33 protein-coding genes and 4 pseudogenes are annotated in these 40757 nt (G+C 41.3%); 10 read left to right on the forward strand and 27 right to left on the reverse strand.

Annotated elements, in window-relative coordinates; all coding sequences use genetic code 11:
• The first annotated feature begins 420 nt into the window (after nt 1-420).
• From PVV69_RS06050 to PVV69_RS06060, 3 genes are all read left to right on the forward strand, one after another.
• Nucleotides 421-600, forward strand: coding sequence for a DUF4102 domain-containing protein (locus tag PVV69_RS06050; RefSeq protein ID WP_273756835.1), 180 nt, complete (start codon nt 421-423; stop codon nt 598-600).
• A gap of 132 nt (nt 601-732) precedes the next feature.
• Entirely contained in the window at nt 733-2727 is a 1995-nt protein-coding gene (locus tag PVV69_RS06055) for a M23 family metallopeptidase (RefSeq protein ID WP_273756836.1), read from the forward strand.
• A gap of 943 nt (nt 2728-3670) precedes the next feature.
• Nucleotides 3671-5200 (forward strand): metallophosphoesterase, encoded by a 1530-nt coding sequence (locus tag PVV69_RS06060; protein ID WP_404978374.1) that lies wholly within the window; start codon nt 3671-3673, stop codon nt 5198-5200.
• A 51-nt stretch (nt 5201-5251) separates the two neighbouring features.
• Here the strand turns inward: PVV69_RS06060 and PVV69_RS06065 are convergent, their stop codons facing one another.
• The 3 genes from PVV69_RS06065 to PVV69_RS06075 all read right to left on the reverse strand — a co-directional run bounded on the left by PVV69_RS06065 (nt 5252) and on the right by PVV69_RS06075 (nt 7673).
• A complete protein-coding gene (locus PVV69_RS06065) occupies nt 5252-6682 on the reverse strand; it encodes a sensor histidine kinase (protein ID WP_273756837.1) in 1431 nt (476 codons plus the stop codon).
• A gap of 225 nt (nt 6683-6907) precedes the next feature.
• The gene (locus PVV69_RS06070) at nt 6908-7462 is read right to left on the reverse strand and encodes an RNA polymerase sigma factor (RefSeq protein ID WP_273756838.1); all 555 of its coding nucleotides are present in this window, start codon (nt 7460-7462) and stop codon (nt 6908-6910) included.
• Between the two features lie 7 nt (nt 7463-7469).
• Nucleotides 7470-7673: a NepR family anti-sigma factor gene (locus PVV69_RS06075; RefSeq protein ID WP_273756839.1), complete on the reverse strand. Its 204-nt coding sequence runs from the start codon at nt 7671-7673 to the stop codon at nt 7470-7472.
• A 168-nt stretch (nt 7674-7841) separates the two neighbouring features.
• On the opposite strand from PVV69_RS06075, the gene PVV69_RS06080 reads away from it, so the two are divergent.
• From PVV69_RS06080 to PVV69_RS06100, 5 genes and pseudogenes are all read left to right on the forward strand, one after another.
• Nucleotides 7842-8636, forward strand: a complete 795-nt coding sequence (locus tag PVV69_RS06080) for a response regulator (RefSeq protein WP_273721050.1) — start codon at nt 7842-7844, stop codon at nt 8634-8636.
• A 20-nt stretch (nt 8637-8656) separates the two neighbouring features.
• A complete protein-coding gene (locus PVV69_RS06085) occupies nt 8657-9670 on the forward strand; it encodes a PAS domain-containing sensor histidine kinase (RefSeq protein WP_273756840.1) in 1014 nt (337 codons plus the stop codon).
• A gap of 129 nt (nt 9671-9799) precedes the next feature.
• The gene (locus PVV69_RS06090) at nt 9800-9988 is read left to right on the forward strand and encodes a hypothetical protein (RefSeq protein WP_273756841.1); all 189 of its coding nucleotides are present in this window, start codon (nt 9800-9802) and stop codon (nt 9986-9988) included.
• Nucleotides 9989-10066: 78 nt separating this feature from the next.
• A pseudogene (locus PVV69_RS06095) lies at nt 10067-10431 on the forward strand (hypothetical protein).
• A 50-nt stretch (nt 10432-10481) separates the two neighbouring features.
• Complete coding sequence (locus tag PVV69_RS06100; protein ID WP_273721053.1) at nt 10482-10931, forward strand: hypothetical protein; 450 nt, start codon at nt 10482-10484, stop codon at nt 10929-10931.
• Nucleotides 10932-11180: 249 nt separating this feature from the next.
• Here PVV69_RS06100 and PVV69_RS06105 read toward each other — a convergent pair whose 3' ends face one another.
• Entirely contained in the window at nt 11181-11354 is a 174-nt protein-coding gene (locus tag PVV69_RS06105; protein ID WP_273756843.1) for a hypothetical protein, read from the reverse strand.
• Between the two features lie 792 nt (nt 11355-12146).
• Nucleotides 12147-12893, reverse strand: a complete 747-nt coding sequence (locus tag PVV69_RS06110) for a DUF4167 domain-containing protein (RefSeq protein WP_273721054.1) — start codon at nt 12891-12893, stop codon at nt 12147-12149.
• Between the two features lie 790 nt (nt 12894-13683).
• Here PVV69_RS06110 and PVV69_RS06115 point away from each other — a divergent pair.
• Nucleotides 13684-14646, forward strand: coding sequence for a formate dehydrogenase accessory protein FdhE (locus PVV69_RS06115; RefSeq protein WP_273756844.1), 963 nt, complete (start codon nt 13684-13686; stop codon nt 14644-14646).
• Nucleotides 14647-14782: 136 nt separating this feature from the next.
• Here PVV69_RS06115 and PVV69_RS06120 read toward each other — a convergent pair whose 3' ends face one another.
• From PVV69_RS06120 to PVV69_RS06130, 3 genes and pseudogenes are all read right to left on the reverse strand, one after another.
• The gene (locus PVV69_RS06120) at nt 14783-15277 is read right to left on the reverse strand and encodes an RNA-guided endonuclease TnpB family protein (protein ID WP_273756845.1); all 495 of its coding nucleotides are present in this window, start codon (nt 15275-15277) and stop codon (nt 14783-14785) included.
• Between the two features lie 562 nt (nt 15278-15839).
• Nucleotides 15840-16462: pseudogene (locus tag PVV69_RS06125) on the reverse strand (IS607 family transposase).
• Between the two features lie 1078 nt (nt 16463-17540).
• Entirely contained in the window at nt 17541-17984 is a 444-nt protein-coding gene (locus PVV69_RS06130; protein ID WP_273756846.1) for a hypothetical protein, read from the reverse strand.
• Between the two features lie 761 nt (nt 17985-18745).
• Here PVV69_RS06130 and PVV69_RS06135 point away from each other — a divergent pair.
• Nucleotides 18746-19717, forward strand: a pseudogene (locus PVV69_RS06135) (DUF4043 family protein).
• An 834-nt stretch (nt 19718-20551) separates the two neighbouring features.
• Here PVV69_RS06135 and PVV69_RS06140 read toward each other — a convergent pair.
• The 19 genes and pseudogenes from PVV69_RS06140 to PVV69_RS06230 all read right to left on the reverse strand — a co-directional run bounded on the left by PVV69_RS06140 (nt 20552) and on the right by PVV69_RS06230 (nt 40544).
• Nucleotides 20552-21280 (reverse strand): hypothetical protein, encoded by a 729-nt coding sequence (locus PVV69_RS06140; RefSeq protein ID WP_273756847.1) that lies wholly within the window; start codon nt 21278-21280, stop codon nt 20552-20554.
• Between the two features lie 350 nt (nt 21281-21630).
• Nucleotides 21631-21774 carry a hypothetical protein gene (locus PVV69_RS06145; protein WP_273756848.1) on the reverse strand — a complete coding sequence of 48 codons (144 nt, stop codon included), beginning with the start codon at nt 21772-21774 and terminating at the stop codon, nt 21631-21633.
• Nucleotides 21775-22342: 568 nt separating this feature from the next.
• Nucleotides 22343-22483, reverse strand: a complete 141-nt coding sequence (locus tag PVV69_RS06150) for a hypothetical protein (protein ID WP_273756850.1) — start codon at nt 22481-22483, stop codon at nt 22343-22345.
• A gap of 226 nt (nt 22484-22709) precedes the next feature.
• On the reverse strand, nt 22710-23672 hold the full coding sequence (locus tag PVV69_RS06155; RefSeq protein ID WP_273756851.1) for a phage tail protein: 963 nt from the start codon (nt 23670-23672) through the stop codon (nt 22710-22712).
• The gene (locus PVV69_RS06160) at nt 23669-24808 is read right to left on the reverse strand and encodes a tail fiber domain-containing protein (protein ID WP_273756852.1); all 1140 of its coding nucleotides are present in this window, start codon (nt 24806-24808) and stop codon (nt 23669-23671) included. The genes PVV69_RS06155 and PVV69_RS06160 overlap by 4 nt, the downstream gene beginning before the upstream one ends.
• Complete coding sequence (locus tag PVV69_RS06165; protein ID WP_275064625.1) at nt 24805-25341, reverse strand: hypothetical protein; 537 nt, start codon at nt 25339-25341, stop codon at nt 24805-24807. The genes PVV69_RS06160 and PVV69_RS06165 overlap by 4 nt, the downstream gene beginning before the upstream one ends.
• A gap of 316 nt (nt 25342-25657) precedes the next feature.
• Nucleotides 25658-27121, reverse strand: coding sequence for a hypothetical protein (locus PVV69_RS06170; protein WP_273756854.1), 1464 nt, complete (start codon nt 27119-27121; stop codon nt 25658-25660).
• Nucleotides 27122-27323: 202 nt separating this feature from the next.
• Nucleotides 27324-28019: a hypothetical protein gene (locus PVV69_RS06175; RefSeq protein ID WP_273756855.1), complete on the reverse strand. Its 696-nt coding sequence runs from the start codon at nt 28017-28019 to the stop codon at nt 27324-27326.
• Between the two features lie 330 nt (nt 28020-28349).
• On the reverse strand, nt 28350-29468 hold the full coding sequence (locus tag PVV69_RS06180) for a N4-gp56 family major capsid protein (RefSeq protein ID WP_273756856.1): 1119 nt from the start codon (nt 29466-29468) through the stop codon (nt 28350-28352).
• A 288-nt stretch (nt 29469-29756) separates the two neighbouring features.
• Complete coding sequence (locus PVV69_RS06185; protein WP_273756857.1) at nt 29757-30554, reverse strand: hypothetical protein; 798 nt, start codon at nt 30552-30554, stop codon at nt 29757-29759.
• A gap of 54 nt (nt 30555-30608) precedes the next feature.
• Entirely contained in the window at nt 30609-30755 is a 147-nt protein-coding gene (locus PVV69_RS06190; RefSeq protein ID WP_273756858.1) for a hypothetical protein, read from the reverse strand.
• A 256-nt stretch (nt 30756-31011) separates the two neighbouring features.
• Nucleotides 31012-31176 (reverse strand): hypothetical protein, encoded by a 165-nt coding sequence (locus PVV69_RS06195; RefSeq protein WP_273756859.1) that lies wholly within the window; start codon nt 31174-31176, stop codon nt 31012-31014.
• A gap of 110 nt (nt 31177-31286) precedes the next feature.
• Nucleotides 31287-33179 carry a portal protein gene (locus PVV69_RS06200; RefSeq protein ID WP_273756860.1) on the reverse strand — a complete coding sequence of 631 codons (1893 nt, stop codon included), beginning with the start codon at nt 33177-33179 and terminating at the stop codon, nt 31287-31289.
• A complete protein-coding gene (locus PVV69_RS06205; protein ID WP_273721068.1) occupies nt 33179-34504 on the reverse strand; it encodes a PBSX family phage terminase large subunit in 1326 nt (441 codons plus the stop codon). The genes PVV69_RS06200 and PVV69_RS06205 overlap by 1 nt, the downstream gene beginning before the upstream one ends.
• Before the next feature lie 6 nt (nt 34505-34510).
• Entirely contained in the window at nt 34511-34645 is a 135-nt protein-coding gene (locus tag PVV69_RS06210) for a hypothetical protein (protein ID WP_273756861.1), read from the reverse strand.
• A 703-nt stretch (nt 34646-35348) separates the two neighbouring features.
• Nucleotides 35349-35531, reverse strand: a pseudogene (locus PVV69_RS06215) (hypothetical protein); the annotation flags it as partial.
• Nucleotides 35532-35767: 236 nt separating this feature from the next.
• Nucleotides 35768-36097 carry a hypothetical protein gene (locus tag PVV69_RS06220; protein WP_273756866.1) on the reverse strand — a complete coding sequence of 110 codons (330 nt, stop codon included), beginning with the start codon at nt 36095-36097 and terminating at the stop codon, nt 35768-35770.
• A 1305-nt stretch (nt 36098-37402) separates the two neighbouring features.
• Nucleotides 37403-39982, reverse strand: coding sequence for an ATP-dependent chaperone ClpB (gene clpB / locus PVV69_RS06225; protein WP_273756862.1), 2580 nt, complete (start codon nt 39980-39982; stop codon nt 37403-37405).
• A 430-nt stretch (nt 39983-40412) separates the two neighbouring features.
• Nucleotides 40413-40544 (reverse strand): hypothetical protein, encoded by a 132-nt coding sequence (locus PVV69_RS06230; protein ID WP_273756863.1) that lies wholly within the window; start codon nt 40542-40544, stop codon nt 40413-40415.
• Between the last annotated feature and the right edge of the window lie 213 nt (nt 40545-40757).

The raw sequence follows: 40757 nt of genomic DNA on the forward strand, positions 1-40757 counted from the left end.
CCTTTCAACTAAAGAGTCAATATCATTTTTAAAAAAAATACCAAAATAATGATTTTTATAATACTAATTACAATACTAACATAAAATGACAACACACTCAAAACTACCTACAAAAAACAAACTCAAACAGAGCTACTAACCGTTGAGACAGATACTTCAAAAAAACTCAACTGGGGCAAAGCATGCCTGCACATTTGTTTTATAGTCTTGATATTCACTGCAACAACATATTGATTTATAATGATATTTTACTGTTTTGCATGTTGAATGAGAACCCCAAATATCGTTAAGATTCTCTCATCTTAAATCTCTCTATCTTGAATCAATCAAAATCATTCTCTTGCAGGTCAAAAGCGGGGCTGGCGTGTGGGTAAAACTATAGAAGACAAGGACTAAAATGGCTCTTATAAACCGTCTTAGGTGCCAAGGGCTGTCGCAACATTGGGAGTTGGCAAAGTGAATGATGGTGCTGGCTTGCTCCTTCATAAGCGTAAAGATGGTGGTGCTCAATGGCAACGTTATACCATTCATGAGCGCTGTCGCGAAATGAGCTTGGGTGCAACACTGTTGTTGCTCTTCTCACTTTCTTCACTATTATGATAAAGAAGAATATTATATAAGCTGTATAAAAAGAATTAGCTTTATCTGGAAAAAGAATCAAATTCTTGTCGAAATACACAAAGCTATGCTAGCCTTTTATTATTTAAGATTTGAAAAGTATTCTAAAAATTCATGTGGGATAATGAACAACAGAAAAACGATCCGGGGCAAGACCCCGCGCTTGTAGTCAAGCGCTTGCGCCCTGCGCGCAGGCAAGTTTCTGTCCGTTGGCTCACAGGAACAGTTCTCACCGGAATCACTTCTTGCATTCTGATGGGTATTGCCCTTTTTACTGCCCTTGATGGACAGCAACGTTTGGTAACACCGCCGCAATGGTTTACGCTAGATAACCTTTCACAAATCCAAGACTCAGATGCCAACGGATATAAGAGTGATCGTATTTCTCCCACCCATGCACGACAAAGCTTTGATAGCAAACGCCAATTTGAATTATCAATCTTACAGAAAAAGGGCGATAAAAAAGTCATCCAAACCCAACGTTTTGAATGGATTCGCATGGCTTTAGCCGAAAATCGTCCCAAACAATATAGCTATCCTAAATTTGATTCTTTAAACATGTTTGCGACTGATTCGAAAATTCAAGCTGCAACACTACAAGATTCGGGACATATTTATGGAGCAAAAATAGAAACCAAATTAATCTTAAGCAACCGTGATTTTGTCATTGATCAAATAGACTTTGATGGTGCAGATAGCCTAACCGATGATGAAGCACAACAAGAATTAAAAAAAGCGGGATTCACTTTAGAAAAAAACAAAGAACTGCTCTCCATTCTCACCCTCATTGACCCTTTAAAATTAGAAGACTTGTCTTCTACCTCCCAATTTACAGAAAGCCCTGAGGTTCGCATTGTTCAAGAAAATGTGACCGTTTCTCCTCAAAGCCGCCGCATTGATCTCACAAAAAACTATGCTGAAGATATTTTTCCTATTCGTAAGAAACAAAAGATAGCCGATGCTTTTAAAGACAGCAATTATACAAAAGAACAAATTGAACGGGTCGTGAGCACTTTAACGAAATTGAACAATTCTGATATGTTAAAAGAGGGAAGTTTATTGCGCATTGGCATTGTGACACAAGCTGGAGAAGAAGATCATCTGGTAAGAGCAAGTATTTATCAAGGGAAATACCATATTCTCACCATTGCCCTTAATGATCAAGGGCAATTTGTTGAAAGTGCCGAACCCAGAATGTCCCAAGCACTGAGAACAGCTTTTCAAAATGGTATTCCCCATGCTTATGTCAGTAGCGCACAATTACCAACAGTTTATGATGCACTTTATACTGCTCTGCTCAGCCATAATGTCTCACAGTCTCTTTCAAAACATCTCATTCGTCTGCTTGCCACCAATATTGATATGAAAAGCCGCATAACACCAACCGATCAACTGGAAATATTTTATGCCGTCCCCCAACAAAGTGATACAGGAAAAAATAATGATGGCAAAAAGAATCAAAAAACCGTAGGAGTACCCACCAACACAGATCCCGAAATTCGTTATATCAGTGTTACCTTTGGCAATACAATCTATAAATATTACCGTTATCAATCAAAAGATGGCAGGGTCAATTATTATGATTCAGAGGGCAAAAGTTCCAAACCTTTCTTGCTACGCAAACCCACTCCCAATGGCGTTTTTGGTTCTCCCTTTGGACCACGCAGACACCCTATTTTAGGCTATGTGCGCATGCATACAGGTGTTGATTGGGTTGCCCCCAAAGGCTCACCCATTATTGCCGTAGGAGATGGTATTGTCACAAAAGTGGGTGTCACAGGTGGCTATGGAAACCATACAGAAATTCAACACAGCAATGGATATATCAGCAGCTATTCACACCAAAGCCGTTATGCACCAGACATCAAACCAGGTGTGAGAGTCCGTCAAGGACAAGTGATTGGCTATGTAGGTACAACAGGAATGGCAACCGGTCCCCATTGTCATTTTGAAATGATTGTCAATGGTGTAAAAGTTGATCCCATGCGAATCCGTATCCCTGAGGGTAAAGCTTTAACCAACCAAGATTTACAAGCTTTCCTAGAGGAAAAAAACAATATTGATTCTCTGTTAAGCAATCCACCTCCTTCATCAGGAGATGCTTCTTAAACCCACCTTTCAAAATGAACCCTTTTCTCAAGACATCTCCAGCTTAAAGGGTTTCCCCAACATAGATTGTCTTGATACCAAGGCCTATTGATTTATAATAATAATTTATTGTTTTGCATATGGAAAAAAAGACTTAAAGAGCGTAGGATTTTCTCATTTCAAATCTGTTTATATTGAATCAATCAAAACCATCCCCTTTTACATCACAAGAGGGGTGAGTGCATGAATAAAAACTATACAAGAAAGGAGTAAAAATGCCCCTTATGAACTGTCTCAGGTGCCAAAGGCTGTCACAACATTGAGGGCTAGCAAAGTGTACGATAAGGTCAGCTTGCTTCTTCACAAACGTAAAGATAGGAACTCAATGGATTTACCGTTACACCATAGCACCGTCGTGAAAATGTGCTTTGGAGTATTGAGAGAGGTCTCTTTAAAACAAACCCGTGAATTGGTAACCTCCTAGCGTTTGTTTTATAGCAATAACCCAAAATATCTCTCTCACATCTTGTTAAAGGGATACCCCGTAGAGAATTTGCAAAAAGCCAGGTACAAAAAAGATTTTTTCCTTAAATGCTTTCTCTCTCATCTTGAAAAGACCGCATGACCTCTTCTTAGCCCCTATTCATGACATTGCTGATGTTTTTCCAATCTTATCCACAATGAGAAATTTTAACCAGAGTCTTTGTTTTCCATAAGGCAACAACACAAAACAAAACTTTTAAAACAGAAAAATCAAAAAACAATTGCAAATCGCTAAAGAACAAAAGAAAGGGCTCAAAATAACGAAAATAACCAGAGAATTTTTAAAAACATATCAGATTTAAAAAATCGGAAATAAATACCATTTTTGGGCAATCTTAAATGATATAAATCGTACTATTTGAAGGGATAACGCCTCTGATGATATCATGACTGTCAAGTATTTTAGTAAGGTATTTTTGTTTTGGATAATGATTTTATGAAATACCAATATAGAACAATCACTGCGATTTTTTTTACCATTTTTCTTTGCATCAAACCTTCTTTTTCTCCTGCACAAAATCTTTCTATAAACGATGAAAAAAGACGAAATTTCATCAAACAATTACCGAAACCTAAACGCATTGCCTTTGATGATCGTTCAACCAATGTATACATTGTGAATGAACTTACCAATCCACCGACTTCTATGGTGTTAATTGACAAAGGTCTAGAGCGTGGAGAATGGAAAACCGGTGACTATTGGGGAAATACAGGTCCCTCAAAGACAATTGCAGCTGGCTTGTTCGGAGAAGCAGCAACAACATCGAATGCTTGGCTTTCAGGATCTGGGGGATGGGTTAAATATCGCGTACAAGATGATGGAACTCTTTTAAAATTTCGCTGGTACAACCCCTATAGTGGCGCCAACCAATATTCTGCAACCTCGAACAACAAAGAGTATTATTTTGAACGTAGAGAGGGTGTGGGTGATAACGCAAGAACAATTTGGTACGTAAAAAGAAAGACGCCCAAGAATTATAACATTGTCATAGCAGCTGATCCGCAACCGTGGCGTTTGGATTCTGGTGATCCTAATGCGAACAGCAACAGAGAACCATGGCTAAAGACAAATAGACAAGTTGCAACGGCACTAAAATCCCACGCCGCCTCATTTTATATCGTCAATGGTGATTTAACGGAGTTTGGCCGCCCGCAAACTTATCAAGACTATGCAGATGTTTATAAAAACATGGCTTATCCTGTCTATGAAGGACTAGGCAATCATGATTATGCCAATAATGTTCGTGATTGTACGATACCGATGTCAAATCTTTCAAAGGATGCCTGTGCGGTGAGCGCTGTGAAAAGAATGTTTAAAGAAATAAACAAATATAGCAGTTCTCTCCCTATGTTTCGTCAACACGTGACTTCTCGTTGGTCCGCTCGTTTTGAAAAAGCGCGTCACTTCATAACTGGAAGTTTAAGCTACTCATGGGATTATGGGGATATTCACTATGTGCAGCTTCACAATTATCCAACTTATACTGCATATTTATCTGATGGTCACACGACAGTCAGAATAACAAAAGCTCTAGGGTGGCTAAAAAAAGATTTAGCAGCTGCTGATAAAAGAGGAAAAGTGACTATTCTCAATTTTCACGATGCGCGTCCCTATTTTGGCGATCATGATTCACATTTTCTTCATCCCCAAAATGCAAAAAATCTCGCTGCCTTTAAATCACTCATGACTTCTCATAATGTCAAAGCCATCTTTGTAGGACATGAGCATTCTCGATTCTATTGCCGTGCACAAGATGATAAAGTTTTCGGAAATATTCCCCTCTACACAGCAGGAGCACTCTTTAGTGGAGACTACTATCTTGTCAATGTGCAAGGAAAAAACATTCACGTGAAAGCTTATAATGGAAAAACAGGCAAACCCGTTTTGCTTGAGGATTTAGGACGAAATGGAAATAAAAAGTCCCTTTCGAAAAGTTGTAGCAATTTATAAGGGTGTTTTTGTTTTTAACTTTAACCACAACAAGAAATCGTAAAGTCACCTTTATGGGTTAGACGGTGTATTTTTTGCACCACTTGCGTTGAGTTTTGGCAAAGGAATGACAATTTTTGTACCTCCCAAAGCAGAGCTTTCAAAGAGTGGTTTTTCACCAAATTGCATACAAAGCTGTTCCACAACCAAACGCCCAAGACCGGTCTTTTGCTCCGACGTTTGGTTCTTCATTCCCACCCCATCATCTTCGACAATAAGCATTAACTGTCCATTTGGCTCAGACCCAAATGAAATATAAATATGACCAGCACGATGATCAGGAAAAGCATGTTTTAAAGAATTTGTCAGCAATTCACCAAGAATAATTCCAAGGGTTGTGGCATCTCTTGAAGACAATCGACAATCTTTAAAATCCGTGTGAATAGTGATATTTTCGCGCAATTCAAAAGGAACGGCCAATTCGACATCATGCACCACGGAGCTAAGAAACTCTGCCAAGAGAGTTGTTTCCATATCATCACTCAAGCGCAAGCGCCGATGTGCAGTAGAAATTGTCTGGATACGGTCGCGTGCAGCCCCAAGCACAGAACGCACTTCTTCATTTTTGCTGCGATTTAATTGGAGCCCCAGCAAAGAAGATACTGTACCAAGAGAATTACCAATGCGGTGGCTTGCATCCTGTAAGAGCATTTCCACCCGTTGGCGTTCTTTTTCAGCATGATTGCGTGCGCTTTCCAATTCTTGTGTCCGCTCTTTGACTCGTGCTTCAAGAGCAGCATTTTCGCTATGAAGCAGCAATTGATACATTTTTAAAGAGCGTATATCACGACGAAAACGATTAATGACAAAATAAGCAGAAACAAAAGTACTCACGACAGAAACAATCGCAGCCAATGTGAGCGCAGCCCGCATAAATGCAATACCTTCGCGCTGTTTTTGCCGCACCACATCATCTCCATTAATAAAGCTTGTCATCAATTGGGCTAAACGTGCCACTTGAATCTTCTGACTTTCAGAAGCAGGCGCAGGTTGAGAAGATGAATCAGGAAGGGCATCAAGCGCATGCATATGAGCACTGAGAAAAGCTTTGCGCGCTTCGACTTCCTTTTTAAAAGCGCTAAACCATTCATACCACCGCGGATGTGCATAAACAATGAGCTCCGTATAATCGAGAATATCCTCAAGTTCGCGTGCTGCATTTTCAAAATGTGCTTTATCTTCTGCATTTCGGGTTTTTGCATAGCTACGGTCAGCAACAGCCATATCGATGAGGCCAATCAGCACCAAATCGGCCTGTTCGCGCAACTCTGAACTTGTATTCAACTGTGCAACTTCCCGATCAACGGCATTTGAGAGCAACATAATAAAGCTCGATGCCAAAAGAGCCATAACAAGAGAAACCACAATTGCCACCCAACGCCAGCTTGAGATGCTTGAATCAGCAGAAGGACTTTGAGGAAGCAGCTTTTTCTGATGTGTCATAGAATTTCCATAGGCAAACCTGAAAATCGTCATTTTTCAGCACAAAGGAAGGCACCTTCAGGAACATAACAACAAAAGCCCGCAAGAAAATTTCATACAGGCTTTTCTTATTTCTCTTAAAGAGATATGCCAAACACTTTGAATTTCCTCAGATACTGACTTTACTGTAATAGCTATAACGAGAATAAAAAAAACAAGGTTCTTAACCATAATTATTATACTTTTTTAGCCATTAAATGAACATAATGTGCTTCCAGCCGAATAAGAATCAGGTCCATAATCGGACTCACCATTGACCTTGAGCAGTTCCTGTAAGCGATTACGTGCTCTACTCACACGGCTTTTAATAGTCCCCACAGCACAGCCACAAATAGCAGCAGCATCTTCATAAGAAAAACCCGATGCACCAATAAGAATAATGGCTTCTCTTTGATCAGCAGAAAGCAGATTTAAGGCTTTTTTGAAATCTTGCAAATCAAGGGATCCATATTGCGCAGGATGAACAGCAACACTTTGGGTAAACACACCATCACTGTCTTGTACTTCTCTGCCTCTTTTACGCATTTGACTATAAAATTCATTGCGCAAAATGGTAAAAAGCCAAGCTTTAAGGTTTGTTCCCATTTCAAAACTATCTTGCTTGGCCCATGCCTTCATAAGGGTATCTTGGACCAAATCATCTGCTTTATCATGCTTTCCACTTAAAGAAAGTGCAAAAGCTCGTAAAGCTGGTAGAACCTGCAGGAGTTCCTGCTTAAAATTTTTCACGCACTTTGCCATAAAAGGTTCAAACCTTTTCCACATTGTTTAAACCAAATTGCTCTGCGCGCTCTAACCTGTCCAAAAGCTCCAACAAACGCCGTGGCAGTGCTTCTTCCTGGATTTCTAGATAAAATTGGCGTAATTTTCGTGCTATTTCACTATTGACCCCGAGAAGGTCATCTCCAAACATACAGTGATTGGTGATATTTTTTTCATCATGGTCGTTCATTTTTTCTCCCCCTAATCCATATAATATCAGTAGTACCGATAATATTTTTCGCCTTAAGGTTGTAAATATAGTGATCTATAAAAAGTTCCATACGGAGAGGGGAACTTTTTTATCTTTCAAAGATTTCAACCAACAAAGTGCTTCAAAGGTCATAAGGAGTTATAAATTATGTCATTATCCATGCGCATCGCACCACATCTTCCCTATCTTCGGCGTTTTGCCCGGTCTGTCACAGGCAGCCAATCCTCAGGTGATGCTTATGTTTCCGCGATGTTGGAAGCACTTATTGCGGATATTTCGATTTTTCCTCAAAAATCCAGTGACCGTATTAGTACCTATTGGCTTTTTTGCCACCTTTTTGACCAAACCACGCCGAATATCCCAGAACCGCTCCCACAATTTGGTCTTGAACAAAAAACCAGTGCCAAATTATCGTATTTGACCCCGCGTGCACGCCAAGCCTTTTTATTGATTGCTGTTGAGGGTTTTAATGAACAAGAAGCCAGTGAAATCATGTCTCTTGATGCGAAGGAATTCCGCAAGCTTCTTACCCAAGCTTCAACGGATATTTCCCAACAAATAGCCACAAAAGTCATGATTATTGAAGATGAGCCTCTTATTGCCATGGATATTGAACAAATGGTAGAAAGTCTTGGCCATCAGGTGATAGGCATAGCACGAACCCGTGATGAAGCTGTCATCATGTATCATAAGAAAAAACCGCGGTTGATTTTAGCTGATATTCAATTAGCCGATAACAGTTCAGGCATTGATGCGGTCAATGACATTTTACAAAATGACCGCATACCGGTGATCTTTATCACAGCTTTTCCTGAAAGACTCTTAACTGGCGAGCGTCCAGAGCCGACTTTTTTAGTGACCAAACCCTTTAATCCTGATATGGTAAAAGCACTTATTTCACAGGCTTTATTCTTTCAAGAGAATGCCTCCAAAGCGGCCTAGAACAGAGTAACATCTCCATTATGATCGTGATGCCTCTTCAAAAGCCACCGATGGATACATCCCATTTAAGCGCTCTGATGCAAGCAATCCGTGGTGCTGATATTTGTGTTTTATATCAGACCACCAATTTGGTCTACTTATGGGCAGAAAACTTGCCACAGCATTTGCATAATAAATGGCGTGTAGGCTGTCGAGACAGTGACTTTTTTTCACTTGATCTTGCTGATAATATGGAAACCATTAAATTGCAAGTTTTAGCGACTGGCAAAATGCAAAGCATTGAAGCACGGTTTGAGGATATGGCCAAACAAGCGATTTGGTATAAATTTTCTATTGATTGTCACCGCAATGATCATGGAGACATCATCGGCATTATCACCACGGGAGTTGATATTTCAGGCTTGCGCCGACGCGAACAAGTCTTAAAAATATTGCTTCGAGAAGTAAGCCACCGTTCCAAAAATCTTCTTGCCATCATTCAAAGCATTGCCAGCCAAACGGCACGCTATACGGAATCGCTACAGATTTTCTTACGCAAATTTCAAGGACGCCTGCATTCTCTTTCGCATTCTCAAGATCTGATCACCGATTCCGATTGGCGTGGAGCCCAATTTCGCGAATTGGTACAAACGCAGGCTCTTGGTTATTTCATGAAAGAGACCGAACGTTTTTCCCTTGAAGGGTTAGATCCTTATCTTTTTCCCAATGCCGCTTTACATATTGGTTTGGCTTTTCATGAGCTTATTGTCAATTCTCTTTCTTTTGGTGCCCTCTCACAAGAACAAGGCAATATCTGTGTACGCTGTGAAATCCAACCCAACACCGATGGAAAGATGCAACTTCTCATCACCTGGACGGAACATTTTGCAGCCAACACCGTTCTCTCTAGCGAACAAAAAGCCTGTTTTGGTAGTGCTGTCTTAGAAAAAATTGTTCCTGTCTCTGTCAATGGTTCGGCTTCTTTTCAATTAACGGAAGAAGGAATTGTTTATCGTTTGTCTGTTCCAGAAACTTACTTTGACATCTTTTCTTAAAAAAAGCAGTGCACCGGCCACAAAACGAAAAACAAAGAGTGGAGTGTGCCAAGAGTTGTTAAACTCTTCCTGTTCACCAAAAGACCTTAGCACCACACACTGTTAGGATACTAATCCCAAGGAACTCAAGTGGAACACGCAAGTGGAACACGCAAGTGGAACACGCAAGTGGAACACGCAAGTGGAACACGCAAGTGGAACACGCAAGTGGAACACGCAAGTGGAACACGCAAGTGGAACACGCAAGTGGAACACGCAAGTGGAACACGCAAGTGGAACACGCAAGTGGAACACGCAAGTGGAACACGCAAGCTCTAAAAACGTTTATTCATTGAAAGAGCCCTAAGGCTCACAAATAGAGCTCTATGCTGTCAACCTTTTATTGGAAAATATTTTATGAATAGCCTTGTTTTTATCCTCTTATTGGTTTCATGCACAGATGATTTTAATAGCTGTTATTCTAATAACACCATGGTCGAAGTCTATCCCACAGCGCAAGCATGTGAACAAGCCATGATCCCTTCAACAAAAAAATTTGCTTCTTATGGGCAACAAATCTTTGCCCAATGCACCAGCGTACAGGCCAACTTATATCAACAACAAGTACAACTCACCTGGTCTGTGACAAACCGAGGCAATTTTCTGCTTACAAGCCAAAATATACATGATAAGGTCTTCCAAAATCATAAAGCAGATATTTTCTCATCTTATCACCATTTCTAAGCTTTTCCGCTATAAACCTCTTGCACAAAAAAACTTAAAAGCATAAACCCATCAAGCTCTCAGAAACCAATCCGTGGAAAAGTACAGAATGATGGATAATCAAAACACTCAACCTTCACAAAACCAACAGGCAGAGCAATATGCATTGCCTCAAGACATCCCCTTAGATCCATCCGTAGAACGGGTGAGAAAAAAGCTCATGCGTTTAATGATTGTTTCCATTGCAATAACACTCATTCTTATGCTTGCTGTACTGTTTAGCGTTGTCTATAAAATTATAGCAACGGGATCATCTGCAAAACAAACAGAGCTCTTAACTTCTCACCACAAAAATAAAGAAATGATCCACCACACCCTCTCCTTACCCAAAAACACACAAATTCTGTCGCAAAGCCTCTCAGAACACAATATTTCCTTAAAGATCTTAACAGCAAATGGGCAGACAAAATTTATGATTTACAATTATCATAGTGGAGCACTTATCGCTGTTCTTTCTGTTGACACGGCAGAAGAAACATTGATCACCCCGCCCCATTAAAAAATGCCCCCACACCAAGCGCAAGCGCTTGCCTTCTGATTTATTAAGCATTTTTTTGTACGCTTGCCTCTCTCTCAAGCAAAGAGGCAACCCTCGCTGTTGAACTCTCTCCGGTCTGAAAAACTCGAGATATTACCTTTAAAAACAGAAAGGCAAGTTCAGAATAACAAAACTCAACGCCTACCGCTTCTCAAAAACACACCAACTTGTAAAAGGCCCCCCCTCACAAGCGCTTAAACAAAAACGTTCTTATTTAAATATTTTCTTCGCTGCAACATGTAACCACTCAGGTGGCGCCGCAATTTTCTCTGGACTTGCCTCTCTCACCGGCACAGCAACAACCAACAATGTACCTTTATTCTGAGAATGCTTGAAAAGTTGCTCTTTAAAATACAAAGGCACATTCAAAACATAAAAATTCAAAGCGTGCCGCTTCTTAAAAACACAACATATTAATTTGTCATCATAAATCATCGTTTTTCAATTTCAGTAATAATACCTAATAGCGTAACTTTCTCCTATCTGAAATTCTCTTATACTGAATCGATGAAAATCGCTTACTTGCACATTATAAACAGAGGTGTGATGTGGCCTAAAAGCACTAAAAAAAAGAAACAAAATGCCTTTTATGAACACTCTCAGATACCAAGAGCTGTTGGAAACATTGGGAAGCTGGCAAAGAGTATGATACTACCCTCTTATGTCTTTATAAGTGTAAGGATAGTAGTGCACAACGGCTTTACCGTTATACCATTCGCAGCATTCACAGGTAGCCCTCCGCGAAATAAGCTTGAGTGCATTGAGATACCTTTCTTTTCAAAAAGCACATGAACTAACAATATAATGGCATTCTGTCATGGCCTTTTATATGAGGAGCGTGATCCTCTTAAACACCCCAGTACTCGTGAGAGGACAGCACCCCTCACAAGCTTTTAAACAACAACTGTCTTATTCAGACATTTTCTTCGCTGCAACATGTAAGGATTCAGGCAATGCTGTGCTTTTCTCTGCACTTGCTTCTCTCGCAAACAAAGAAGGAAACCTCGTTGTAGAACTCTCTCTGCTCTGAGAAGCTTTAGATGTTGCCTTTTAAACATAAAGGCGTATTCAAAACACAAAAACTCAACGCCTACCGCTTCTCAAAAACACCCCAGCATTTATCAGAGAATAGGAGAACAGCACCCCTCACAAATGTTTAAACAGCAACTTTCTTATTCAAACATTTTCTTCTGCTGAAGATGTAACTACTCGGCGCCGCCGTGGTTTTCTCTGTATTTCTTGTTCTAACACAGGCAAAGAAGCCACCTTTTCGGTCGACGCATCTCCATTTTGAGAAGCTTCTGAGGTTACCCGTGACAGTTCAAAATGGGAGAGTTCAAGGGATGGTTCTTCTTGAGCATGCACAACACGCCGCCGTGAAGTACGCCGCGTTCTTTTGACAGGCTCACTATTGTTCTCTTCGTGGGAGCATTGCTCTTGGGGGCTTTTTTCATCCAACAAAGTGTTAACCTCTGAGGTCTCTTCACGCGCATGGCCATTTTGCACTTTATCGTGTTGATCATGCGCATTTTTCAACATTGTTTGTGATACGTCTGTGTCACAATTAACGGTGTCTTTGTCTTTTTTCTCAGCTTCAGCGTTTATTTCACCGCATTCTTGCTCACTATTCTCATCACGTCGAACATATTGTGTTTGTCCAACCGCTGCCAAAATAATACGCAAATAATGTTCAGCATGTTGTAGATAATTCTCCGACATAACACGATCGCCAGCACCCTGTGCATCACGCGCAAGACTTATGTACTTATCAGCAATTTGTTGAGCATTGCCGCGAATTTTAACATCCGGACCGCTACTTTCATAATTGCGAGACAAAGGGTTAGGGCCGCGACGATTATTATTGTTATTATTACTGTTATTATTATTGCGACCGCGTACCCGTCTATTTTGTTGTGGCCTCATTTTTATCCCTTTTTGGAGTGTGTGTGTCTTAATTGACTCTTCTTCATTGCATTATTTTTCGATAACGCTCATCATGTTTACAATACGGTTATCAGGCTATCCGCGTTTTATTTCACTCAAATGATACCTACTGATATTTGATAAAGCATATATTTTTTGAAAATCACAAAAACAGCAGGGAAACCATAAGCTTAAAATTCCCTCTTTCTCTGTTAACCAGCAGAAACCTAGTGATGTTCACATAAAATGCCAAGTGTTTTTTTCAAAATAGACCATATTTTACTAAAAAAATAACCATCTTGTGGAAAAACAAAAACAAGAATAAACATAAGGATACCTCTAGCAAACAGAAAAGCTCTGCCAGAGAACACTAAAACTCTCTTTTCTGCTCTAAAACCACCAATTCCTAAAACGCCGATATTGCCTGCCCCCTCGTGCATTCAACCCACAAGCATTCACATTTCCCTGAGTTACTGCGCGAACATGTTTATTTTATGAACATAGCCTTTCTTTTGCGCTAAAGCAACCCCTTTGTGAGCAATAATCCACGACCACTTCACAAAATCCGTTACTTTTTATAAATAGCTTAACATGAAGTATTATTCAAGTCCTCTGAACATGAACCGTTTAGTCTTGTTGCGAAAGAGTGCTCACTACTCTATAAATTTTGTTTATTTCCATGAAATATGTAAGGAAATCAGATCTCCCCTTTATGACAAATTGAGTATAAAAGCTAGTATAAATAATAAAGAGTATAAAAACATAAACTTATGAGAAAGAAACAGCTGACATGTCACGTCTCTCTGAAAATTCAGAATTGTCTCAAAAAACGACGAGATCCATAAATAAAAATGGCATAAGGAATTCTGCTATTTTTGTCATGCTTCCTCATCAGGAGACTTTTTTTGCCAAACGCGCACAACGTTTTGCGCATTTAGCCAACAATTTCAAGAATAAACAAGTCCCCCTTTTTTTTACGCATTTTTGTCATGCTCAACAACAGTCTATCGAATATTTTAAAGATTTTGCCATTCCCCTTAGTCGTTTTGCGGCTCCCACAACCCCTCCTCTTGATCGCTCAAAATTCTTAATGTTGGGCTTGTATGAAAGTATTGTTGGTGATTTTTTAAAACGCCTCTCACACTCAATAGTTCCCAACCAAGCCTTTTGGGCAACAAAAGCTGAAGCTTTAAACCGCACACAGCAGCAAAAAGACCAATGGCGCCTTTGGGGAGATAATCTGTTAAACCACAAACTTCCCCAACAACACTTAGCAGAACATCTTTTTATCACCGGTGCGCTGCAAATCATCTCTACTCTTGCCGCCTCACAACTAGAGAAGCACCAGCTAACCCCACAACAAAATAACCTCTGTCCTGCTTGCCAGGGAACCCATACCGCTACCCTTATTATTGAAGACACATCGCAAGAAACCATAAAACTTTGTTCTTGCCTTTATTGCGGAACCCTCTGGCAAATCCCACACGCCCAGTGTACCTTTTGTGGAGAAACACAAAACACTTCCATCCACACCAGCAAAAATATGCCCGACGGCATTTTACTGGAAACCTGTCAGACATGTGGCTCTTATTGCAAACAAATCAATCAGCAGAAAAAACCGACAGGCGATGTTTTTGCCGATGACATAAGCACCCCTCTAGCTGATTTTTTATGCAAAACGCCTTTTCATTTTAAGGATAAAAGCTTTAATCCGTTCTATCAAACTTATGTAAATATTATCATTTCTGATTAAATATACTGTTGATTTCCTGCTTCTTCGAGGCTGGTTTCACCAAAGTCACAGGACATTGGCCAGAGCCTTCCTCTCCACAGGCTAACACGGTGGAACTCATCGCTAAGTTTTTTAAATTAATCGCGGCATTAATGTCTCAAGCGTGGTGTGTACCACAATGAGAACATCTCCACTCACGTATGTTAAGAGGCAATTGTTCAATCTTACATCCGCAATGATGACAAATCTTACTACTTGCATACCAACGATCTGCAATAACAATCTTTCGACCATAGCGTGCCGCCTTATATTCCAATTGACAGCGAAACTCGAAAAAACTTTGATCTGCAAGGGCACGCGATAAATGCTGATTTTTCAGCAAACCTTTTACATGAAGATCTTCGAGACAAAATGTACCAAAGCGCTGAATTAAATCTGTTGTAACCTTATGCAAATTATCTGTTCTGATATTGCTTATCCGTGCAAGAAACTTAGTGAGTTTTTGTTTCTCCTTATGGTGGTTGCTCGAGCCTTTTTGCTTACGACTTAACCGCCGTGATAAGCGCCGTAAACGATTTAGCAAAGCTTTACAAGGTTTAACGCTTCCTATGGTTTCTCCTGTCGAAAGCGTTGCAAGTGTATTGATGCCCAAATCAAGACCAACAATAGCTTAGTTCTCGCTCAGTGACTCTTGAGATGATCTGTTTCAACGCTAGACTTACAAACCACCGATCCGCTTTACGACTAATGGTTGCTGATAAGATCTTTCCTTGAAATCGCAATTGTTCTCACAGACGAACCCAACCAAGTTTGGGAATTCTTATCTTGGAACCTCGCAACTGTATTTGATCATCGGTCAAAGTAAAATGATCGTGCACTCCTTTCTTTCTAAAGGTAGGATATCAGCTTCTTCCTGCAAAGAAATTCTTAAAAGCCACCCCCAAAAGCCACACCCAATTGAATAATTGCCATTTGTGGAGCATTTTTAGTAATTTCCATCATCCATGGAAATTGTTCTCGTTTTAGAGAATTGGATTGTCTACGTAGCGCATAGTCATTAGGCTTTGGTAAATTATTATCTTTCTTCCATGCTTCATATTGCTGCCGCCATTCCTTCCGTGCCCAATTATAAGCAAAGCGCGCGCAACCACTGGCTCAAGCCATGTAGCTTCATTGTTTATTGTTTAAGTCTAGAGCTATTTTGTGAGCAACAATCATTGCGATGCCTCTACAGCTTGACGAACATTCTCTAATAACCTTTGATTTTTTCTCGAACGACTTCCATAAAAACGAGCACTGAAGACAGTAATAATTTCTAAAACATCTTTGGCTAAATCTTCTTCAAAACTGCTTTCTTCTCCTTGATTGAGAATGACAACCTCAACTTGTTTGGCTTCACAAATGGCGAAAACCAATTCTGCACCAAAGCGCAATAAACGATCTTTATGTGTAATCACCAAACGACCTATTTCATTTTCAATGAGAACATCCAATAAACTTTTAAGACCTTTTTTACGATAATTCATCCCTGATTCTAAATCAGAAATGAGTTCATAAATCCAGCCTTGGCTTGCGCAATAAAGTTCAAGAACCTGTTTTTGTCGCTCTAAATTGTCTTTTTGATCATGGCTCGATACACAAGCATACGCAACGGTTTTCTTCGAGAAAGTTTTCTCGAACGAAAAAAATCAGGTCTCAACTTGGAAAGGTCATAACGGCGGTGACCTCCTGCAGTATGCTCAAAAATAATTTTGCCTTCACATTCCCAACGGCGTAGAGTACTGATCGAAACACCCAAAGCTTGAGCAGCCTTACCTGTCCCAACAAATCTATCCATAATGTATATTATTACACTGATATAAATAGATACAACTAAGCTGTTAAAGCCCTTTTCAGCAAAATACCAAAGGTAACTTGTTTGCTTAAAAAGCTGGGGTCCACACAATATCTAGGAAAACCCCACTTCCGACAGCCGCAAAGGAAAGCTGCCGGAAACGCATGGAGCGATGACAAAAGACTCAAACCACGGACCTTAACCACAGAGAGATATAAAAATATAAAGACCTTTCATCACCTAACGCGTACCACAATACATGCAAAACGCTTCTCTTTATCAATAATAATACGGCAGTTTTATGATGTAATTAAATTTTTCAAGCAAACAAGACACAAGCGAACATAACATCGACTTATAAGAATAATTTATTGTTTAACAGCTTAAATGGGAGAGCTTCAAAACAGAGAATTCTCTCATTTTATTAAATCTTTTTATATTGCATCAATCAAAACTATTGGCTTGCACCCCACAAACCGAATTGGTATGGGTTGAAAACCTTTATAATAAAGAGATAAAAGACCTCTTATGAAAACTCTCAAATGCCAAAAGCTAGAACAGCATAGGGAGCAAACAAAGCCTAGAAACATGCAGGCTTACATCTCAAGAACAGGAATGCTCTTCATACTCTCTCAACGAAAGCCAAAACAAGATGCTCTAACATCTCTTCTCTCTTGAGAATAAGACCCATAAAGTATTGAAATATATTTCGCTATTTATCTTTTCATCTTGAGGGTGCTGGAAGATATTTTTTAACGCATATTTTAACACATAGGCTAAGAAGAAAAATCTTATTGCATATCCAATTTATTGCCTGTCGCAATTTTATCCTCTATATTGGCACTTTAAGCGATCCTTTTAAAAAAATACAGCCCTGACAAAATGTGATATTTTTAAAAGCAAGAGAAAAAATTTCAAAGAAATAGCTCATGAGGCAGAAACAATAACAAGATTTTTGTCCATCAAGATATTACAGATATGAAAACAGTGATGACCATAGGCACAAAGAACTTTGATATTTTTTCATCAAATTTCCCATACTCTTCAATTTTCATGTAAAAAACGCGCCCCATATAAAAATTTAAAAGTGATTGCGTCCCTTGCCTTCTTTCTCTTCTTTTTCATTGAGCAAACAATCTCGTAAGAGAAAATAATTTCCATCTCCAGGGCGCACTATTGCCATACATTTTTTCTTTGTCGTATCAGAAAGTCTATCCCACATTTCACGAATAGCAAAATAGGCTTCACTTTCCAAGTTAAGACAATGCTGATAAACTTCCCTTTTCATTTCAGCCATAACTGAAGCAGCAATTTCCTTGCAATAAACACGGTGATCAAAGACTGGAATAGTCAATTCGGCAGGCGCTTGTTGTATTATTTGTTTATGGTCAGAAAAATAGCTGATGGTTTTTACCACGAGAAAACAAAGTACTATAACACAAAACAGCAGCATGAAAACAAAAGCGATCTTGCGATATAATCTTTTGAAATATGCTTTTCGTCTTGCACGGATTCTTTTTTCCATAAAGCCCCTACTCTTTAAACTCTGAAGTTTTTGACAGCAAACAATGATAGCAGCATCAAGACACAACATACATGCTACAACTACAAACGCTCAATCTTCTTATCTCTAAACATGCCTTTTTTCTGCATCATCAATGTTTTATTTTTATCGTTTGCAACTCTCATTAGAAACTTTTTCATCCGCTTTATGAAAAAGCTCTAGAGGCATTATCATAAGAGTTTATGGATGTAAAATTCTATCCAAGCAATATAACGGATTTTTCAATCGGGATAAATAAACACCCTCATTTTCCATGATCTCATCCCCATTTTTCAGAATACCACGACCACTCCACGTACGATGTGCTGTTTTGTTGAATTCATAAGACTAGAAAATTCACTCTACCTCCCCATTGCTCGAACTCTCCAACAAAAAACCAACAGCACATCTCTGATTTGCTATTTTTGGCAAGCTCCAGACAAAAATACGCCCGTTATACAAATATGCATCTTCTCACCAAGAATTCTCTCATGAAAACAAAACAGGGGATCTCAATGTTTACTATGGAACAGTTTAACATAATTAAGACATTACTATAGCATAGGAAAAGGGGGAAATTTATCTATTCTCCAGCCTCATAAACGCAAAAAACAAAAAAGATGCATGAAAACTGATTTTTGTCCTTCTACCTTTTACTTCAAGGAAAGCTTTGCGATGGAAAAAAATACTCTTGCAACATTGCCCCTCTTCTAGGCTGTAAAGCTTAAGACAGCATCATCCAAGTGAAAAAGCAAACGGAACAAGAAGCGAAGTCCACTGTTTCTTTTGATCTATATATGCCAATTTCTGGTAAAGATGTTACCACAAGCGAAAAGTTAAAAGGGAATGGACAGCCGCCTTTGTATGATAGAGTACAAATTGAAGAGCTGAGATATTTTCTCCACTCGCCCAATGAACATTGTCGTGATGAACAAGAAGCTAAAGATTACCTTGTTGATGAATACAGCGAATTGTTAAGCCTCATATTTTTCATTCACGTCTGTGGTTATACCGCAAAAGACATAGACGTTCATCGACGAAACTTTACTCTCAGTCCCATCCATCATGGCTTTAATAACCCAACCGCTCCCACCAGTAAACGCATCATGCACCCTCATGGTGTCACCAAGGATGAAGATTTAACAGATCCAAAACAATACAGTTTCACCCTTGATCTTATTGATCAAGCTATTGTGCAGGCTAAATGTGCATACCATAAAATCCGTTTGATAAAAATCAACAACAGAGAATTCTATGTTCTCTACCTCCATCCCACCCAAATGATCCAGTTAAGAAATAGCACTAATCCTGATATCTGGTAAAATATTCAAACTGCAAAGGAATGGATGCATCTTGACAAAAATTATTCTCTTCTTCAGGATTCATTTGGTATCTATCGTGATGTTATTTTGCGAGAATCTACATACGTAACCCAAGGGATTCATTCCACAGAAAACACAGCACTTGACCATGTGCGGCGTGCTGTTTTGCTAGGGCAGCAAAGTGTCATCATGGCTTTTGGAAGAAACTATACTTTCGAAAATTATACCATAAACAACTACGAAAATCCACCTGCCATGGCTCTTGAAACCATCTTTGGCATGAAAAATGCACAGTTTATAAGCCCTCATCGCTCTCAAGATAGTTTGGAGCCAAATATCCAAGACCTTGGCACACTTGTCATTCCAACCTATGCTGCTCACCAAGCTTTATAATTTTGAAAGTTCTTTAGAGACTTCTTTAAACAACGAGCACAATAAAGACATCACACTGCTTGGCTTTTTCTTAAGAACGCAAAAAGATAAAAAGCCCCGCTTCAAAAGCGGGGCTTTAACAATATCGGAGAAAACAATGGTAGCAATATTAAAGAAAGACAAGAAGCAACATATGACCGATAAAAATTGATAGAAAAGAGTTTTATCTAAAAGAAACTGTCATGAGCACTGGTTAGCTTGCTTGAAAAGAAGAAAAAATGAGAGCTGCTTTGAGCTCTCAAGCCTACCACAAGACTACGCCATCCATTTTTCATGATAACGAAGAAATGCTTTGTAAGCACTTTCCCTTACTTTGATCTATTTGAGCAATTCAGCCTAGCAACAAGCACTTTTAAACGAAATGAAGAATGCCAAAAGCTTCTGTCCTTCTTTTAGGGAAACAGGTACCAAGACAGCAAATTATGCATCGGTGAAAAACCGCTCTCTCCTCTTCTTAAAGCTTTACGCAAAGTATATAAGGATTTTTTACCACAAAGGCTCGACTTTAAAAACCGTAACAAGGACTTTATCGCGGACAAAAAGCGCCCCCCATTGAGACGATGCCCAATTTCCTGCGTACCAACAGGACTTTGATAGAGTTAACAGCAAAAATTTTCTATTGTTTTATGCTGCAAAATCCTCTGTTGAGATTTTTCGCATTAAAAAAACACTCAAAATACATAACGATATCCAGACGATATAGACGATATAATTGAGTTATCTTTTTTCTTTTTCGCAGTCTTGGCAAGTGAGACTGCCATTTTTTCTACCGTATTCCCAATAGACCCTTCTTCTTCACTTTTTTCCTATAACACTGATGCTATGCTTTGCACTCTCGACTTTAAAACTTTTCATATTATCTACCAAAGGTTTACGAGTAGAATTAAAATCTATGTCAGCAGTTATATCACTGCGGAAACTGGAGGCATTCATTCCTCCACTAACTTTAAGATTTGCATTGCTCATGAGATTGCTGGCGGAATTAGATAGTCTAAGCAGTTCACTCATATCAGAGCGTACACTGCTTATATTCTCACTTTTAGTATCTATCTTAACATCACTACCAGCAATAAGCTTTACACCTCTTATTGGAGCACTACTCACAGTACTGAAGTGATTAAAACTAATGTCACTACCAACATAAAGAGGAGCCTCCTCCATTATAAAACTTGCAGAAGTATGTAGATGAATTTCGCTATCCTCTTCATGAGGTTTATTGCTCACGACACTTATTTCACCATTGATTTTGCTACTCTCACTGCTGGCTTTATTTCCTCCACGACTCCCTTTGCTGCTTTGATCATTTTCTTTAACACTCTGTTGATGTTTAAGGGGGGTAAGATCTGTTTTTTGCCATTGTTTTTCTAAAATCTCCAAGCGCTGCGAGATTTGTGCCATATCTTCATGCATTTTCTTTAACAGTGCATTCAAAGGAGCGTGCCCCATTCTTCCACTCGCATAAAGCACCACACGAATATGTTCAGGATCATCAATATCAGCAATAGAAAATGGAAAAAGTGCCATTGCGTTCTCTCCTTCTCCTGAATTCTCACCGAGATTGGTAGACTTCAGTGCATTATTAGCAACAAATTTTTATACTGTGCACAGCCCCAAAGAAGTCACCCAAGGGGGAATCCCGCAAGGGATAATCCTAAGAGAGACCATTGCAAAACCTTAAAAAGCTTTGAGCAAAAAATCGTCTTAAGATAGTATTTTGCTTTTTCAGCCAAAATGATGGTCTGCCAATCTGACGCCTCATCCTCTCACATACAGTCCACTGGAATAAAGAACATTTTCTCCGCAAAACTGCTCTTCTATCCCCAACCCAACATAGAAATGCTTTTCCACAAAACCAATTCTTTGGAATTTACTCTCTACAATTCAGTCCCTAGAACGCACTCATAAAACAAACCAACAAAAACGAAGATCGGTAAAATGCCAACGCCAACAGTAAACGCTCCACAAGTGCTTCCATAGCGCTCTCTTAAATATTTTTCTTTGTGGTATTTCCACTTCATAACGATTTTCTCAGCATTCCTTCACGCATAAGCAAAGCGAAAACAAGCTCTTTGGAAACGAGCCAACTATACAACAAATCTACGTCCTCAATTCTCCAAGATCTTACGGCATCATTCACCCACCCTCTTCCACAAACCACTTTTCCGGTTCTTATATTATTCTGCAAGCCAATTTTGAGGCAACACCACCAGCTACTTTAGAACACACACGCCAGCCCCTACATCATCATAAAGCTGTCATAAATAAAAAGCCGCAGAAATCATGCTTTTACTTTTGCGAAAAGAAGCAGTCCATCGTTATTCTTGATTCATGTAAACCATAGCAAACATAAAAGAAAGACAGCAAATCTTTACATAGAATATCCCCCTACCAACAGGAGCAAAGATGCCTAAAAATGCCGCTTTTATGACATTCGCCTGAGCCAATTTTCTAGACAAAACAAATTCTTGCCTCCAAACACAAGGAGAGAAAAACTTACAAAAACCAACAGCGCCTTTGCCTTCTCTATGTCCAGAGTAAAAATGACCAACAGATCAAGAAGCACAACCAAACTCTGGAAAAATCACATTAATATCTCTCACTTCTTGTCACAACACATTGAACATCTCCAAGAGAAGCATAAAACACACCAAGGATGTCTTCTTTCCTGAAAGGCAAGCGCCAAACTTCATAAGAGCCAAGCCCAATTCCATCGTTTAAAAGTCTCACGCCGACTCTCTTGGCAATAGAAGCAACATATCAAAAGATAAGGCAGCAAAACCACCTCTCTTCTTATGCGATACAGTAAAGCCTCTCGATGAAGTGCAGGGATAAGCAATAAAAGCAGAACAGAGGGAATACCATCACGGTAAATTCCATAATGCATCTGTTATAAGAGCTTTTTTCATAACAAGCATTGTGCAATCATTTTGACCACTGTTAAGAATTTTCATTCTCACGCTTTGATAGCATAAACAACGGCCATATTGACAGGACGTGTTTCCTCACCACCGGTTTCTTTCAAAAAGATTTGATGTTCATGCGCCCCTGCAAGAGTCGTATTGACCCTTCCGGAACCGTTAAAGTAATAACTATTATTCCCTTTGTAAGCCTCTATACCAAAGGGCATAAAATTTTCAACTTTATGTGTATGAGCCCCTGTTAAATCTGTTTTCCCTTGGTGGCTATGAGCTTCAAAAGAATCTTCTTGTTTGCTTCCCAGGCGTCGTCCTTTATCGACATTTTTTCCACTATCGAGCCCGCGTAAAAACATTCCACGCAAATCGGGCACATTAAAAGTTGTTCGCCCATCTCCCCGTCCCCATATTTCACCCAGAACAGCAAAGAGACTTGCATAAGCCTTGCGAGAATAAGCCTTACCATCACAAAGCAACCAACCCGATGGCACTTTTTCTGTGGCAAAAGTACCAATAAAGCCAGGAAGCGAAAAAACTTGCGTTGGATTAGTTAAAAACCAACCATCAGCATTTTTTCCGGCAATATCACAAGTATAGACGAGTTCATAAAGTCCCCCCCTTTGCATTTCGCCACCCCTTAGAGGTGCGAGACCATTAGGAGTAGCCATATAAACAGGACGTGCGAGCAATTGATTTAAGGCAACATTTGTAATACCACTATTTTGCTCCTGTGCCCTAAAGCGCACCACAATCCCACCTTCATACGATTCAAAAGAAGATTTTGTCATCAAACGAATAGCTGTTCTGTTGTTTTCCTTATCAAGGCGAAACTGTGTGTCAATCACCCCCCCATTATCCAATAAATATTCTTTGATACGTTGCATCATAGCACGCGCACTGTCATTGACTGAACTTGGCGGCTGCCCCTCTGCCCAATTGATGCTCTCATCAGCATAGGCATTCTCCGATGCAATAAGGGACCAATCATAAATCGAGCTCATAGCAGATATCCTTTTTGCCAGAAGGACAAACGCGCGAAGAGAGAGGAGAAAAAGTGAGCAATTCTCTTTTTAGGTGCTGTGATTTTTTCCATTTTCACCATTTCCATTTTCAGACCGATTTTGTCATAATCGACATGCAACAATTTTGTTTTTGCGTTCATAAACACAGCCTCCGGTTTCAAGCGCAACACCTCTTGGGCCAAAACACCAAGGTAGCGTTGCGGATTTCCCTTATAATTAAAGCTATAGAGGGAATAGCCATTTTTTTTGCGCTCTAGGAGAATATTTTCTTTTGCTCTCACATCAGACAGTCCTAAAATTCCTCCCACAAGCCCAAGCACTTGCTGCGCATCGCGCAATGGATCTTTTGTTACAGAAGGCATTGTTGTCGATTTTCCTGATGTTGTTCCGTAATTTCCAGCAGCTTTTGTTCCCACACCCAGCAATTGTTCTAATCGGTTCCACCCCTGATTATCTTGCTCTGCCCATTTTTGGCGCTGTGCATCTAACATATTCTGCTGGTTCATATCTTGGATAAGTCCCCCCTTTAGGGCATTGCTTTGTGCACTACTTTGTCCCTGATAGTAGTTATTTGCGGCATTAACCTGATCATATAGAGAGCGATCAATCATCTGATTAGCATTCATCATATTACGCACATCTTGATTATATTGCTCTGCGCTCGCTTTTGTTGCCAATGCACCAAGCTCATCGGCGAGCACTCCGGTATGGGCGCCAGAACCATAGCGCCCCGCTCCAGACATCGATTGATTAATAGCATCAGAAGTTTGACTTAAAGCATTTTGCAAAGCAGCATTAAATTTACTATTGCCTCCAATCCAGTCCCCCTTAGCCATACCAAGAAGATTGTGAGCACTTTGGGTTGGTGCATTCAACCACTGTGTCAATGCTGGATTATTATATTGAGAAGCAGCCTGTTGTAGACCGGTGAGAGCATTTTGTGTCATAGAACCAAGACCCGCAACACGCTCTCCCTGATAAACATTTCCGCCAATTCCCTTATTATAAAGGTCAAGTGCTTGGGCGCTTGCTTTTTTAAAGATATCCGCAGCCCAGGCGGGTGGTGCATTTGTTTGTGTGGTTGTTTGTACTTGAGGTGTTGTTTTTCTACTCATGGGGCTAAAACCTTTCTATAATAAATAAGATTACGAGAATATCCGTGATGTCTAAGCATTTTAGCCCATCCGGCTCTTCCAAACATTTGTACTTCCTCAGCATTGATTGTTCGCGCCCATTTTTCGACCTTATCGATCAAATTGACCAATTCTAGCCCTCCCTCTCCAGCCAAATCTGAGAGGACAACGCGTTTTTTTCCCATCTGGGTCCTTTCAACTTTGGTAATGGCAAAGGCGCTAAATTTTCTGTTATTTTTCAAGACCAGCCATAATTGTGCTTGCCCACTGATGAGTTCTTTAGCAATTGTTTGCAGGCAAACATCATCCGGAAAACGTTCAGCATATTTTTTCAGTGCAGCATTAAGAGCCTCTTGATAGGGTGCTATTTTTTCCCATGACCATTGCACTGTAAGATGAGCAGCATAAGAATTTTTCTTATCGCACTGTCCCCTTATGAGATTAGCTTTTTTCGCTCTCCCAATCCTCAGTTCTTTCACAGCACTCCAACAAACTTTAAGCTTTCCCCACAACATAGCTTTTCACATTATTCCTTTATGAAAAGAGGCATACTCACATAACTCTTTTATTAAAAGGCACACTTACCGCGTAACTCTTTATTAAAAGGCACGCTTACCGCGTAACTCCTTATTAAGAGGCACACTTACCGCGTAACTCCTTTATTAAAAGGCACGCTTACCGCGTAACTCCTTATTAAGAGGCACACTTACCGCGTAACTCCTTTATTAAAAGGCACGCTTACCGCGTAACTCCTTATTAAGAGGCACGCTTACCGCGTAACTCTTTATTAAAAGGCACGCTTACCGCGTAACTCTTTATTAAAAGGCACGCTTACCGCGTGCCGGCAGCCTTCAATTCCACATCAAAGCCCGTCACATGAGACCAATTCACGCCCTCAGGAATGCGCAATTTAAAGCGATAAAACCGTGCCCTTGCGCGGACATGAATTTGCCCCGTATGATGAGAAGGTTGCCTTTCTGGCAACCACACTATCTTCTCCTCAAGAGATTGGCGAAAGCGCATCCCTACAGACAGATAAAACTCTCCACTATTCACTTGAGGCATGATATTTTTCACACGTGTTATCATGCCATTTGTCTGTCCCATTTCTTGTGATATCACCATACAAGCCATGGGGGGACCAGAAAACGAGCCAAGTCTCCCTTCACGATCAAATGCCCCAAGAATAGGAGATTCATTTTTCCAAGCCTTACTATCGAGAGAAAAAGACAAATCATCAATGCTCTGGGTAATCCGATCTAATCCTTCTAAAGTGGTTCCCGCCAAAAAAATGGGCAAAATCATTTTGATATCCACGGCAGCTTTTGTCCATTTTTGCAATCCCCAATCATAAATGAGCAAAATACGTTTGTGGGTGCTTTCATCGCTATCCACCATCCAATAAACGCGATTATACACCCCATCAATGGCAGCAGATAGAGTATACAGATTATTCAGTCTTGATTTTGCTGTCATGGTTCGATCGACTTTTTCAAAGCCAATGGGTATAATTTGCCCCTCATTGGTAATCTGATAAAACCCACCTTCATCAGCAAAGAAAGCAAGATCGCCTCGACAAACGATAGATTCAGCGTTTTTAGCCCCACGTTTATCGTGGATTTTTTGAAAGCTAAAAATAATTTTAGAGCCAGGAATAAAAGAGCCGGCATAGATAGCAGAACGCATAAAGATGATTGGATTTGTTGTTTCGGTTGCCCCTTGCACGAAACCACCATCGGGAAAATCTTGATAATCGCAGCTTTTTTTCCCCACCGTCCAAAATTCGGCATCGTTCAATCCAGACCAATGGACACGTCTTGGATGCTCCGTCAATTTCATCAAACAGACGAAATCTCCCCACACCCGCACAATTCCGGCTTGTGGTGGATTTCCACCTAAATCTCTAAATTTTTTATCGTGATTAATGTCGATAACTTGAGGCTTATCATTAGCATTAACAGCAATCACGTAATCGCCAAACAAAGCGAACGACCATGGAGCATCGACATTTGCAAGATAAGATTTTCCATTTTGGCTAATATCTTTCCAGCGCTTTGTGGTATTGTCGAGCAGATAGATTTTTTGTGCTGTCCCCACAAGAATAGATACACCATTTTTTGTTTTCACAGCCAAAGCCCCTAAAATTGTCTCAGGACAAGGCTCTGAAAATGGTTGAAAGCTTGGCATAGGAATATAGGAACCATCGGCTGGCAAAACATTAATGATTTCATCGGTAAACAGTCCATTAATATCCGCAACATCAGGCCGATAATCAGCAATTGGAAAAAAAGCCATTGAAAACCCCATTGGAAGAATATTTGCAAAACCTTATGGCAATGTTTCAAAGCGCAAAGGCTTATTTTAACCACCAGAGCCTAGAGTTGACTCTGTAACAAAAGCGTGAACCCACCAGCACCAGCCGCCAAAACCAACCACGAGTATCAACCACAGGCACCAGCATCAACCATCAATCAACCACGAAGAAGAAAAAAGCTCTTTAAAACCTCATAGGTAGAATATTTGTAGCCCCTTTTCTGCGTGACGTTTCAAAGCGCAAAGCTTGCAGCTGTTCTTGAAAATCGCGAAAAGCAGCAGCAGCATATTCAGGATCCTTGAGAATATTTTTACAAAGCTCGTATTTTGCCCGTGCTTTAATGAGATCAAATGCATGAATGAACCAAGGATTCTCTCCCTCTCTCAACTGTTCATCTCGCCCACGAGCACAAGCATAAACAACACAGACACTTTCAATCTGCTTTGGTGTTGGAAACAAGCCTATTTTTTGATCACAGTAAGTATAAAAGAGAGGTTCTCCCTGTGGAGGCTGTAATCCATATTGTTTTTGCAATGCTTCAATTGATTTAAAAAGCAAAGGTGTTTGTGCTGCATGATGTGTTCCTAAAAGAACAGACTCCACAGCCCTTTCTGATTCAAGAAAAATTCCCTCTTCTTGGCCATACCAAGTTTTTCCAGGTTGTGTTTTAAAGATCAGCTGTTTTTTTTCATTAAAGAACAAAGGTTCGCGTTCACATAAGCGCAAAGCGGTAAAAATGGAATCTTGAATTTGCATAGAATATTCAGCTGTTGTATCGTCAATTTCATCTTGAATAAGCGCAACCATAGAGGCAAAAGTCTGAGAATGCTCTGAATGTGTGGGATCAAGATGATTTAAAGTAATGGGTGTAATGGTCATGGACAATGATAATCCTTTTGCGTGTGAAGCGTTTTGGCTATCTCTCCCGCAAAAATATATCCTGTTGAGAGAAAGAATTTGCCAACTTTCAAACAGCTCTTACAGCAAATATTCCAAAATTTTAGACAGCTATAGAAAAATTCTGCAAGCCTGATCTGCTCCAGAAATTTTGCTCTCTAACAGCGTATTTTGTTGAGAAAAAGCCTCAGTGCTCAAAGCAAGCATCAATTGGTATTGCGATAAGAGTGCAATCCTAAAATCTTCTGTTTGACAAATAATATCCCCCTTCTCAACAGAACATTCTGTTGAGAAGAAGTATTTGCAGCGCCTTTAAGCAGGTGCTCCATAGGTTGGGATCACGATAGTAGCAAAATCTTGTGCTCCTTGTGTGCTTCCAGGTAAGGTGAAACAAGTTTTCTTCATACCGATGATGGTTTTTGCTGCAACACCGAATTCGCGTTCATAGTCGAACAGTTCTTCCACCAATTTATAGCGTGTAGCGCCACGGTCTTTTCCAAAAGCGATGACGGCACTTTGCGCTCCCAACAGCACGGCACGGCGCACATTTGGCACTGCTTTGTTTGTTGAACCGGACTCGACACCTTCGGTAACATGTTCAGCCTCACGCAGGACGACACCATTATACATACCAAGCGAGCCGTCATAGAGGGGGTTTTTAAGACGGCTTCCATTATAGATTGCCTTAGTGATATCGAGCCACTGTCCAGCATCCGTATTGGTGCGCAACTGAGTGACCTGGGTTGGATGCAGATACAGCACATAAACATTTTCGCCATCAATGCGCACAGGCCTAATTTTTGGATTAGCAAGCTTAGCCCGTTCCACGGCTTTATCGATCAGTTTAAGATTAAAAACATCATTTTCTTTTAAGTCTTCGTCTTTTGTTTTTCCATTGGGGCGCACGATACGTTTATCGGTTGGTGCAGTTGGTGCATTAAAGCCATAATGGACAGGTTTAAGGGTAATCGTGCGTCCTTCAAAGTTAATGGCTTTTGCGGTATAGCCACACACTTGAATAAAGAACATCAAACTCAAGCGATCAGCATACCAATCGACCAAACCATTTTTGGCTTCGGTCCGCAAATCATGTAAGATACGTTGCTGATCAATAGTGCCTTCATTTTTAACACGCACCGCATGAACAAGTTCATTAATAGCCAAGCGATCACTGAGGAATTGCAGAGCTTCTTCATTCCCCTCAAGGGACTGCCCTTCACTCACCCCATCGCCAAGCAACTGGACACGCAAATTAAAGCTAATAGCATCACCACTTGCTTTTGTGGTTTCATCCTTTAATTGTACGATACTATTTGAATCATTTCCGATCAATGGTGCAATAGGAATTGCTTTTGAAATTTCTTGGTTTAACAGTTTAGACCATGTGCGCACTGCCATTGGGTCATTAATTCCGATATAAGTTACAGCCATTTTATCCTCTAAAAGTTGATTGATATAAAAAAACCGGCGAAGCGCCGGCTATTTGAAATTCCACATTTCTCGTTTTCAGATGGTGGATTAGTTATTGGGTATTTTGTATAATTTTTATTGCTTGTCCTCCCCCTTTGAGAAACGTCACATTCTCACTTCGAGAATTCCTCCACAGCGCTCGCCTCCAACACCCCCCAGCAAGCCCAGTGCCAATACCTCAAGCTCTCAACACAGACCGCCTCATGCCTTCCACATGACGACTTTCAGAATTCCCCCATGGGGGGGCTGTTAAGATTCTCGCCCGCCCATGAGACGGTTAAAAGCCGCTTTGTTTTTAGGATCAGCAACCCAATGGCTAAACTCTACTTCCGACATTTTATCGAGCATCTCCAAAGAAATCGGTCCATTGGGCGTCATACCGTTATAGGCCGCCAATGTGCGTGCAGAATTTTGTCTTTCCTGCAAATTTTCACCAATGTTATTGGGAGTATTGGTGTAGCCAATTTTTTGCGCAATAGAGTAGATCACCTCAGCGGGATTTTGATTTTTTTTCGCACAATCGCGCAAGATTTGCTTTAATTCATTACCAATCAACGCATCCACGACATTTGGATCTGCCATTTCCGGATAGAGTGCCGAGAAAGCAGCCAACTGCTTCGCGCGGATATCGTAAATAAAATCGGCCGCTTGATCAAAATCCTGATGCTTTTGTTTAGCACTCACAACGGACTGCTGGTAAAAAGCATGCAACTGTTCTGCTTCATGGTTCATAGAAGGGGCTTGTTCAGAGATCAACGCTCCTTGTTTATAGAGTGTTTTTCCCAACCATTGTATATAACCCATAAAATCTTTTTGCGGATCTGGCGGTGCATCAGTTTCTACTCCCCCTTGACCATCTTTTTGCTGCGTATCCTCTTGCAATGATCGCTGTTGTTGATGTCCATCTTGATGTGCGTGGGAATTTTCTTCTAAGGCTTTTGTTTTTTCTCCAGCATCAATTTCACAGTTTTCCTGCTGCAAAGCTCCTGAAAAAGACCCCTGTTTTAATTGGTTTTGTTCTGCTGGTGTTAAATGTTCTTGATCCATAATGTTAGCCTTCTTTATTGACAATAAGATGATATTTTTTTCAAATGAAGCAGTTTACCTTTGCGCATTCGCCTCTTGCAAAAGAGATTGCATCAGCTGCTCCACTCCAGCATGCCCCCCTGAAGTTGTCTCCAGCTTTACCAGCATAAGCTCTGCTCTATTTGCACCGCGCGCGCTTGTTAAGAACTCCACGAGCCTCACCGTGAAACTCCTCAGTACTGCAAAGCTTGTCCTCCACCCCCTCACACAATGGAGCATTTTGCCCCTTCAAGCTTTGCTCTTGCACCTTGTGTGCAACTTCGTAAACTTATACTCTGCAGACAATTTTATAGAGAAACCGATACGCGCCAAAGAGAAATGCATAAAACAACCGCTTCTCTTAAAACATGGGGTGATTTAGCCTTGCGCATTCGCCTCCTACAAAAGAGTGCCCACCAGCTGCTCTATTCCCATATACTCAGCCGTCCCCCTCCAGCATGATACGCATACGCTCGACTCTATTTGCAGCGGGCTTGTTAAGAACTCCACGAGCCTCACCGCGAAACTCCTCAGCACTGCAAAGCTTGTCCTCCACCCCCTCACACAATGGAGCATTTTGCCCCTGCAAGTTCTGCTCTTGCACCTTGTGTGCAACTTCGTAAACTTATACTCTGCAGACAATTTTATAGAGAAACCGATACGAGCGAAGGAGAAGTGCATAAAACAACCGCCTCTCTTAAAACATGGGGTGGTTTAGCCTTGCGCATTTGCCTTTTGCAAAAGAGCTTGCACCAGCTGCTCTATCTGTGCATTAAGCACTCCACGCGTCCCCCCACTCAGTTCTCCAGCATCACTAAAGTGCCCTCCAGCACTGTGAGGAGCATTTTGCCCTTCCAAGCTTTGTGCTTGCACATTGTGTGCAACTTCGTTTGCTTGTGCTCTGCAGGCAATTTTATGGATAAGGGATGCGGGCAAAGGAGAATAGCGTAAAAGATCGAGCATAATCTCTGGTGTTATGAAACTTTGCATCAAAGGCAACAATTGCATAATAATGGCAAATGTCCGCTCTTTTTCATTAAGGCTTGTTGGCGCATCATCAACGACAATATCATATTCCAAACTGGTGATCATTTCACGTGTGAGCGGGACATACTGAGCGTTTTCCTCTCCAGCAATACGTACCAATCGCCCATCGGAAAGATAATTTTGAATAAGATAGAGAATAATTTTCCCCTGTCGTTGCCGATATCTTCGCAAAGCATCAAAGAAGGAAGCCAACAGATTGAGTGATGATTGGCGACGTTGTTCCTCTAAGATTCCTGGTTGGTTTACCGCCCGTGTACCAACAAATTCAGAAGACAGACCAGTGACTTGTTCGATCGCACTTTTTGCTTCATTAAACAATTGAAAGAAACCTTGCGGAAATTGTGCAACGGGTTTAGGCTGGATTCTTCCCCCCGAAACAGCCCCACTTTTCAGCCAAGTGATGCTATCGGCTCTTGCCCAACTCTCTGTGGCTTGACGATCATCATCAAAAGCGTCGCGTTCGGCCATAATCCCGCCTTTTGACTGACTATTGAGCAAATGCATCACTTGACTAAAATATTTATTTGCCCAGCGTTGTGGATCTTTTGTTGGTTTGACAATCCCGTAAAAATGCCGGCTTAATTTGTCAAAACTACCGGTAATACACTCCCAACCCAATTGACCAGCTGGCACCAAGGGTTTATCTGGTGCTTCGAGCAATTTTCGCCCCAAAAAAGCACGTTTGACAATTTTTCTTGTTAATCTTGTCGCTTGAATTTGCGGAAATTCTTTACGTAAATTTTGGAAATCCTGTTCTGAATAATCGACAAATTTTCCGCTTAAAGGATCAAGGACTTTATAAACAACCTCACGCTCGAACCAGCGGCATTCAGCCAATGTAACCATTTTAGGGCGTTGATACCCCTCCTCCACATCACCACGATAGCTTTGCCCATCATCCGCACTAGTTTGGTGCATAAATGTCTGATGTTTGACCCAATCAGCATGAAGATCACTCCAATGAACATGGGGAAACATTTCTCTTGCTACATCCAGAGGTTTTTCATCAATATACCACAAGCGTTGTGCATCAATGAGATTGGGTTTTACAGCACTTGCATCCCATATCATTTTCATAGGATCGAGTCGTGCAATGACGGGTTTTCCTTGCGGATCTTGTTCATAATCGAGTCTAGTATCCGTCCAGCCCATTCCGCAAATAATGGCATCTTGAAAGGCATCGGAATCCTCGTACTCTCCGTCCGCCTCATCCCGAAACCATTCAGCTGCACCGGTGAGTATTTGGTTAGCAAAAGCCGCCCCTTCTTGACGAGGAATAAATTGCACCTGTCGTTTATTATTGCGCTCTGTACCAATCACGGCATTAATCAGCGGAGCGATACGGTTAAAAGTCATAACCGGTCTGTTTTGTTCGCGCAACACGGCAAGATCTTGCTCATTCCATTGACGCCCATTATAAAAATCATAGTCTTCTTGGGCATTTTTTCGCCATTTTTCGACATGTCCAATATCATCGTGATACCAGCCCACGAGTTTTTTAAAGAGCGCTTGATTTTCAAGGGTTTCGAGTGGATCAAAAGAATCTGTAGAAATATTCATTAGAAAGCCATCCATGAAGTTTGAGAATGGTGAGAAGAGCGATAAGCATTTTTTTTCGCTCGTATATTGGGCTGTTCATAAGCCACACACATCAGTCCAAAAGCATCGGCACCATGGCTTGCCCAATCATGTTCAGCGCCCAGCCCGATATTGCGTTGTTCATCGCGCTTTTCGTGATACCAAGCGAGTGCTCTTCGCCCAGCATGAGTTGTCTCTTCGTTAAACCATATGGCAGGAAACAATCGCCGCACCGCTTCGATACGCATTTTCACAGCTCCCACGCCTTGATTTGGAATGATCTTTGTTTGAAAACCGGCTTGTTGGAGAGCACTTTCAAAACTGACATTATAAACACGGTCTTTGGTTGCTCCATCATGGGGTAAAACCATCAATGCTTTCTCATATCCGCGTTGAAAGACCCATCCCACATGCTCTGAGAGAGGCTGTCCTTGTGCTTCATAATAATCGAGGACGCGGATTTCTCGTCCCACGAATTGTGCGACCCACAAAGCAGTAGCATCAGCCTTTGCTCCTGTTCCGCCGATATCCCAAAAGATTCTGATCTGCATAAGCGGATCACGGGGCACAGTGGTAATGCGCCCCTCGCGTGAAGCCTCAAGCAGCGCTTTTTGATAATAAGCGCCCTCAATGGTTTGGAGATATTCGCCCTCCCAAATATGGTTATATTGTTCGGGTCGTTGTTGTAAATCTGCTTTGCGATCTCTATTCAGTTTTTCGGGAAATTGAGGATTATCACGCCAATTAATTTCCACCCCTTTGATATTGGGATCATTGCCATTTCGGAAACGTTTTTCCACGGGAGCATTTTCCCGGCACGGGTTCCAAGTCACCCACAATTCGGCATTCCAATCGTCTCCTTCTTCACGCAGAGTTGGAATAAGCGTTTGCCAAGCAGTCTCAGTCACGGGTTCCGCCTCGTCCACCCAGCAGAGAAAAACACGCCCCATGGATTTAATACTTGCGATATTGCGATCAAGCCCAGCAAACACATAAACGATCCGTCCATCTTTTGATTTAATATATTTATCACCGATTTCATAATAATCTTGTAGAAAAGGATAGGCTTCAATGGCCCGTTTAATTTCCTCCAAGGAACTTTCATTGAGCGAATTTTGAAATTGCCGTGCACAAAGAATAATCCCCCGTTCTCCCGCCTTACCATGGCGATATCCAACCACGGCAGACATCAAAGCAAAAGAACGTGTTTTTCCAGAGCCCCGTCCCCCCCAAGCAGCTCGCACATCAGCTTTTCCAGTAAAGACCGGAATAAGCTTTGGAATAAGAGCAATTTGAGCAGTTGTCATGAATCCTCAAGCACAATCATTCTCAAAAACCACAATCTCCAGACATCCCCCCTCCCAAGCAGCATCACCGCCAGAAACCAAGATCCCCAAACTCCACATCGCCCTTAAGTCTACCCACAAGCTCCACAATCCCGAGGACAAAAGCACTCCTCAAAACACCACGCCCCTCAGAGTCCATGCCTCTCAAGCACTATATAAAGCATCACTTCTCTTAAAATCACGAGCACACTCAACACATAAGCTTATTTGGGCATCTCCCCCTACTGCTCCAATAATTTACAGAGCCAGAATCTTTACAAGAGCCACAAAAAACTCTAATAAACAGCACAAAAATCAGCTTTCAAAAAACAGAGCTAGTTGTGGAATGAAAACAATCTAAACAGTCTTTTTTTTAAGATCTGATAGCCTAAATATCCTAATAAACAACAAGATTCCCTCTTGCTCTTGTTTATGTGTACCTTCTTCAAAAAATCTGTTCAATGCTCTTTGTTCATTGAAGCTCCCCCCTGATAGGATACCCATTCCACCTTTTTGCATACCCCCCTCATGCTCGAGAGAAGTATATATCATTACGCCCCACGAAAGACTGGAAAAAAACATTAAAATTTATCTTACACCTTTTTAAGAACTTCAATAATCGCCAAAAGAAACAACAGATCTTCCAGATAGCATACTTTTCAAACAGCGTAATTCTCAGACATTATAGTCTTCAGACATCTCGCTCCCAAGCACCACCATCGCGAAAAAACAAGATCCCCACATTCCCTTAAGTCTACCCAAAAGCTTCACAATCTCGATAGTAACACACGCCTTAAAGGGAAACGCCTCTCAAGTAATATATGCCTCAAGCTCCACAATCCTCAAACTTCGTATTTCTCTCCGTTTTTTTATCTCGCTCAATCCTCTTCCTATCTCCCACAAGCTTGGTATCCTTTGCTCTCACCGGCACGATCTCAACACGCGAAATTGTTTTGAAATCGCCCCCAGCATCTCCAGTCACTTGCAGTGGTAACACTTTAGCCAGCAGCAAACACATCAACAATTCCAGTTGCGCAATTGTTCTAAACCCTTTGCATCTCCCTCCAGCATTCTCATGCCAAAATTTCATCTCGTCATGATCTCCATGGTCCCCAAACATACCCCTACCAAAGAACACAATCGCCAGAATTAGTATTGGCAAAACCCATAGCTCTCCAAGACCATATGCCCCAAAGGATCACACTCCCAGATCTCGACAATCTTCAAAAATCACACCATATACCCTCACACATTGGAATTTTTAGTCTCCTGCTCCCCAGATACCGCATCCTTTGCTCTCACCGGCACGATCTCAACACGCGAAATTGTTTTGAAATCGCCCCCAGCATCTCCGGTAACTTGCAGAGGCAACACTTTAGCCAACAACGAAAAAAAAGGCACAGGATTATTGAGTGCGTGATACTGAAGATAGGATACCAGTCCATCTTCACCATATTGATACCCAGCTTGTTCAGCAGCTGTAAGAAGAGCTTCATTAAACTGCCTTGTTGTTTTATTCAATGCACCTTTTGGGCGCCCTCTTCGTCTTAAGGGAAGACAACGTTCCTTTGCCATCATTATATTCTCTCAAATAAAGTATAGAATAATTTCTGATAAAGAAATTCGTAGATAAAGTGAAAAAACAATACCATTTAAAAACATTGCGCCGCACATAAAAGCAGCACAAAATAGGATGGTTTAGATAATTTCTACTCGAATATCTTCCTTATCTTGTAAGGAACTTTATATAATATACTTGAAAACTCTACCTGAATATCTTATCTGATGGTACTACTTCCATAATAGCACGTCTGTCTTACCATCTAAAGAAAGAGGCAATCCTCCAACCTACTCATCTCTTTATAAGATTAAGTAAAAATGAAGGAACCGTAATATAGATGATAAAAATAATGACAATACTTAGAAGTAGTATCATCAGACAAAATATTTAGACAGAGCTTTCAGATATATTATATAAAGCTCCTTACAAGATAAGGAAGGTATTCCAGTAGAAATTACCTAAGCCATCCCTTCTCTAGAGGAACATCTCCCCTAGAAATGTTTTTCATAGCTTACACCATGAAATTCAAAAAAACGGAAAAATGCAAAGCAGGCAAATTTGGAAAATCGTAGACCTGAAATATTTCCCAGTTTCAAATATGAAACATTCTCTAGAATCCGTCTACTTCTCTTTAGATTATTTTTTATTTTACTGATTTAATTTTTGAGCAGCTTATGACCTTACCGGTTTAATTTCTGAGGCGACTTTTAGACCTCTTTTCTGGTCAGTTCTGACTCATTTCACGCATTTTGACATGCTCCCTTAAACTTATTGTTTGGATATGATCCGCTCGCACGTCCTCCCAAGCGCATCATTGAAAAAAAATTCGAGCCCCAAGGTGCGAAAACATCTTGTTTGGAAATATTCAGGATGAACTAACCGCTAAAATCACAAAAAGCTAGAGGATTAACGCGCTACCTTCTTTCATCAACATTCTTCTCTTTTTATTATTGTTGAATTCCTCAGCAAGAGCTGACTGGCTTGTAAAAAGCGCGCAATTCGAATTATGTAGCTATAATATCTGTTTAGATTCACCTTGTCAAGTTTTTTATGTTTTTACCCCTCTTTTTATCTGTCTTTTTTTATCTCTCTCAGATGCCATATCACCATAAGCACTCTCTCCACAAGCGTCCCTCTCAAAATTCTTCCTCAAAAATCTCTTTTCTCACAAGCCTTTTGCCCTTATGAACCGTCCCCTCAAGTCTTCCCCTTCATAAGCCTACCCCTCTCAGGAACATTCTGTCTTAGGAACAAATTCTCGCCCCTACAAGGACATCCTCTCTCATGAGAATTTTTCTCCTTTTGGGAAGGAGAGAGTTCTAATTTTCAGGCAAAAAGACCAACTGATCTCCCTCTTTTGCAATAGTCACCGCCATCTCATCGTGAATTTTTCCAAATAAGATATTTTCCGCGAGTGGATCTTGAATTTCTTTCTGAATAATACGTTTGAGAGGACGTGCTCCATAGAGGGGATCATATCCTTTATTGGCGAGAAATTCACGCACCTCTGGTTCGATATGCAAAGTTATTTTGCGTTCATTGAGCAAATTTTGCAAATGTTGTATCTGAATATCAACGATAGCTTCCATATCGGTTCGTTGTAATCTCTGAAAGAGAATGATCTCATCAATACGGTTAAGAAATTCTGGGCGGAAAGCTGCTTTTACGACATTCATGACATCATCTTTTGCCTGATCGGTTGTCTGTCCTTCCGGCAAGGCGGTTAAAAATTCCGCTCCAAGATTTGAGGTCATAATCAGCAAGGTGTTGCGAAAATCGACGGTACGCCCTTGGCTATCGGTCAAACGTCCCTCATCAAGCACTTGTAGCAAGAGATTAAAAATATCAGGATGGGCTTTTTCAATTTCATCGAACAAAATGACCTGATAAGGTCTTCTCCGCACGGACTCGGTCAGCACCCCTCCTTCTTCATATCCGACATATCCAGGAGGTGCGCCAATCAGGCGTGCACCGGCATGCTTTTCCATATATTCCGACATATCGATACGCAGCATGGCATTTTGATCTTGAAAGAGAAAAGCGGCAAGTGCTTTGGTTAATTCGGTTTTCCCCACACCGGTAGGACCAAGAAACATGAAAGAACCGAGTGGACGATTGGGGTCTTGCAAGCCGGCACGAGCACGACGTACAGCACGGGAAACGGCTTGCACGGCTTCCCCTTGTCCAATCACCCGCTTACTCATTTCATCTTCCATACGCAAGAGCGTTTCTCGTTCTGCCTCAAGCATACGATCCACAGGAATTCCAGTCCAGCGAGAAACGATACGCGCCACATGTTCAGCGGTCACGGTTTCTTCAACGAGATGATTTTGTTGATCATCATTTTCCGCGATACTCAGTTGTTTTTCGAGCTGCGGAATGACACTATAAGCAAGTTCACCGGCTTTTTGGAATTGCCCATCGCGCTGGGCTATAGCCAAAGCATTTCGTGCTTCTTCCAATTGTTTTTTCAAATCGGCAGCATGCCCTAATTTTTGTTTCTCCGCCTGCCAAGCTGTTGTCATTTCCGCGGACTGTTGTTCCAATGTTTTAAGTTCGTCTTCCACGGTTTTCAGACGCTGTTTAGCTGTAGGCTCAACATCGGTTTTCAAAGCTTCGCGTTCGATTTTTAACTGCAAGATACGCCGATCCAAAACATCGAGTTCTTCAGGTTTTGAATCGACCTGCATACGCAAGCGTGCCGCCGCCTCATCAATGAGATCAATGGCTTTATCGGGCAAGAAACGATCGGTAATATAGCGGTTAGAAAGCCTTGCGGCAGCGATAAGAGCACTGTCAGCCAAGCGCACTTTGTGATGTTGTTCATATTTTTCTTTGATACCGCGCAGAATAGAGATTGTATCCTCCAAAGTTGGTTCAGGCACAAAGACAGGCTGGAATCGTCTTGCAAGAGCGGCATCTTTTTCGACATATTTGCGATATTCATCGAGTGTTGTTGCGCCCACACAATGGAGTTCTCCGCGCGCCAGAGCAGGTTTGAGCAAGTTTGAAGCATCCATAGGACCATCGGATTTTCCTGCCCCCACCAAGTTATGCAATTCATCAATAAAGAGAATGATTTGCCCATTTTCGGCTTGCACCTCAGCCAATACGGCTTTAAGACGTTCTTCAAATTCACCGCGATATTTTGCTCCAGCGATAAGGGCTCCCATATCGAGAGCATAGAGCTGTTTATCACGCAAAGTTTCAGGCACGTCCCCATTGACAATACGAAGAGCCAACCCTTCAACGATTGCGGTTTTCCCCACCCCAGGTTCACCGATCAGGACGGGATTATTTTTTGTACGCCTTGAGAGCACCTGTACTGTGCGGCGAATTTCTTCCTCACGACCAATAACAGGATCGAGTTTTCCCTCGCGCGCATCTTTAGTGAGATCGCGTGCATATTTTTGCAAAGCATCATATTGGCTCTCCGCATGGGGACTTGTCGCCGTTTTTCCCTTACGCAGCGCCTCAATAGCGTGATTGAGTGCTTGGGGTGACAACCCTGCTTTGGTAAGAATATCGGCTGTTTTTGCGGATTTTTCCATGATAAGCGCTTGCAACACACGCTCGACGGTCACAAACTGATCACCGGCTTTCTTGGCGAGATCCTCCGCTAAGGTAAAAACTTTTGCCAACGGCTGAGCGAGATAGAGTTGTCCATTTCCCCCTTGTACTTTTGGCAACGCATTGAGAGCGTTTGTGAGCTCCTTATGAATAACAGTAAGATCACCGCCGGCTTTTTGGATAAGAGATGCAGCCAATCCTTGAGCATCCTCCAACAAGACTTTGAGCAGATGTTCAGGCATAAACTGTTGATGATCAGAAGAGAGAGCGTTATTTTGTGCTGATTGTAAAAAGCCTTGTAATCGTTCGCTATATTTTTCTAGGTTCATTTTTTTTCCTTTCTTGCACCACCACTCTTTAGCTTCCCAAAGCGCACTCACAAGGAATAGCCTCCCCCCACAAAACACTGCGAACGAGGCAGCATGAAGAATAACCGTCGTGCTAAAATGAATATGGGTTCTCGAAAGCCTCATAGCAAGAGGGTAAATAAAGAGGCATAATCATTTTTCGACGAAACCACAACCTTCTCATCCCCACCAGCACCTCATTGCCAACACTTCTCTCCACCAAACATCCCAACACAAGCCGCACCACCATCACCCCTACCCTCCCAAATCTCACCACCTGCCCCTCACCTTAACACCCAACTCTTTTCCCCCTCTCATCAATCCTCCACCGCATCTATAAACCCTCTCAAAAACACCCACCATTCACGGACCTGCTTTTTCGCCACTTTTACAGAGATACATTTTTACGCTTTTAAACATTCACAGAAAGCAGCCCCCACCACTTTCTCTCCAACGCCCTTTCACGACCACCCACGCCTTGCCCCCCAAACCGCATTGCCACCCCACACACACAAGCCGCACCACCATCACTCCTACCATCCAAATCTCACCACCTGCCCCTCACCTTAACACCCAACTCTTTTCCCCCTCTCATCAATCCTCCACCACATCTATAAACCCTCCCAAAAGCACCCACCATTCACGGACCTGCTCTTTTACCACTTTTACAGAGATACATTTTTACGCTTTTACAATTTCACAGAAAGCAGCCCCCACCACTTTCTCTCCAACGCCCTTTCACGACCACCCACGCCTT

The sequence above is a fragment of the Bartonella sp. MM73XJBT genome, assembly GCF_028618465.1.
Taxonomy (GTDB): domain Bacteria; phylum Pseudomonadota; class Alphaproteobacteria; order Rhizobiales; family Rhizobiaceae; genus Bartonella.

Bases quoted from the DNA above. Each gene is read 5' to 3' on its own strand.
- PVV69_RS06055 (WP_273756836.1), top strand. From the start codon at position 733: ATGTGGGATAATGAACAACAGAAAAACGATCCGGGGCAAGACCCCGCG.
- PVV69_RS06065 (WP_273756837.1), bottom strand. From the start codon at position 6,682: ATGACACATCAGAAAAAGCTGCTTCCTCAAAGTCCTTCTGCTGATTCA.
- PVV69_RS06070 (WP_273756838.1), bottom strand. From the start codon at position 7,462: ATGGCAAAGTGCGTGAAAAATTTTAAGCAGGAACTCCTGCAGGTTCTA.
- PVV69_RS06075 (WP_273756839.1), bottom strand. From the start codon at position 7,673: ATGAACGACCATGATGAAAAAAATATCACCAATCACTGTATGTTTGGA.
- PVV69_RS06080 (WP_273721050.1), top strand. From the start codon at position 7,842: ATGTCATTATCCATGCGCATCGCACCACATCTTCCCTATCTTCGGCGT.
- PVV69_RS06085 (WP_273756840.1), top strand. From the start codon at position 8,657: ATGATCGTGATGCCTCTTCAAAAGCCACCGATGGATACATCCCATTTA.
- PVV69_RS06100 (WP_273721053.1), top strand. From the start codon at position 10,482: ATGATGGATAATCAAAACACTCAACCTTCACAAAACCAACAGGCAGAG.
- PVV69_RS06110 (WP_273721054.1), bottom strand. From the start codon at position 12,893: ATGAGGCCACAACAAAATAGACGGGTACGCGGTCGCAATAATAATAAC.
- PVV69_RS06115 (WP_273756844.1), top strand. From the start codon at position 13,684: ATGTCACGTCTCTCTGAAAATTCAGAATTGTCTCAAAAAACGACGAGA.
- PVV69_RS06130 (WP_273756846.1), bottom strand. From the start codon at position 17,984: ATGGAAAAAAGAATCCGTGCAAGACGAAAAGCATATTTCAAAAGATTA.
- PVV69_RS06140 (WP_273756847.1), bottom strand. From the start codon at position 21,280: ATGGCACTTTTTCCATTTTCTATTGCTGATATTGATGATCCTGAACAT.
- PVV69_RS06145 (WP_273756848.1), bottom strand. From the start codon at position 21,774: ATGAAGTGGAAATACCACAAAGAAAAATATTTAAGAGAGCGCTATGGA.
- PVV69_RS06155 (WP_273756851.1), bottom strand. From the start codon at position 23,672: ATGAGCTCGATTTATGATTGGTCCCTTATTGCATCGGAGAATGCCTAT.
- PVV69_RS06160 (WP_273756852.1), bottom strand. From the start codon at position 24,808: ATGAGTAGAAAAACAACACCTCAAGTACAAACAACCACACAAACAAAT.
- PVV69_RS06165 (WP_275064625.1), bottom strand. From the start codon at position 25,341: ATGTTGTGGGGAAAGCTTAAAGTTTGTTGGAGTGCTGTGAAAGAACTG.
- PVV69_RS06170 (WP_273756854.1), bottom strand. From the start codon at position 27,121: ATGGCTTTTTTTCCAATTGCTGATTATCGGCCTGATGTTGCGGATATT.
- PVV69_RS06175 (WP_273756855.1), bottom strand. From the start codon at position 28,019: ATGACCATTACACCCATTACTTTAAATCATCTTGATCCCACACATTCA.
- PVV69_RS06180 (WP_273756856.1), bottom strand. From the start codon at position 29,468: ATGGCTGTAACTTATATCGGAATTAATGACCCAATGGCAGTGCGCACA.
- PVV69_RS06185 (WP_273756857.1), bottom strand. From the start codon at position 30,554: ATGGATCAAGAACATTTAACACCAGCAGAACAAAACCAATTAAAACAG.
- PVV69_RS06200 (WP_273756860.1), bottom strand. From the start codon at position 33,179: ATGAATATTTCTACAGATTCTTTTGATCCACTCGAAACCCTTGAAAAT.
- PVV69_RS06205 (WP_273721068.1), bottom strand. From the start codon at position 34,504: ATGACAACTGCTCAAATTGCTCTTATTCCAAAGCTTATTCCGGTCTTT.
- PVV69_RS06220 (WP_273756866.1), bottom strand. From the start codon at position 36,097: ATGGCAAAGGAACGTTGTCTTCCCTTAAGACGAAGAGGGCGCCCAAAA.
- clpB (WP_273756862.1), bottom strand. From the start codon at position 39,982: ATGAACCTAGAAAAATATAGCGAACGATTACAAGGCTTTTTACAATCA.